General features: G+C 66.2%; 52 protein-coding genes (1 of these 52 cut by a window edge). 20 read left to right on the top strand and 32 right to left on the bottom strand.

The window, feature by feature from the left end:
• Together EH199_RS14225 and EH199_RS14220 are read right to left on the bottom strand one after the other, a co-directional pair.
• Positions 1 to 111 carry the beginning of an amino acid ABC transporter ATP-binding/permease protein gene (locus tag EH199_RS14225; RefSeq protein WP_124809961.1) on the bottom strand. Its footprint begins 1470 nt before the window's first position, so the window shows 111 of its 1581 coding nt (coding positions 1-111); the start codon lies at positions 109 to 111; its stop codon lies off the left edge, out of view.
• Positions 96 to 1706, bottom strand: coding sequence for an ATP-binding cassette domain-containing protein (locus EH199_RS14220; protein ID WP_124809960.1), 1611 nt, complete (start codon positions 1704 to 1706; stop codon positions 96 to 98). The genes EH199_RS14225 and EH199_RS14220 overlap by 16 nt, the downstream gene beginning before the upstream one ends.
• Positions 1707 to 1835: 129 nt before the next feature.
• On the opposite strand from EH199_RS14220, the gene EH199_RS14215 reads away from it, so the two are divergent.
• From EH199_RS14215 to EH199_RS14200, 4 genes are all read left to right on the top strand, one after another.
• Positions 1836 to 3407, top strand: coding sequence for a cytochrome ubiquinol oxidase subunit I (locus EH199_RS14215; protein WP_124809959.1), 1572 nt, complete (start codon positions 1836 to 1838; stop codon positions 3405 to 3407).
• Between the two features lie 12 nt (positions 3408 to 3419).
• A complete protein-coding gene (cydB, locus tag EH199_RS14210) occupies positions 3420 to 4568 on the top strand; it encodes a cytochrome d ubiquinol oxidase subunit II (RefSeq protein ID WP_124809958.1) in 1149 nt (382 codons plus the stop codon).
• A 12-nt stretch (positions 4569 to 4580) separates the two neighbouring features.
• Positions 4581 to 4691, top strand: a complete 111-nt coding sequence (cydX, locus tag EH199_RS14205; RefSeq protein ID WP_124809957.1) for a cytochrome bd-I oxidase subunit CydX — start codon at positions 4581 to 4583, stop codon at positions 4689 to 4691.
• A 169-nt stretch (positions 4692 to 4860) separates the two neighbouring features.
• Positions 4861 to 5202 (top strand): helix-turn-helix transcriptional regulator, encoded by a 342-nt coding sequence (locus tag EH199_RS14200; protein WP_124809956.1) that lies wholly within the window; start codon positions 4861 to 4863, stop codon positions 5200 to 5202.
• Between the two features lie 4 nt (positions 5203 to 5206).
• On the opposite strand, the gene EH199_RS14195 is transcribed toward EH199_RS14200, so the two are convergent.
• The 3 genes from EH199_RS14195 to EH199_RS14185 form a co-directional block, all read right to left on the bottom strand.
• Positions 5207 to 5815, bottom strand: a complete 609-nt coding sequence (locus EH199_RS14195) for an HNH endonuclease (protein ID WP_124809955.1) — start codon at positions 5813 to 5815, stop codon at positions 5207 to 5209.
• A gap of 248 nt (positions 5816 to 6063) precedes the next feature.
• On the bottom strand, positions 6064 to 7509 hold the full coding sequence (locus tag EH199_RS14190; protein WP_124809954.1) for a M20/M25/M40 family metallo-hydrolase: 1446 nt from the start codon (positions 7507 to 7509) through the stop codon (positions 6064 to 6066).
• Positions 7510 to 7549: 40 nt separating this feature from the next.
• Positions 7550 to 8983, bottom strand: coding sequence for a M20/M25/M40 family metallo-hydrolase (locus EH199_RS14185; RefSeq protein ID WP_124809953.1), 1434 nt, complete (start codon positions 8981 to 8983; stop codon positions 7550 to 7552).
• Positions 8984 to 9186: 203 nt separating this feature from the next.
• Between EH199_RS14185 and gyrB the strand changes: the two genes are divergently transcribed.
• The 3 genes from gyrB (at position 9187) to recQ (ending at position 13930) form a co-directional block, all read left to right on the top strand.
• Entirely contained in the window at positions 9187 to 11694 is a 2508-nt protein-coding gene (gyrB, locus tag EH199_RS14180; RefSeq protein WP_124809952.1) for a DNA topoisomerase (ATP-hydrolyzing) subunit B, read from the top strand.
• A 4-nt stretch (positions 11695 to 11698) separates the two neighbouring features.
• Positions 11699 to 11944: a hypothetical protein gene (locus tag EH199_RS14175; protein ID WP_124809951.1), complete on the top strand. Its 246-nt coding sequence runs from the start codon at positions 11699 to 11701 to the stop codon at positions 11942 to 11944.
• Between the two features lie 234 nt (positions 11945 to 12178).
• Positions 12179 to 13930 (top strand): DNA helicase RecQ, encoded by a 1752-nt coding sequence (gene recQ, locus EH199_RS14170; RefSeq protein ID WP_124809987.1) that lies wholly within the window; start codon positions 12179 to 12181, stop codon positions 13928 to 13930.
• On the opposite strand, the gene EH199_RS14165 is transcribed toward recQ, so the two are convergent.
• Both EH199_RS14165 and EH199_RS14160 read right to left on the bottom strand, forming a co-directional pair.
• Positions 13914 to 14906, bottom strand: coding sequence for a TerC family protein (locus tag EH199_RS14165; protein WP_124809950.1), 993 nt, complete (start codon positions 14904 to 14906; stop codon positions 13914 to 13916). The two genes, recQ and EH199_RS14165, sit on opposite strands and share 17 nt — an antisense overlap.
• 14 nt (positions 14907 to 14920) lie before the next feature.
• On the bottom strand, positions 14921 to 15100 hold the full coding sequence (locus EH199_RS14160; protein WP_124809949.1) for a DUF465 domain-containing protein: 180 nt from the start codon (positions 15098 to 15100) through the stop codon (positions 14921 to 14923).
• Positions 15101 to 15400: 300 nt separating this feature from the next.
• On the opposite strand from EH199_RS14160, the gene EH199_RS14155 reads away from it, so the two are divergent.
• Together EH199_RS14155 and EH199_RS14150 are read left to right on the top strand one after the other, a co-directional pair.
• Complete coding sequence (locus tag EH199_RS14155) at positions 15401 to 15748, top strand: hypothetical protein (RefSeq protein WP_124809948.1); 348 nt, start codon at positions 15401 to 15403, stop codon at positions 15746 to 15748.
• A gap of 56 nt (positions 15749 to 15804) precedes the next feature.
• Entirely contained in the window at positions 15805 to 16104 is a 300-nt protein-coding gene (locus tag EH199_RS14150; RefSeq protein ID WP_124809947.1) for a hypothetical protein, read from the top strand.
• A 33-nt stretch (positions 16105 to 16137) separates the two neighbouring features.
• Here EH199_RS14150 and ribA read toward each other — a convergent pair whose 3' ends face one another.
• The 8 genes from ribA to EH199_RS14110 form a co-directional block, all read right to left on the bottom strand.
• The gene (gene ribA / locus EH199_RS14145; protein ID WP_223806681.1) at positions 16138 to 17202 is read right to left on the bottom strand and encodes a GTP cyclohydrolase II; all 1065 of its coding nucleotides are present in this window, start codon (positions 17200 to 17202) and stop codon (positions 16138 to 16140) included.
• Positions 17199 to 17990, bottom strand: a complete 792-nt coding sequence (locus EH199_RS14140; protein ID WP_124809945.1) for an exodeoxyribonuclease III — start codon at positions 17988 to 17990, stop codon at positions 17199 to 17201. The genes ribA and EH199_RS14140 overlap by 4 nt, the downstream gene beginning before the upstream one ends.
• Before the next feature lie 371 nt (positions 17991 to 18361).
• A complete protein-coding gene (locus EH199_RS14135) occupies positions 18362 to 19048 on the bottom strand; it encodes an outer membrane lipoprotein carrier protein LolA (protein WP_223806680.1) in 687 nt (228 codons plus the stop codon).
• 80 nt (positions 19049 to 19128) lie between these two features.
• On the bottom strand, positions 19129 to 19296 hold the full coding sequence (gene rpmG / locus EH199_RS14130) for a 50S ribosomal protein L33 (RefSeq protein WP_124809944.1): 168 nt from the start codon (positions 19294 to 19296) through the stop codon (positions 19129 to 19131).
• 111 nt (positions 19297 to 19407) lie between these two features.
• Entirely contained in the window at positions 19408 to 20187 is a 780-nt protein-coding gene (gene ppk2, locus EH199_RS14125; protein ID WP_124809943.1) for a polyphosphate kinase 2, read from the bottom strand.
• Between the two features lie 102 nt (positions 20188 to 20289).
• The gene (locus EH199_RS14120; protein WP_124809942.1) at positions 20290 to 20556 is read right to left on the bottom strand and encodes a GlsB/YeaQ/YmgE family stress response membrane protein; all 267 of its coding nucleotides are present in this window, start codon (positions 20554 to 20556) and stop codon (positions 20290 to 20292) included.
• 134 nt (positions 20557 to 20690) lie between these two features.
• Positions 20691 to 21506, bottom strand: a complete 816-nt coding sequence (locus tag EH199_RS14115; RefSeq protein WP_124809941.1) for an undecaprenyl-diphosphate phosphatase — start codon at positions 21504 to 21506, stop codon at positions 20691 to 20693.
• 85 nt (positions 21507 to 21591) lie between these two features.
• Positions 21592 to 23382: an ABC transporter transmembrane domain-containing protein gene (locus tag EH199_RS14110; RefSeq protein ID WP_124809940.1), complete on the bottom strand. Its 1791-nt coding sequence runs from the start codon at positions 23380 to 23382 to the stop codon at positions 21592 to 21594.
• Positions 23383 to 23611: 229 nt separating this feature from the next.
• Here EH199_RS14110 and EH199_RS14105 point away from each other — a divergent pair, with 229 nt between their 5' ends.
• Positions 23612 to 24868 carry a polyhydroxyalkanoate depolymerase gene (locus EH199_RS14105; RefSeq protein WP_124809939.1) on the top strand — a complete coding sequence of 419 codons (1257 nt, stop codon included), beginning with the start codon at positions 23612 to 23614 and terminating at the stop codon, positions 24866 to 24868.
• Positions 24869 to 24920: 52 nt separating this feature from the next.
• Here the strand turns inward: EH199_RS14105 and EH199_RS14100 are convergent, their stop codons facing one another.
• From EH199_RS14100 to EH199_RS14090, 3 genes are all read right to left on the bottom strand, one after another.
• Positions 24921 to 25382, bottom strand: a complete 462-nt coding sequence (locus EH199_RS14100; RefSeq protein ID WP_124809938.1) for a MaoC family dehydratase — start codon at positions 25380 to 25382, stop codon at positions 24921 to 24923.
• 90 nt (positions 25383 to 25472) lie between these two features.
• Positions 25473 to 26588 (bottom strand): acyltransferase, encoded by a 1116-nt coding sequence (locus EH199_RS14095; RefSeq protein ID WP_124809937.1) that lies wholly within the window; start codon positions 26586 to 26588, stop codon positions 25473 to 25475.
• Entirely contained in the window at positions 26585 to 28006 is a 1422-nt protein-coding gene (locus EH199_RS14090) for a putative O-glycosylation ligase, exosortase A system-associated (protein ID WP_124809936.1), read from the bottom strand. The genes EH199_RS14095 and EH199_RS14090 overlap by 4 nt, the downstream gene beginning before the upstream one ends.
• Positions 28007 to 28170: 164 nt before the next feature.
• On the opposite strand from EH199_RS14090, the gene EH199_RS14085 reads away from it, so the two are divergent.
• From EH199_RS14085 to EH199_RS14070, 4 genes are all read left to right on the top strand, one after another.
• Positions 28171 to 29418, top strand: a complete 1248-nt coding sequence (locus EH199_RS14085; RefSeq protein ID WP_124809935.1) for a TIGR04063 family PEP-CTERM/XrtA system glycosyltransferase — start codon at positions 28171 to 28173, stop codon at positions 29416 to 29418.
• A 42-nt stretch (positions 29419 to 29460) separates the two neighbouring features.
• A complete protein-coding gene (locus EH199_RS14080) occupies positions 29461 to 30882 on the top strand; it encodes a hypothetical protein (RefSeq protein ID WP_124809934.1) in 1422 nt (473 codons plus the stop codon).
• 224 nt (positions 30883 to 31106) lie between these two features.
• Positions 31107 to 35747, top strand: coding sequence for a glutamate synthase large subunit (gltB, locus tag EH199_RS14075; RefSeq protein ID WP_124809933.1), 4641 nt, complete (start codon positions 31107 to 31109; stop codon positions 35745 to 35747).
• A gap of 22 nt (positions 35748 to 35769) precedes the next feature.
• Positions 35770 to 37203 carry a glutamate synthase subunit beta gene (locus EH199_RS14070; protein WP_124809932.1) on the top strand — a complete coding sequence of 478 codons (1434 nt, stop codon included), beginning with the start codon at positions 35770 to 35772 and terminating at the stop codon, positions 37201 to 37203.
• Positions 37204 to 37404: 201 nt separating this feature from the next.
• Here the strand turns inward: EH199_RS14070 and EH199_RS14065 are convergent, their stop codons facing one another.
• A complete protein-coding gene (locus EH199_RS14065) occupies positions 37405 to 38214 on the bottom strand; it encodes a cystatin domain-containing protein (protein ID WP_124809931.1) in 810 nt (269 codons plus the stop codon).
• 111 nt (positions 38215 to 38325) lie between these two features.
• A complete protein-coding gene (gene ung / locus EH199_RS14060) occupies positions 38326 to 39006 on the bottom strand; it encodes a uracil-DNA glycosylase (protein ID WP_124809930.1) in 681 nt (226 codons plus the stop codon).
• Between the two features lie 124 nt (positions 39007 to 39130).
• Here ung and EH199_RS14055 point away from each other — a divergent pair, with 124 nt between their 5' ends.
• The 3 genes from EH199_RS14055 to EH199_RS14045 are packed head-to-tail and all read left to right on the top strand — an operon-like array spanning position 39131 to position 40999.
• The gene (locus EH199_RS14055) at positions 39131 to 39748 is read left to right on the top strand and encodes a ribonuclease D (RefSeq protein ID WP_124809929.1); all 618 of its coding nucleotides are present in this window, start codon (positions 39131 to 39133) and stop codon (positions 39746 to 39748) included.
• Between the two features lie 10 nt (positions 39749 to 39758).
• A complete protein-coding gene (locus tag EH199_RS14050; RefSeq protein WP_124809928.1) occupies positions 39759 to 40403 on the top strand; it encodes an LPS export ABC transporter periplasmic protein LptC in 645 nt (214 codons plus the stop codon).
• A 14-nt stretch (positions 40404 to 40417) separates the two neighbouring features.
• Positions 40418 to 40999 (top strand): LptA/OstA family protein, encoded by a 582-nt coding sequence (locus EH199_RS14045; protein ID WP_124809927.1) that lies wholly within the window; start codon positions 40418 to 40420, stop codon positions 40997 to 40999.
• 16 nt (positions 41000 to 41015) lie between these two features.
• Here EH199_RS14045 and EH199_RS14040 read toward each other — a convergent pair whose 3' ends face one another.
• Positions 41016 to 42257: a capsule biosynthesis protein gene (locus EH199_RS14040; RefSeq protein ID WP_124809926.1), complete on the bottom strand. Its 1242-nt coding sequence runs from the start codon at positions 42255 to 42257 to the stop codon at positions 41016 to 41018.
• A 192-nt stretch (positions 42258 to 42449) separates the two neighbouring features.
• Here EH199_RS14040 and EH199_RS14035 point away from each other — a divergent pair, with 192 nt between their 5' ends.
• Positions 42450 to 43934, top strand: a complete 1485-nt coding sequence (locus EH199_RS14035; protein WP_370449690.1) for an LTA synthase family protein — start codon at positions 42450 to 42452, stop codon at positions 43932 to 43934.
• On the opposite strand, the gene EH199_RS14030 is transcribed toward EH199_RS14035, so the two are convergent.
• A complete protein-coding gene (locus EH199_RS14030; RefSeq protein WP_124809924.1) occupies positions 43915 to 44727 on the bottom strand; it encodes an SDR family oxidoreductase in 813 nt (270 codons plus the stop codon). The genes EH199_RS14035 and EH199_RS14030 overlap by 20 nt on opposite strands.
• Positions 44728 to 44995: 268 nt before the next feature.
• Here EH199_RS14030 and EH199_RS14025 point away from each other — a divergent pair, with 268 nt between their 5' ends.
• The gene (locus EH199_RS14025; RefSeq protein WP_223806679.1) at positions 44996 to 45544 is read left to right on the top strand and encodes a sterol desaturase family protein; all 549 of its coding nucleotides are present in this window, start codon (positions 44996 to 44998) and stop codon (positions 45542 to 45544) included.
• A 3-nt stretch (positions 45545 to 45547) separates the two neighbouring features.
• Here EH199_RS14025 and EH199_RS14020 read toward each other — a convergent pair whose 3' ends face one another.
• From EH199_RS14020 to EH199_RS14000, 5 genes are read right to left on the bottom strand one after another with little or no spacing between them, the layout of a single operon-like run.
• Positions 45548 to 46756, bottom strand: a complete 1209-nt coding sequence (locus EH199_RS14020) for a glycosyltransferase (protein ID WP_124809922.1) — start codon at positions 46754 to 46756, stop codon at positions 45548 to 45550.
• Complete coding sequence (locus EH199_RS14015) at positions 46753 to 48381, bottom strand: beta-3-deoxy-D-manno-oct-2-ulosonic acid transferase (RefSeq protein ID WP_124809921.1); 1629 nt, start codon at positions 48379 to 48381, stop codon at positions 46753 to 46755. Before EH199_RS14015 ends, EH199_RS14020 begins: the two co-directional genes overlap by 4 nt.
• Entirely contained in the window at positions 48378 to 48992 is a 615-nt protein-coding gene (locus tag EH199_RS14010; protein ID WP_124809920.1) for a histidine phosphatase family protein, read from the bottom strand. The genes EH199_RS14015 and EH199_RS14010 overlap by 4 nt, the downstream gene beginning before the upstream one ends.
• Positions 48993 to 48999: 7 nt before the next feature.
• Positions 49000 to 49842: a 3-deoxy-manno-octulosonate cytidylyltransferase gene (gene kdsB / locus EH199_RS14005; protein WP_223806678.1), complete on the bottom strand. Its 843-nt coding sequence runs from the start codon at positions 49840 to 49842 to the stop codon at positions 49000 to 49002.
• Complete coding sequence (locus EH199_RS14000; protein WP_124809919.1) at positions 49835 to 50821, bottom strand: SIS domain-containing protein; 987 nt, start codon at positions 50819 to 50821, stop codon at positions 49835 to 49837. The genes kdsB and EH199_RS14000 overlap by 8 nt, the downstream gene beginning before the upstream one ends.
• Before the next feature lie 208 nt (positions 50822 to 51029).
• Here EH199_RS14000 and kdsA point away from each other — a divergent pair, with 208 nt between their 5' ends.
• The gene (kdsA, locus tag EH199_RS13995) at positions 51030 to 51863 is read left to right on the top strand and encodes a 3-deoxy-8-phosphooctulonate synthase (protein ID WP_124809918.1); all 834 of its coding nucleotides are present in this window, start codon (positions 51030 to 51032) and stop codon (positions 51861 to 51863) included.
• Positions 51864 to 52159: 296 nt separating this feature from the next.
• On the opposite strand, the gene EH199_RS13990 is transcribed toward kdsA, so the two are convergent.
• The 5 genes from EH199_RS13990 to istA form a co-directional block, all read right to left on the bottom strand.
• The gene (locus EH199_RS13990) at positions 52160 to 52807 is read right to left on the bottom strand and encodes an ABC transporter ATP-binding protein (RefSeq protein WP_124809917.1); all 648 of its coding nucleotides are present in this window, start codon (positions 52805 to 52807) and stop codon (positions 52160 to 52162) included.
• The gene (locus EH199_RS13985; RefSeq protein WP_124809984.1) at positions 52804 to 53601 is read right to left on the bottom strand and encodes an ABC transporter permease; all 798 of its coding nucleotides are present in this window, start codon (positions 53599 to 53601) and stop codon (positions 52804 to 52806) included. The genes EH199_RS13990 and EH199_RS13985 overlap by 4 nt, the downstream gene beginning before the upstream one ends.
• A 2-nt stretch (positions 53602 to 53603) precedes the next feature.
• A complete protein-coding gene (locus EH199_RS13980) occupies positions 53604 to 54761 on the bottom strand; it encodes a capsule biosynthesis protein (RefSeq protein ID WP_124809916.1) in 1158 nt (385 codons plus the stop codon).
• Positions 54762 to 55045: 284 nt separating this feature from the next.
• Positions 55046 to 55891 carry an IS21-like element helper ATPase IstB gene (istB, locus tag EH199_RS13975; RefSeq protein WP_124809915.1) on the bottom strand — a complete coding sequence of 282 codons (846 nt, stop codon included), beginning with the start codon at positions 55889 to 55891 and terminating at the stop codon, positions 55046 to 55048.
• The coding region (istA, locus tag EH199_RS13970; RefSeq protein WP_124809914.1) for an IS21 family transposase at positions 55888 to 56803 on the bottom strand (916 nt) is incomplete at its 5' end. The genes istB and istA, both read right to left, overlap by 4 nt.

Raw genomic sequence — 56803 nt, 5'->3', positions numbered from 1 at the left:
CGTCACGCCCGCCACGGCGGCAAGCCCGGCGCAGAGTATGGCGAGGCGCAGCGTGGCGCGCTGGGGCCGGGCGGCTTCGGCCAGCAAGGTGTCGATCAGGAGAGGCGGCATGTGGACCCCGCTATGGCGATGAGGTCGGCGTCGTGCGTGGCGGCGATGACAAGGCGGCGCGCGGCCTGATCGGCCAGGATCGCGCGGATCGCGCGCGCGGTGTCGGCATCGAGATCGGCGGTCGGTTCGTCCAGCAGCAGGATGGGGCGGCCGCTGAGGATGGCGCGGGCGAGCCCCATGCGGCGGCGTTCCCCGCCCGAAAGCCCGCTGCCGCGATGGTCGAGCGGCGCGTCAAGCCCGCCGCGCGATCCAATCATCGTGCCCAGCCCCAGCCGCCCCAGCAGGATCAGCGTGGCGGCTTCGTCGAGCGGCGTGTCGGTCATCACCAGATTGTCGCGCAGGGTGCCGGGCACGAGCGCGACGCTTTGCCCCGCCCAGCCGATGGCCGGATTGAGCGCGCCGGGCACGAAGGGCGTTCCATCGCGCGTGAGGGTGCCTTGTTCGACCGGTACATGGCCGATCAGCGCCAGCAGCAGGGAGGACTTGCCGGCGCCGGTGGGGCCGGTGATCGCGTGGAAGCCGGGGCCGCGCCAGTCCGCGTCGGGCACCGCGATGGCCGCGCCTTCGGGATGGCGCAGCACGACCCCGCGCGTGGCCAGCACGGTCGCGGCGGAGGGGATGGCCTGCGTTGCCACCGGGGCCGGCATCCGCGCGCGCTCTGCGGCGATCGCGGCCAGCGCGGCTTCGCCGGTCTGCTTGTCGTGATAGGCGGCGGCAAGGCGGCGCATCCCCAGGTAGAACTCGGGTGCGAGCGCGAGGACGAAGAAGGCGCGCGTCAGGGTCAGGTTTTCCGGCGCGGGAAAGGGCAGCAGGCCCAGCAGCGAAAAGCCGCAATAGACCGCCACCAGCGCGACCGAGAGCGCCGCGAAGAATTCCAGCACCGCGCTCGACAGGAAAGCGATGCGCAGCACGGCCAGCGTGCGCCGCGCGACATCGGCGGACGCCGTGCCCAGGTGCGCGGCCACGCGCGCCTCCGCCCCGAACGCCAGAATCGCCGGCAGCGTGCGGACGCGGTCGACGAACAGGCCCGAAAGCCGGGACAGCGCCTGGTGCTGGGCATCGGCGGCGCGGCGCGCGGCCGATCCGGCGAGCGCCATGGCCAGGCCGAACGGCGCCAGTGTTATCAGCATGATGCCGGCGGCGATCATGCTTGCAGGCGCGGCCGCAAGCGCGATAAGAAAGGGCGAAATGGCTGCCGCCAGACGCAAGGGGGAGAAGCGCGCGGTGAGACCTTCTGTCACATCGACCGCGTCCACGGCGAGGTGTAGGTCCTCGCCGACAAGGCGTGCGCGTTGCAGCCTTGTCGGAAGGAGCGCGCGGTGCAGATCCTGACGCACCATTCGTTTTTCCGCATTGGCGGCGATTTGCCCGCTGATGCGGGCGCGGGCGACCGCGAAGGCGCGCAACACTCCACCCGCCAGCAGGAGCAAGACCCATACCAAAGCATGATGTCCTTCCGCCCGCCGGCCCACGATGATGGCCAGCGCAAGGGCAACGGCCACTGCGCCCGCGCTGTCCAGAAGCCACCAGGCGCCGGCGCGGCCCGCGCCGCGGCGTTTTCTTTCAGGCGTTTGGGAAATTGCGCTGCTTGACATATTCGTAAAGTCTTATATTAGTAAATATTGTAATTGATCAAGGGTTTGAGTCAAACCTCCGGCGCCGGCCCAGTGGCACCAACCATGCCGCCCCGCAATCTGCCGGCCAATTAACGGGGAACATGCCAGATGGATATGGCAGTCGTAGAGCTTTCCCGCCTTCAGTTCGCGCTGACGGCCATGTACCACTTCCTTTTCGTGCCGCTTACGCTTGGCCTTTCGTTCATGCTCGTCATCATGGAGAGCATCTACGTGATGACCGGGCGGGAGATCTGGCGCGTCGTCACGCGCTTCTGGGGCAAGCTGTTCGGAATCAATTTCGTGCTGGGTGTGGCCACGGGCCTTACCATGGAATTCGAGTTCGGCACGAACTGGTCGTACTATTCCCACTACGTTGGAGACATCTTCGGCGCGCCACTGGCGATCGAGGGGCTGATGGCCTTCTTCCTCGAAGCGACGTTCGTGGGCCTGATGTTCTTCGGCTGGGACCGGCTGTCGAAGATCGGGCACCTGCTGGTGACCTTCCTGACCGCGCTGGGCACCAACCTTTCCGCGCTGTGGATCCTGATCGCCAACGGCTGGATGCAGAACCCGGTGGGCGCGACGTTCAATCCCGACACGATGCGCATGGAAGTGACCGACTTCTATACGGTGCTGTTCAATCCGGTGGCGCAGGCCAAGTACGTCCACACCGTCAGCGCGGGCTATGTCTGCGCCTCGGTCTTCGTGATGGGCGTTTCGGCGTGGTACCTGCTCAAGGGCAAGTGGACCAACGTCGCCCGCCGGTCGATGATGGTGGCGGCCGCGTTCGGCCTTGCCTCGTCGCTGTCGGTCGTGGTGCTGGGCGACGAATCGGGTTACGCCCTTACCGACAACCAGAAGATGAAGCTCGCCGCGATCGAATCGATGTGGCACACCGAACCGGCGCCGGCCGGGCTCTCGCTGTTCGGCATCCCCGACATGCAGGCGCAGGAAACGCGGTTCGACATCAAGGTCCCGTATGTCCTCGGCCTGATCTCCACGCGCAGCCTCACGGGCGAGGTGACCGGCATCAACGAACTGGTGCTGCGCGCCGACCAGCGCATCCACAGCGGGTTGATCGCCTATGACGCGGTGGAGAAGCTGAAGGCCGACCGGAACGACATCGCCGCGCGCGCAACGTTCGAGAATCACAAGGCTGATCTCGGCTATGCCCTGCTGCTCAAGCGGCATCTGGCCGATCCGCGCCAGGCGAGTGACGCGCAGATCCTCAAGGCCGCGTGGGACACCGTGCCCAACGTGCCGGTGATGTTCTGGCTGTTCCGCTTCATGGCGGGGCTGGGCTTCTTCTTCATCGCCTTCTTCGCGGCGGCCTTCTGGTGCGCATCGGTCTGCCAGTTCAACCGCACATGGTTCCTGCGCGTGGCGGTGGCGATCATTCCGCTGCCGTGGCTGGCGATCGAGTTCGGCTGGGTGCTGGCGGAAATCGGCCGTCAGCCGTGGGCGGTGGACGGCGTGCTGCCGACCTTCCTTGGCGCATCCTCGCTGACGGTCGCGCAGGTCTGGGCGACGATCGCCGGCTTCACGCTGCTCTACGGCACGCTGGCGGTGATCGAGGTGCGGCTGATGCTGGCGTCGATCCGCAAGGGACCGGTCGAACATCACGCGCCGGCTGCGCAGCACGGCATGAACGGCGGCTTCGCGCCGCTGCCGGCGGAATAAGGAGACAGGCGCATGGGTATCCCGCTCGACTATGAAACGCTGCGCCTGATCTGGTGGGTGCTGCTGGGCACGCTGCTGATCGGCTTCGCGCTGACCGACGGTTACGACCTTGGCGTGGCGGCGCTGCTGCCGTTCGTCGGCAAGGACGACGAGGAGCGCCGGCTGGTCATCAACGCGGTGGCGCCGCACTGGGAAGGCCATCAGGTATGGCTGATCCTGGGCGGTGGCGCGATCTTCGCCGCCTGGCCGTTCGTCTACGCCGTGAGCTTCTCCGGCTTCTACCTCGCCATGTTCCTGGTGCTGGCGTCGCTGATCCTGCGACCGGTGGCGTTCAAGTACCGCTCCAAGAAGCCCGATGCGGGCTGGCGCGCGCGGTGGGACTGGGCGCTGTTCATCGGCGGCTTCGTGCCCGCGCTGGTATTCGGCGTGGCCGTGGGCAACGTCCTGGCCGGTGCGCCGTTTCGGCTGGATAGCGACTTGCGCGTAACCTACGAAGGCACGCTGCTGGGCCTGTTCACGCCCTTCACGCTGCTCACCGGCCTGCTGTCGGTGACGATGATCGTGCTCCACGGCGCGGGTTGGCTGGCGGTGAAGATCGAGGACGGCCCGGTGATGGAACGCGCGCGGCGGATCGGCACCTGGGCGGCAATCGGCTCGATCGTGTTGTTCGCGGCGGGTGGGTTGATCGTGGCCAAGGGCGGACTGGGTTTCCGCCTGGACGGGTTGATCGACGCTGCCGGGCCTTCCAATCCGCGCTTTTCCAGCGCGGCGGCGGCGCCCGGCGCATGGCTGGCCAATTACGGTGCGCATCCCTGGATGCTGGTCGCGCCGCTGCTGGGCCTTGGCGGTCCGGCGATCGCGCTGGCGGGCATCCGCGGGCACAGTTCCGTGCTGAACCTGATCGGGTCCGCGCTGGCGACGGTGGGCATCATCGCCACCGTCGGCCTGTCGATGTTCCCGTTCATCCTGCCCAGTTCGATCGATCCGCGATCGAGCCTGACGGTGTGGAACGCCTCGTCGAGCCACCTCACGCTGTTCGTCATGCTGCTGGTGACGGTGATTCTCCTGCCGATCGTGCTGGCCTATACAAGCTGGGTCATGAGCGTGCTGTTCGGCCGCGTGACGATCGAGGATGTCCGCACCAACCCCGATTTCTACTGAGGATACGGACCGATGTGGTATTTTTCGTGGATTCTCGGCCTGGGCCTGGCGCTGGCCTTTGGCATCATCAACGGCATGTGGCACGAATTCAACTCGCCGATCGACGACGATCCCGCGATCTGACGCGATCAACCGATCCGGACCCTGCCGGGACCGTCATGGTCCCGCGCGCTGGGGGCGGGGGCCTGTGCGGCTTCCCGCCCCTTCTTTTGACCGATCAGGCGGATTTTGGTGTGTTTGTGCCGATGGCGGGGCTTGTGTGGCGTCGCGAAACACTTACGTCACGGAAGTCATGAAGCCAGCAGACCTCTCCGACCTGAAGGCCAACGCCAACCGCATGGCCCAGCGGCTCAAGATCATGAGCCATCCCGAACGGCTGCTCATGCTGTGCCGGATGGACGAGGGCGAGGTATCGGTGAACGAGCTGGTCGCGCTGACCGGCCTGTCGCAATCGGCCGTGTCGCAGCATCTCGCCATGCTGCGCGAGGAAGGCGTGGTGGCAATCCGTGGCGAGGCGCAGACCCGGTTCTACAGCCTGAAGGACCCGGTGGTCCGCGCGATCATCCATGCCTTGTGCATCATCTGCGATCAGCAGGGCGACAGCGGGCGGGATGCGGGGCAGGCGGCGGCCTGAACCTTCAGCTTTCCAGTTCAACGTCCCAGTACAGCCAGTCGCGCCAGCTTGCGTGCAGGTAGTTGGGCGGGAACGCCCGGCCCTTTTCCTGCAATTGCCAGGTGGTGGGCCGGATCGGTTCCTCCATCAGCCGCATGTGGGCCTGCTTCGGCGTCCGCCCGCCCTTGCGCAGGTTGCACGGCGCACAGGCGGTCGACACGTTTTCCCAGGTGGTGCGGCCGCCCAGGCGGCGGGGTACCACGTGATCGAACGTCAGCTGGTCCGGGCTGCCGCAATACTGGCACACGAACCGGTCGCGCAGGAACAGGTTGAAGCGGGTGAAGGCCGGAAACTCGCTGGGCCGCACGTACTGGCGCAGCGCGATCACGGAAGGGATCTTCATGTCCAGCGAAGGGCTGTGCACCTCGCGGTCATACGTGGCGATGATGTCCACCCGCTCCAGGAACACGGCCTTGATCGCGGTCTGCCACGGCCACAGGCTGAGCGGATAGTAGCTCAAGGGGGTGTAATCGGCATTGAGGACAAGCGCGGGGCAACCCGACAGGTTCCGCGCGGCATCGCCGCTATGGGGCCTGGCCGCAGCCGCCCGCTCTATCAACGCGGTATGAAGCATGCTCCGGCGCGTCTCCCGCAAACCTGCCTTGCCGGCTCCGGTTCAGCGAACCAGGGCCTGCCAGAGCGGGCAGCGGCAGCAGGAGGAATGCCCGCCTGCGTGGGTATGTGGAAAATCTGCGTGACCGCTTCGTGACGCATGCCAGCCAAGGAACACGGCAGGGCAGGATGCGTCAAGAGCCTTGTCCCCGCGCTATCCACAGCTTGTCCCGCAGGGAGGGCGCCGGGCAGCGTCGGGTCGCACTGCCTTCAGCCGGCATAGGCCTTGATCAGATCGAACAGGAAATCGCGGCCGACGAACAGCGAGCGCACCTCGATCCTTTCGTTCAAGCCATGGGCGCCGTTGCCGTCGGGATCACCCCACATGCCGGGAACGCCATAGGTCGGAATGCCCACGGCGCCCAGGAACGTGGAATCGGTGTAGCCGTTGGCCATCACCGGCACGAGCGGGACGCCGGGGAAATACTTCGCCACCAGCTTGCGCGCCGGATCGATCACCTTGGGCGATAGGGGCGGCGGGGGTGGCGAGGGGCGCAGCGGCGCCAGCGCGGTGACGGTCACGCCCGGATCGCCGATGATCGCGGCCAGTTCGCTCCGGATCGCTTCGACCGAATGGCCGGGAAAGATGCGGCAGTTGATGTTGGCGCCGGCACGCTGGGGCAGCGCGTTGCGGGCATGACCGCCATCCAGCATCGTGGCGACGCAGGTCGTGCGCAGGTTCGAATGCAGGAACGGGTCGGTATTGACCACCGCTTCCGCCGCCTTGTCCGCCGGGTTGGCCGCGAGCGCGACCATCGCCTTGCCGATGGCATCGTTGCGCGCCGCGCCCGCCGCGCGGAAATAGGCGCGGGTGGTATCGGTGAATTCCACCGGAAATTCATGTGCTTCCACCCGGTCGAGCGCGTGGGCGAGCTGGTAGATCGCGTTGTCCGGCCGGGGCACCGAACTGTGGCCGCCGGGATTGCGCGTTTCCAGCCGGTAGTTGCCGAAGGTCTTTTCGCCGACCTGGATGGTCTGCTCCACCACCTTGCCCCCGGCGGCCACGGCGCGTCCGTCGGTGGTGCCGCCGCCGCCCTCGTTCAGCGCGAATTCGGCATCGATCAGGTCGCGCCGGTTGGCGGCGAGCCATTCCGCGCCGTTGAACGCGCCGTTGGTCTCCTCGCCGCAGGTGAGCGCGATCTTGACCGTGCGGGCGGGCTTGTAGCCGCTTTCCCGGAAGCGGATCAGCGTATCGACCAGCATCGCCGCCATCGATTTCACGTCGCCCGTGCCGCGCCCGTAGAAGTAGCCGTCTTCCTCGACCAGCTTGAAGGGATCGCGCTCCCAGTCCTCGCGCTTGGCCTCCACCACGTCGATATGGGCGATCGCGAGCAGCGGCTTCAGCGTCTTCGACGTGCCGGGATAGACCGCGACGAGACCGCCGTCCTTGGGGTGTTCGGGCGTGCTGAACAGCGTGATCTGGCTTTCGGGCAGCCCGGCCGCGCGCAAGTGGGCGGCCATGCGCTCGGCCGCGAGCGTGCAACTGCCCGCCGAAAGCGTGGTATTGGTTTCGATCAGTTCGCGGAACAGGTCGCGGAACCGGACCTGGTCCGGCCGCAGCGGCGCTTCCGCCGCCTGCGCTCCGGTCGATGCCATCAGCAGCCCCGCCAGGGCCAGCCCGGCCACCCTGGAGCGCCATCCGGATCGCTTCGTCATCGTTCCTCCCCCTGCTTGCCCGCTCATGTCCGCGTTGCCCTCAGCCTGCGTAGGCCTTGACCAGATCGGTCAGGAAATCGCGGCCGGTATAGACGGCCTTGGCGCGCATCCGCTCGTTGAGGCCGTGCGCGCCGTTGCCGTCGGGATCGCCATAGAGGCCCGGCGGGCCATAGGACGGAATCCCCACCGCTTCGAGGTAGATGCCGTCGGTGGCGCCGGTGGACATCACCGGGACCAGCGGTACGCCCGGATAGTACTTCGCCACCAGCTTCTCGGCCGGACCCAGGATTTGCGGAGTCAGCGGCGGCGCCTTGGGCAGCGGGCCGCGATCGTCGATCTTGGTTACCGTCATCCGCGGATCGGCGATCACGTCGGTCAGCGTCTTCTGCACGGCTTCGAACGAGACGCCGGGGAAGATGCGGCAGTTGACCGTGGCCGCCGCGCGCTGCGGCAGCGCGTTGTTGGCATGGCCGCCTTCGAGCAGCGTGGCGACGCAGGTCGTGCGCAGCATCGAATGGAACGAGCGGTCGGTGTTGAGCGTGGCTTCGGCCTGCTTGTCGGCCGGATTGGCCACGATCGCCAGCATCGCCTTGCCGATCGCGTCGTCGCGCGTGGCGCCCAGCTTCGCGAAATAGCCGCGCGTGGTATCGTTCAGCATCAGCGGGAATTCGTAGTCGCGCAGCTTCACCAGCGCGTCCGACAGTTCGTAGATCGCGTTGTCGCGGATCGGGATCGAACTGTGGCCGCCGGGATTGGTCGCCTCGATCTTGAAGTTGGCGACGACCTTTTCGCCGACGTGCAGGTTCTGCTGGATCACCTTGCCTTCCGGCGATCCGTCGGTGCGGCCGCCGCCGCCTTCGTTCAGCGCGAATTCGGCGTCGATCAGGTCGCGCCGGTTCTCCGCCAGCCAGCGCACCCCGTTGAACGCCCAGCTCGTCTCCTCGCCGCAGGTCAGCGCCAGCTTGAGCGTGCGTTTGGGGCGATAGCCTTCGCTCTTGAAGCGCGTCAGCATGTCGACCCAGATGGCGTCCATCGCCTTCATGTCGGCCACGCCGCGACCATAGAAATAGCCGTTTTCCTCGATGAACTGGTAGGGATCGCGGGTCCAGTCCTCGCGCTTGGCGACGACGACGTCGAGATGGCCAAGCAGGAGGATGGGCTTGAGCGTCTTCGAACTGCCCGGGAGCACCACGACCAGCCCGCCTTCCTTGGGATGATCGGGCACGGCGAAGCGGGTGATCTGCGTGTCGGCGAAGCCGGCGGCCTTGAGATGGCCTTCGATCTTGTCGGCCAGCGCGGTGCAGCTGCCGGTGGTGATCGACGTGTCGGTCTCCACGAATTCCTTGTAGAGTTCGCGGAACTTCGCCTGATCGGCGCGCAGCGGTGCGGGCGCGTCGGCCGCGTGGGCGGCTGGTGTCATGAGTGTGGCGGCAAGCAGGCTGGCGGCCAGGGCGCCAAAGCGGAACGAACGCATTCCTATCCCCTGAAAAAGCGTTTCCATGGCGCCCGTTTCAGCATCATTCCCGGCCCTTGGGAAGCGGCCCGGCAATGCCTTTTTCGCGCGCGCGCGGCCGATCGCGGCAAACCGTACGGATTTGTGACCATTCCTTGTGGAAAATCCCCTGCATAAGGGCTCTTTCGCTTGGGCTTGGGCGCGGCTCTGCCTATATGCTCGGTATGGCCAGCTCTTCAGAAAACACCCCGAACACCAATTCCTACGGCGCGGATTCGATCAAGGTCCTCAAGGGTCTCGACGCGGTCCGCAAGCGGCCGGGGATGTACATCGGCGATACCGACGACGGGTCGGGCCTGCACCACATGGTGTTCGAGGTTTCCGACAACGCGATCGACGAGGCGCTGGCGGGGCATTGCGACCTGGTGCTGATCGAGCTGAACCCGGACGGATCGGTCTCGGTCGAGGACAACGGGCGCGGCATCCCCACCGGCATCCACGCCGAAGAAGGTGTCTCGGCGGCCGAGGTCATCATGACCCAGCTGCACGCCGGCGGAAAGTTCGAGAACACCAGCGACGATAACGCCTACAAGGTTTCGGGCGGCCTCCATGGCGTCGGCGTGTCGGTGGTCAACGCGCTGTCGGAATGGCTGGAACTCACCATCTGGCGCGACGGCGAGGAACACTGGATGAAGTTCGCCCATGGCGATGCGGTCGCGCCGCTGGCGGTGCGCGGGCCGGCGCCAGAAGGCAAGAAGGGCACGCGCGTGACCTTCCTCGCCTCGGACGAGACGTTCAAGAACGTCACCGTCTATGATTTCGAAAAGCTCGAACACCGCTACCGCGAACTGGCGTTCCTCAATTCGGGCGTGCGCATCCTGCTGCGCGACAAGCGCGGCGAGGAGGTCAAGGAGCACGACCTTTTCTACGAGGGCGGCATCGCGGCCTTCGTGCGCTATCTCGATCGCAACAAGGTGGCCCTGCTTCCCGATCCGATCGCGATCTCCGCGCAGCGCGACGGCATCGGCATCGATGTCGCGCTCGAATGGAACGACAGCTACTACGAAAACGTGCTGTGCTTCACCAACAACATCCCGCAGCGCGATGGCGGCACGCACCTGGCGGCGTTCCGCGCGGCGCTGACGCGCACGCTCAACGGCTATGCCGAAAAATCGGGCATGCTGAAGAAGGAAAAGGTCAGCCTGACCGGCGACGACATGCGCGAAGGGCTGACGGCGATCGTCTCAGTCAAGCTGCCCGACCCGAAGTTTTCCTCGCAGACCAAGGACAAGCTGGTCAGCTCGGAAGTGCGCCAGCCGCTCGAAAGCCTGATGGGCGACAAGATGAGCGAGTGGCTGGAGGAAAACCCGGCCCACGCCAAGGCGGTGATCCAGAAGATCATCGACGCCGCCGCCGCGCGCGAGGCGGCCAAGCGCGCCCGCGAACTGACGCGGCGCAAGGGCGCGATGGACATCGCCAGCCTGCCCGGCAAGCTGGCCGACTGCCAGGAGCGCGATCCCAGCAAGTGCGAACTGTTCCTGGTCGAGGGTGACTCGGCAGGCGGAAGCGCCAAGCAGGGCCGCGACCGCCATTACCAGGCGATCCTGCCGCTGAAGGGCAAGATCCTGAACGTGGAGCGCGCGCGGTTCGACCGGATCATCTCGTCCAAGGAAGTCGGCACCCTGATCCAGGCGATGGGCACCGGCATCCGCGACGAGTTCAATCTCGAAAAGCTGCGCTACCACAAGATCGTCATCATGACCGACGCCGACGTCGACGGTGCCCATATCCGCACGCTATTGCTGACGTTCTTCCACCGGCAGATGCCCGACATCATCCGCGCCGGGCACCTCTTCATCGCCCAGCCGCCGCTCTACAAGGTCGCCAAGGGCCGGTCGGAAGTCTATCTCAAGGACAATGCCGCGCTCGATCGCTACCTGATCGAGGCGGGCCTTGCCGGGCGCGTGCTGGAAACGGCCGGCGGCGCGCGGGGCGGCGTGGAACTCGATGCACTGGTCGAACACGCGTTGCGGATGCGCAACCTGATGGCCTTCGTGCCGCGCCGCTACGATCCGGCGATCATCGAGGCGCTGGCGCTGGCCGGAGCGCTCGATCCCGATTTGTCTGCCGATGCTCGCGTCGAAGCGCTGGCGCGCACGGCCCGCTGGCTGGACCGGGGCGATACCGAAGCACGCTGGAGCGCGGGGCTTTCCGAAGAGGGCGGTTATCACATCCAGCGCCAGTGGCGCGGGGTGACCGACCACCACATCATCGAGCCGGGCTTCCTGACCAGCGCCGAAGCGCGCAAGCTGGCGCGGCTGACGGCCGAAACCGCCGAGGTCTATTCCGCCACCGCGCGGCTGGTGCGCGCCTCCGCCGCCGCGGTTGAACCGGATCCGGCCGTCACCGCCGACGAGAGCGAGCAGGAAGTGGCCAAGCCGCGCGCCGAGCCGAAGGACGCGATCACGCGCCCGTCCGAACTGCTCGATGCGGTGCTGGCCGGCGGCCGCAAGGGTCTGTCGATCCAGCGCTACAAGGGGCTGGGCGAAATGAATGCCGAACAGCTCTGGGAAACCACGCTCGATCCGGACAACCGCTCGCTGCTGCAGGTCAAGGTGGAAGACGCCGACGTGACCGACGAGATCTTCACCCGCCTGATGGGCGACATCGTCGAGCCGCGCCGCGATTTCATCCAGGAAAACGCGCTCAACGTCGCCAATCTGGACGTCTGATCCGATGCTGACAGCCAGCATTCCGTGGGATCAGGCGGCCACGATGATCGACCTGGAAGGGCGCGCGCCGATCATCGGCACGATCCGCGACTGCGCGATGCACTACACGCTCTACAAGCCCCATGCCCGCACCCAGGCGCGCGTGCTGCTGACCGTGCCGGTGCACCGCGAAGGCCGCGCCACGCGGACGTGGGTGCTCGATCCGGACGAGATCGCGCAGCTGGCGGACTGGCTGGCGGCGGAGCAGTAATCCTGCGGCGGTCGCGCCGTCTTTTTCCCATGGCGGGCGGCCGCGCGCAGGTTCCCTGCGGCCCCTTCCTCTGCCATAGCGGCGGGCGTGACCTTGCCTGACGAACCCCATACCTATTCCTACTACGCCGAAGAGGACGAGCGGGACTTCACCGACCCCGGCCTGTTCTTTCCCGAAGCCTCGTCTGCTGCGTCAGCCCCGCCTGCCCCCGCCTGGACCGATCCAGCCGAGGCGCTGCACGCGGTGTTCGGGTTTTCGGCGTTCCGGGGCGTGCAGGAACAGGTGGTGGCGCGCGTGCTGGCGGGGCAATCGACGCTGGCGGTGATGCCCACCGGCGCGGGCAAGTCGCTGACCTACCAGTTGCCTGCGGTGATGATGGCGGGCACGTGCGTCGTCGTGTCGCCGCTGATCGCGCTGATGCACGATCAGTTGCGCTCGGCCACGGCCAACGGCATCCGCGCGGCGGCGTTGACCAGCGTCGATACCGACCGGGGGCAGACCATCGACCGCTTCCTCTCGGGCGATCTCGATCTCCTCTACGTGGCGCCCGAACGCGCCAGCCAGCCGCATTTCCGCGAATTGCTGACGCAGGGCCGCGTGGCGCTGTTCGCCATCGACGAGGCGCATTGCGTGTCCGAATGGGGGCACGATTTCCGCCCCGATTATCGCCTGCTGCGGCCGATGATGGACATGTTCCCGGCAGTGCCGCGCCTGGCGCTGACCGCCACGGCCGACCGGCACACGCGCGCCGACATCCTCGAACAGCTCGGCATCGCCGAAGACGGGCTGATCGTGGCGGGGTTCGACCGGCCGAACATCCGCTATGCCATCACCCCGCGCGACAATCCGCTGCGCCAGCTTACCCGGCTGATGGCGGAGCAGCCGGGGCCGGGCATCGTCTATGCCCCCACCCGCGCCGGGGTGGAGCGGCTGGCGGAGCAGCTTTCGGGGCAGGGGCGGCCGGTGCTGCCCTATCACGCCGGCCTGCCGCCCGAAGTGCGCGCCGCCAACCAGGCCGCCTTCGTCGCCAGCGAGGACATGGTGATGGTGGCGACGGTCGCCTTCGGCATGGGCATCGACAAGCCGGACGTGCGCTTCGTCGCCCATGCCGCGCTGCCCAAGTCGATCGAGGGCTATTACCAGGAAACCGGGCGCGCCGGGCGCGATGGCGATCCGTCGGTGGCGCTGCTGCTGTGGGGCGCCGAGGATTTCCTGCGCGCGCGCCAGCGGATCGGCGAGGTCGAGGAACACCGCCGCGCCAGCGAGCGCCAGCGGCTGGATGCCATGGCCGGGCTGGTCGAGGCCGGCGGGTGCCGCCGCGCGGTGCTGCTGCGCCACTTCGGCGAGGACCCGCCGCCGACCTGCGGCAATTGCGACAACTGCCTGTCTCCGCCCGCGCAGACCGATGCCACCGAACTGGCGCGCAAGTTCCTGTCCGCCGTCTATCGCACGGGGCAGAGCTTCGGCTTCGGGCATATCGAGAAAGTGCTGACCGGCCGCGCCGATGAACGGGTGACCGCGCGCGGGCACGATCAGCTGTCGGTCTTCGGCATCGTGCCGGCGGAGGACGCGCCGCTGCTGCGCGCGCTGTCGCGCGCCTTGCAGGCGCGCGGCAGCCTTGTCGCCACCGAGCATGGCGGGCTGGCGCTGGGCGGCGATGCGCGCGAAATCCTGAAGGGCGATGTGCGCGTCGACTTGATCCTGCCGCCGCGTCAGGAAGGCGGCGGCCGGCGGCGCAAGGGGGCGGCCGGTGCCGCGCTCAACCCGGTGGGCGATCCGCTGTTCGACGCGCTGCGCGCGCTGCGCCGCGATCTGGCGCAGGAACAGGGCGTGCCGCCCTATGTGATTTTCCACGATTCGGTGCTGCGCGAGATGGCGGCAACCCGCCCCGCCAACCGCGCCGAACTGGGCGGGATCGGCGGGGTGGGCGCGCGCAAGCTCGATGCCTATGGCGAGCAGTTCCTCAAGGTCATTCGGCAGCATTGAGCGCAGGTTGCGCGCCGCGCGTCTTCCACAGCGAATAGAGTACGCCCGCCGCGATCAGGCCGAAGGTCACGCCCAGGCTGGCCAGCGGCGGAAACTTCGCGCCGCCCAGCAGGAAGTCGGACACGAAGATCTTGGCGCCGATGAACACCAGCACCGCCGCCAGCGAGACCTTGAGGTACTGGAAGCGGTCGACCATCGCCGAAAGCGCGAAGTAGAGCGCGCGCAGGCCCAGCACCGCCATGATGTTCGAGGTGTACACGATGAAGGGGTCGGTGGTGATCGCGAAGATCGCCGGCACGCTGTCCACCGCGAACACCAGATCGGCGACGTTGATGACCACCAGCGCCAGGAACAGCGGCGTCGCGGCCAGCACCAGCCGGCCGGTGCGGCGATCGGGCACGCGCACGAAGAAGCGCTGGCCATGGAGCGCGGGCGTCACGCGCATATGGCGGCTGATCCAGCGCACGACGGGGTTGTTGGCCACGTCGGGTTCGTGATCGCCGCCCAGCAGCATCTTCACGCCGGTGACGATCAGGAAGGCGGCGAAAAGATAGAGCACCCAATAGGCTTCGGAGACCAGCGCCGCCCCCGCCGCGATCATCGCGCCGCGCAGCACGATCACGCCGATGATGCCCCACAGCAGCGCGCGGTACTGGTACTTCGCCGGAATCGCGAAGGTGCCGAAGATCAGGCCGATGACGAAGACGTTGTCGATCGACAGCGCCTTTTCGATGAAGAACCCGGTGTACCACGCCATGCCGGAATCGGCGCCCTTTTCGGCCCAGACCCAGCCGCCGAAGAGCAGGGCGATGGTGATGTAGAAGGCGGTCAGCCGCAGCGATTCGCCGATGCCCATGGCCCGGTCGTCCTTGTGCAGCACGCCAAGGTCGAAAGCGGTGAGCGCGACGACCAGGCTGGCGAAGACCAGCCACAACCAGGCTGGAGTGCCCAGCCAGTCCGCGAACAGAATTTCCATGGTCGCTCTCCGCCTTAGCCGTGCAGGGCGATGCGGCGACGCATCAGGCGGCCAAGACGCTGGCGCAGCGCCAGCTTGGCGCGCGTCAGGCGCAGGATTGCCAGCGGATCGGGCCAGCGGCGGCGGCGCTCGGCGCGCAGCGCCTCGTCGATCTGCTGGTGGCGCTCCATCAGGCGGAAGGTAATGTCGGACATCGTTCGCTCCTCGATCGAAACGGTTGGTTCGATCGGGCGCACCGAAGCCCTGCGGTCCATGGGCGGGAAATGGGAAGGAACCCGGACCGGCAGGCATCGGTGTCACCCGATGCGGTCCGACATCGCAAGGCGGCTGCCCGAATAGGCCAGCGCGCCAAGCCAGAGGGGCCCGGTCCCGCGATCCCTTTATGGACCGAATCGCTCCGGATTTCAAGTCCCCGGCCGGGCAAGGGTGAGGGCGGGGCGCCGAAACCGGCCCGCGCGCTTGCCGTTCGCGCGCCCAATCCCTACGTTGGCCGGGTGCTGAGCCGGCTTCCTTCACGGCTGGCGGCGCGGTTCTGGGCCGCGCTGCTGGTCCTGACCGTGGCGTTCCATGCGGTCACGCCTTTCGAGGCGCCGCTGGTCGTGCGCAGCGGATCGGCGTTCAGCGCGGCCACGGCGGAAGTCGCCATCGCGCCCGCGCGCAAGACCGCGGTCGAGCGCCACGTCGTGCAGATCGCGCCGGTGCTGCCGACGGTGTCGGCCGTCGTCTTGCCGGCGATGCCGCTGGTTGCGGCGATTCCCCATGCCTGGCCCGACCAGACCGGCCCGCCGCTTCCCGCGCCGCTGGCGCGCAAGATCGCGCCACGAGGTCCGCCCACCCCCTGATGTGCCACCGCGCCCCACGTTCGGGCGCAGACTTCACGCATATCAGGAATACCGACATGACCATTCAGGAAAGCAGCCCCGCTGCTCTCGCCCGTCGCGCGCATATCGAGGCGCTGCTGGCGGCCTACCCCGACGTATCCACCGAGGAGCACGGCGTGCTCGTCTCCTATTTCCGACGCGAGGCCAATGCGCTCGACATCGGCATGGTCGCCAGCAATCCCGCCATCGCCAGCGGCTATGCCCGGTTCCGCGGCGATCATATCGACCGGTTCACGCTGAAGGATGTGATGAAGGGCGTCGCCGGCGCGGCCGTGCTGGTGCTGTGCGTCGGCCTGATCATGTTCCGGGCGTTGTAGCGGAACGCGGGCAGGCGGCGCAGGCCGCCTGCCTTACCGCAGCAGGTGGCCGGTGCGGTCGCGCTTGGTGGCGAGGTAGCGTTCGTTGTGCGGGTTGGCGGGCAACTGGTGCGCCACGCGCTCCTCCACGTCCACGCCCAGTTCCTGCAGCGCGGCCACCTTGCCGGGATTGTTGGTCATCAGCCGGATCGTGGTGACGCCCAGCAGATCGAGCATCCGCGCCGCCACGGGAAAGTCGCGCGCCTCGCTGGGCAGGCCAAGCCGCTCGTTGGCGTCCACGGTGTCGAAGCCCTGGTCCTGCAGTTCATAGGCGCGCAGCTTGTTGATCAGGCCGATGCCGCGCCCTTCCTGGCGCAGATAGAGCAGCACGCCCCAGCCGCCGGCGTTGGCTTCCTCCGCCATGCGCGCCAGCGCGGCGTCAAGCTGTGGGCCGCAATCGCACTTCAGGCTGCCCAGCACGTCGCCCGTCAGGCATTCGCTGTGCAGGCGGACCAGCGGCACGCGCTCGCCGCTCTGCGTGCCGAGAATCAGCGCGACGTGTTCGCGCAGGTCGTCGCGCGCGCGGAACGCCACGATCTCGGCGTGTTCGCAGGCGTGAACCGGCAGGCGCGCGCGCGCCTGGATGGTCAGGTTGAGCGGGTCCTTGAACGCGGCGAGATCGGCGGCGGAGACCGTGACCGCCGGTTCCACCCCCGTCGCCACCAGGAAGGCGGGGAGGATGCCGGCCAGCCGCGCCAGTTCCATCGCGGTGACGGCGGCTGCGTGTGCCGCGATCGGCAGGGCGCGGAACGGTCCGCGCAGCGGGCGGTCCAGATCGAGCGAGGGATCGGCCAGCTCGCGCGCACTGAGCTGGGTGAACGGGTCGGCGCCGTGGATCAGCACCGGGGCCTCGGGCACGGCGGCCTCGCGCTGATTGGCGAGCTTCAGCGTGGCCGCGCGGGCGGCGGATATCAGCAGGTTCGCGGCGTAGACGCCGGGCTGGGCAAAGCCGGTTTCCGCCGGGAGCAGGTCCAGCGCGCCATCATCGGCGGTGACGCGCACGGCCCAGCCATGGCGCAGCGCGTCGAGCGCGCGCGCAACCGTGCGCGTATCGCTCACAGGTCGAACCCGGTCACCAGCGGAATGTGGTCCGAAGGCTGGTCCCACTTGCGCGTTTCCTCGACGAAGCGGTGGCTCGTCGATTGCGCGGCAAGATCGGGCGAGGCCCACATGTGGTCGAGCCGCCGGCCCTGGTCCTTGTTGCGCCAGTACGAACGATAGCTCCACCAGCTGTAGTTCCGCTCTGGCGCGGGGATATGCTTGCGGCCCAGGTCGATCCAGCCGTGCGCGTCGCGGAAGCGGCCCAGCGTTTCGACCTCGACCGGGGTGTGGCTGACCACCTTGATCAGCGCCTTGTGGCTGTAGACGTCCGATTCGAGCGGGGCGATGTTGAAATCGCCGACGATCAGCGTGGGCCGGTCCACTTTGTCCGCCCAGCGCGTCATCCGTTCGAGGAAATCGAGCTTCTGCCCGAACTTGGGGTTGAGTTCACGGTCGGGAATGTCGCCGCCCGCCGGGATATAGACGTTTTCCAGCAACATCCCCTGGCCGGGGCCGAGCAGTTCCACGCCCACATGGCGCGCCTCGCCATTGTCCTGCCAGTCGTGCCGGCCGATCTCGCGGAAGGGAACGCGGCTGACCGTGGCGACGCCGTGGTAGCCCTTCTGCCCATGCACCGAGCGGTGGGTATAGCCCAGCCGTTCGAACATTTCGTGCGGGAACAGTTCCTCGGCGGTCTTGATTTCCTGGAGGCACAGGACGTCGGGCGCCTGTTCGGCCAGGAAGCGCTCGACCTGATCGATGCGCAGGCGGACGGAATTGATGTTCCAGGTAGCGATAGAGACCATGGCCAAGGCTTTAGGTGCAGGCCGGTAGCCGGTGCAAGCCCGAAGCGCTGTCTCGTGATCGCTGCCTGAAGGGGCAAGGAAAAACCCTCGCCCCGGGGGCATTGGGGGCGAGGGTTCCATCTGCGTTCGTCACGCTTAGACGCGGCGGCTTTTCGAAGGCCGGGCAACAGGGGGGAAACCCGCCTCGACCGCCTCGTCTGAACCCGTTCTAGGACCGCCGCGCTTGCTGGCGGATGAACGGAAACGACAAGTTTGTCGCAGCTTGTCGCGTGCCGCGCACAGGTTGTTGCCGAAGCGTCGCGTGCCGGCGACGAACGGCCGGAACGCCCGTCCGGTAAAGAACGGGTCGCCGGGATCGCGGGCAGACCGCGTCAGTGCTTGGGCGAGTTGGGACGCGGATCGTTCCAGCGGAACGTGTTTTCCGGCACATCGATGCCGTATTGCTGGCCCGACAGGCGCACGGTGGTTCGCTTGTTCTGCGAATCGAGCGCAACCCAGCTGTCGAGTTCGAGTCCGCCCGGCGCGGAAGCCTTGCGAATGAAGATCAGCGTGATCGTGCCGTATTCGGGGTGGCGCGTGTCGCGCACCTCGATGCTGACCACGCTGGAATGGTTGGTCGGTATCAGCCGCGCAAAGCGGGCGACATCCTTGCTGGGATCGAGCAACGCGCCCAGCGGGCTGTTGCGGATCGGCCAGCGCTGGACCTGCCGCACCTCGTAGTCGATCAGCGTCAGCGCGCGCCCGTCCGAGACGATCAGCAACGGTACGCCACGTTCATACTGGAAGCGGATCTTGCCCGGGCGCTTCATCGTCATCACGCCGGACAGCGATTGGCCGGACCGGTCGGTCTGGACGAAGTTGGCGCGCATCGTGGTGATCGCGCGCAGCGCATCCACCGCGCGGTCGACGTCTTTGGCGGGAGCCGGCGCGGGCGCGTTCTGCGCCGCGAGCGGGGCCGGGGACATCACGGCGCCAAGGCCAGCGGACGCCATCGCGGAAACCGCGACGGCGTGCATCAGGCGGGATCGGCCGGGAAGGCGGAAGAGATCAAGTATCATGTTCATCGCCGTTTGTTGCAGGACCGGCGTTGAACTCGCCGTGAACCGGGAAGGTTCCGGCGAACGGTAGGCGGAACGCCTTACTTGATCTTGGCTTCCTTGAATTCGACGTGCTTGCGCGCCACCGGATCGTACTTGCGGAAGCTGAACTTCTCGGTGCTGTTGCGGGGATTCTTCTTGGTGACATAGAAGAAGCCGGTGTCGGCGGTCGAGACCAGACGAATCTTGACGGTGGTGGGCTTTGCCATGGCTCTAACAATCCTGAACTAGCTTGCGCGCGCGTGCTGAAAACTATTGCGGCGGCGCGTTGCCACGCCGCCTTCGCAGGGCGCGGGCGTTGGGGGAGAATCACGCGAAAGTCAAGCCTTGGGATAAGGGTGCAGCGGTTCCACCAGACCGAAGCGTTCCTTGAGCGGCTTGTCCTTCAGCGGCGGCAGATCGAGCGGCGGCACATCCACGCGGGTATCGGGCATACGGTCCAGCAGGTTGCGGATCACGGTCAGCCGGCCCCGGCGCTGGTCGTTGAAGTCCACCAGCGTCCACGGCGATTCGGGCGTGTGGGTGGCGGCCAGCATCGCCTCGCGCGCTTCGGTATAGGCTTCGTACTTGCCGCGCGCCTCCAGATCGACCGGGGAGAGCTTCCAGCGTTTCATCGGATCGTCGCGACGTTCGGCAAAGCGCCGTTCCTGTTCCTCCTGGTCGCAGGTCAGCCAGTATTTGAACAGCAGCAACCCGTCCGTCACCAGCAGCTTCTCGAAGGCGGGCGCCTGCGCCAGGAACGCGCGCACCTGATCCTCGCTGGCATAGCCCATCACGCGCTCCACACCGGCACGGTTGTACCAGCTGCGGTCGAACAGCACGATCTCCCCGGCGGCGGGGAGGTTGGCGATATAGCGCTGGAAGTACCACTGGCCCTGTTCGCGCTCGGTTGGCTTGGGCAGCGCCACGGCGCGGCATTGGCGGGGGTTGAGCCGCTGGAGTATGGCGTGGATCACGCCGGTCTTACCCGCAGTGTCGCGCCCTTCGAAGATCACCAGCACGCGCGCGCCGGTCTTTGCTACCCAGCGCGCCATGCAGGTCAGTTCCTCCTGCATGGGTTCCAGCAGGTCTTCGTAGTCCTTCTTCTTCAGTTCACCCATGGAGCCCGTGCCTGTGCGATTCGAACGGAGGGTGAGCGTGCACGAAAAAGGGGCAGCCCGCGAGTGGCCGCCCCTTTCTCTCGGGATTCCAATTCGTAGCGTTCAGCGAACCGAACCGCGCCGCACCAGATTGACGATCGCCAGCAGGATCACCGCGCCGAGGAACGACACGATAAGGCTGCCCGCCGAAATGCCCTGGGTGATGCTGCCGCCGCCGATGAAGGGCGTGAGCAGAAACCCGCCGAGCATGGCGCCGACGATGCCGACCACGATATTGAGGAAGATACCCTGCTGTGCGTCGGTGCGCATCACGATGCTGGCCAGCCAGCCCAGAATGCCACCCACGATGAGAAGGACGATGATACCCATTTTCCGGACATCCCCATTGTTGCCTTGATGCCTTTCACAATCCGGCGGCGGGGATTTGGTTCCGGAAACCCCGCCGTTATGGCGCGATTGATCGGCGGCTGGGAGAATCGGTGGGGCGGGGACCGGTGGGGCGGTCAGGTGCGCAGTAGCCAGAACATCGCCGCCGCGCCCGCCACGATGCGGTACCATGCGAACGGCGTGAAGCCGTGCCGGCTGACATAGGCGACGAAGAAGCGGATCACCGCCAGCGCCACCACGAACGAGACGAAGAAACCCACCGCGATCTCCGCCCAGCCCACGCCCAGCGTGCCGGCGGCCAGTTCGTGCCGCTTGTCGAGCAGTTCCAGCGTGGTCGCCCCCAGCATCGTCGGGATGGCCAGGAAGAAGCTGAATTCGGCGGCGGTGCGGCGCTCGATGCCCATGGCCAGCGCGCCCATGATGGTCGCGCCCGAACGGCTGACGCCGGGGATCATGGCCAGGCACTGCACGAAGCCCACGCCCACGGCCTGTCGCAGCGGCAACTGGCCGATCCCGGTCGGTTCACCGCCCTTGGCGAAGCGTTCGACCACGAGAATGCCGATGCCGCCCACGATCAGCGCCCAGCACACCACCAGCGGGCTGCCGAGCAGACCCTCGATCTGGTGCTTGAGCAGCAGGCCGATGACCGCGGCGGGCATGAACGCGGCCAGCAGGTTGCGCAGGAAGCGCAGCGACAGCGGCTCCAGCCGGAGCAGGCCCATGCCGACGGCCCAGAACGTGCGCCAGTACTGCACGACCACCGCCAGGATCGCGCCCAGCTGGATCACCACGTTGAACATGGCCCATTGCGCGGCGTCATAGCCGAACAGTTCGGTGGCAAGGATGAGGTGCCCTGTCGAGGAGACCGGAAGGAACTCGGTGAGCCCCTCGACGATGCCGAGCAGTACGGCGGTAACGATCGTGCTGTCCATGCACGCGGCGTTGCCGCAGCGCAGCACGGTGTCAAGGGCGCGCCGCGTTCCGCAACCTTAAAAATCGGTCATCCGGCTGTGCCGTTCAGGCGGCCGCATCCTGGAACTGCAACCGGGCGAGCCGCGCGTAGAGCCCGTTGGCGGCGGTCAGGCTGGCGTGGTTGCCCTGTTCGACGATCTTGCCGCCGTCCATCACGATGATCCGGTCGGCCGCGCGGATCGTCGCCAGCCGGTGCGCGATGACCAGCGTGGTGCGGTCCTTCATCAGCCGGTCCAGCGCCGCCTGCACCAGCTGTTCGCTTTCGGCGTCCAGCGCGCTGGTCGCTTCGTCGAGCAGCAGGATCGGGGCGTTGCGCAGCACCGCGCGGGCGATGGCGATGCGCTGGCGCTGGCCGCCGGAAAGGCGCGCGCCGTCCTCGCCCAGGAAGGTATCGAGCCCTTCGGGCAGCGCGCGCAGGAAGCTTTCGGCGTTGGCGGCGCGCGCCGCTTCCCAGATATCCTCGTCGCTGGCGGCCCAGTTGCCATAGCGCAGGTTGTCGCGCGCGCTGGCGGCGAACAGCGTGCCGTCCTGCGGCACCAGCGCCATCCGCGCGCGAATCTCGGCCGGATCGGCCGACGGCAGCGGCACGCCATCGATGCGCACGGTGCCCGCCTGCGGATCGTAGAACCGCTGCGCCAGCAGGAACAGCGTGGACTTGCCCGCGCCGGAAGGCCCGACGATCGCCACCGTTTCGCCCGGTTCGACGGTCAGCGAGAAATCCTCCAGCGCCGCCACTTCCGGGCGGCTGGGATAGCGGAAGCCGACGTTCTGGAACGCCAGCTGGCCGCGCGGCGGCACGGGCAGCGCGGTCGGCCGCGCGGGCGGGGCGATGTCGGGCTGTTCCAGCAGCAGTTCGTTGAGGCGGCTGGCCGCGCCGGCGCCGCGCAGCAGGTCGCCATAGACCTCGGTCAGCGCGCCCAGCGCGCCGGCGACGAGGCCCGCCGTCACCACGATCGCGAAGATCGTGCCACCGCTGATAGTGCCTTCGGCCACACCCACCGCGCCTTCCCACACGAGCAGGACGATGCCGCCAAACACCAGCAGAATGACGATCGCCGTCATCACCGCGCGCAGGATGATGCGGCGGCGGGCCACGTCAAACGTGCGTTCGACGCGCTCGCCGAACCGCTCCAGCTCGCGCTTTTCCTGCCCGAAGGCCTGGACGATCTTCATCGCGCCCAGCGTTTCCGACACGATCACGCCGATCGCGGCGACGCGGTCCTGGCTCGACCGCGAAACGGAGCGCACGCGCCGGCCGAACCACACGATCGGCAGGACCACGAGCGGGATGCCGATGATCACCGCGCCGGTCAGCTTCGGCGCCAGCACGAACAGGTAGATCATGCCGCCCAGCGCCATGATCGCGTTGCGCAGCGCCACCGAAACCGTGGTACCGACCACCTGTTCGATGATCGCCGTGTCGGAGGTCATGCGCGACGAGATTTCCCGGGGGCTGTTGGTTTCGAAGAAGCTGGGCGGCAGGCGCAGCAGGTTGGCCTGCACTTTCAGGCGGATGTCGGCGACCACGCGCTCGCCCAGCCACGACACGAAATAGAACCGGCAGGCGGTGCCGACGGCCAGCACCAGCACGACCAGCAGCAGATAGCGGAACCAGCGGCCGATCTCGGTGATGTCCGCCCCTTGCGAGAAGCCCTTGTCGACGATCAGCTTGAGGCCGGAGGGGATCGCCAGCGTGGCGCTGGCGGTGACGAGCAGCGCGGCAGCGGCGGCGGCGACCCGTCCCGGATAGTCGAGCGCCTGGCGCCATACCATGCGCAAGGGGGTCAGGGTGCGCGCGGGGCGCGGGGCTTCGACAGGCTGGGTTCCCTCGTCCATTCCGCTCGCCTAGCCGAAGCGCGCCCGCGCAGGAAGGGGGCGCATGCCGGTAAGGCGTGGCAATGCTTTTTCCGCAGTCCGTCCCGCGCGATCGGGGCGAGGATTAGGGTCCGGTTTGGTCCGGTCGTAGCGCGATCTTCAATGTTGCGTTGCACAAGGCAACGAATCGCGGCAATCTGGGGGCAAGCGAGTCCCGGTGTTGCCGGGCAACAGAACAAGGACAACGGCCGTGCTCTACAAGGCCTATGAAATCCAGCGCTCCCTGCTCAGCGCCAGCAGCGCGATGGCGTCGATGACGGCGGACCTGCTGGGCGATCCCCGGCTTCCGTTCAGCGGCTTCGGCCCCAGCCAGATGATGGCATCGGCGCTGGAAGTGTTCGCCCACGCGGCGGCCCCGCGCGGCAAGCCGGCGTTCGGCATCCGCACGATCCATGTCGATGGCACGACCCACGCGGTCCGGGAATCGACGGAAATCCATCGCCCGTTCGGCGATCTCAAGAAGTTCACGCACGAAGGGCTTCCGCCCGACGCGCCGCGCCTGCTGATCGTGGCGCCGATGAGCGGCCATTACGCCACGCTGCTGCGCGGCACGGTGGAACGGATGCTGGAACGCTGCGTGGTCTACATAACGGACTGGGCCGACGCGAAATACGTGCCGCTGGCCGAAGGGCGCTTCGACCTGGACGATTACATCGACTATCTGGTCGGCTTCCTCGAATATATCGGCCCCGGCGCGCACATGATGGCGGTATGCCAGCCTTCGGTGCCGGCCTTTGCCGCCACCGCGATCATGGCGGCCAAAGACCATCCGTGCCGACCGGTGACGCTGACGATGATGGGCGGGCCGATCGATACCCGCGAATCGCCCACGGCGGTGAACGATCACGCGATCACCAAGCCCTATGTGTGGTTCAAGCACAACGTCATCACCACGGTGCCGGTGAACTATCCGGGCGAGGGGCGGCAGGTCTATCCGGGCTTCGTCCAGCTTGCGAGCTTCATGTCGATGAACCTCGGCAGCCACATGATGAGCCACTATTCGCTGTTCAAGCACCTGGTGCAGGGCGATGGCGAAGGCGCCGAGGCGACCAAGACATTCTATGACGAATACCGCGCCGTCTGCGATCTGCCGGCGGAGTTCTATTTGCAGACCGTGGACGTCGTGTTCCAGCGCCACGCGCTGCCCAAGGGCGAATTCGTCCATCGCGGGCACGCGGTCGACCTGGGCGCGATCCACGACACCGCGATCCTGTGCATCGAGGGCGAGCGGGACGACATCTCGGGCATCGGCCAGACCAAGGCCGCGCTCAAGGTGACGCCGAACGTGCCGGAGGAAATGAAGCAGTACCTCCTCGCCGCCGAGGCGGGGCACTACGGCATCTTCAACGGATCGCGCTGGCGGACCAAGATCGCGCCGGTGGTCGATGCGTGGATCGTGCGCCACGAAGGCCGGGGCAAGGGCCGCAAGCTGACGGCCGTCGCCTGAAGACAGACGGTGCGGAAAGAAGCCTTCCCGCACCGTCCCGAAACGCCGCTTCTCAGACGAAGAACTGGGTCAGCCACTCGCAGATCAGGGCGGGCTTCGACTCGCCTTCGATCTCCACCGTGATTTCCATGGACTGCTGCCACTGGCCGGGGCGCTTTTCCTCGATCTCCAGCAGCTTGAACACGCCGCGCACGCGCTTGCCCGAACGGACAGGGGTGAGGAAGCGGGTGCGGTTGCCGCCATAGTTCACGCCCATCTTGATGCCTTCGGGGCGCGGACAATCGCTGAGCTGTGTCAGCAGCGGGATCAGCGACAGCGTGAGGAAGCCGTGCGCGATCGTGCCGCCGAACGGCGTCAGCTTGGCCTTATCCTCGTCGACGTGGATGAACTGGAAGTCACCGGTCGCTTCGGCGAACTGGTTGATTCGTTCCTGGCTGACCTCGACCCATTCCGATGTGCCCACGATCGTGCCTGCCAACGCCTTGATTTCTGTCGCGGGAATGATCCTCGCCATACCGTTGCTCTCCTGCATTCTCTTGTTCCGCCATCATGGACGGACCCTTGCAAAGGTGCAACCGGGCGCAATCCGGTCAGGACGGATGGGCTATTCGGCGGGCGACGCGGGCAAGGGACGGGTCCAGCCCGGCGTTCGCGCATTGAGCCAGCGCTGGGCCGGCTTTTCGATCAGGCGATAAAGCGCCCACGACGCGATCAGCAGCAGCAGGAGATAGGCCGCCAGTTCCGCCCAGCCGATTTGCAGCGAGGCATCAACGAACAGCAGCTTGAACACCAGGAACAGAAAGGCGTGCGCGAGGTAGGTGGAATAGCTCACCTCTCCCAGCCACACCGCCGCGTGGCTGGCGAGAAAGCGTGCCAGCGGCCCCTTATCATAAATCAGCGCCAGCATCGCGGTGACGATCGCGGGCGGGACGATCGCGGTTTCGGGCCAGCCGGCCACGCTCCCCAGCGCGATCCAGCCCGTCGCGAACAGCGCCCAGGGCCAGGCGCGCGGTGATCGTGCCGCTTGCCAGATCACGCAGGCCAGCGTGCCCAGCATGAAGCCGATCAGGCAGCGCCACAGCCCCATGGTGGGGATGTCCGCGCCCAGCGTGCGCAGACCCCGGTGCGTGAACAGCGCATATTCTCCCGCCAGCAGCAGCGCCGCGATCGCGATCGCCAGGCGACGGCGGCCCATGATCGGCTGGCCCGCCGCGACAATCGCGGGAAACATCAGATAGGCGGCGAATTCGGTGCTGATCGACCAGGCCGGGTGGTTCCAGGCCAGTTCGTGCGTAAAGCCCCAGTTCTGGATCAGCAGCACCTGCAGCGGCAATTCGTCCAGTGGTAGCCCCTCTACGGGGCGCCCGGAAACGTTCAGTGCCGCTCGGAACAACACGAAGCCGCCGAGTATCAACAGGTGCAACGGCCAGATTCGCGCCATCCTTCGCCACAGGAAACGGGCGGCGGCGCGTGGCCCACCCGACGCCAGTGGAACGGCATAATTGTACCACATGACGAAGCCGGACAGGACGAAGAACAGATCCACCGCCAGATAGCCGCGCGCCAGGACCGCGATGACGCCTGGGGGGAGTATGGACACCAGCGACAAGCGGATATGATAGAGGACCACCAGCCAAGCCGCTATCCCGCGCAGGCCGGTCAGCGAGTCGAGATGGCGTGGTCTGCGTTCGCTCGGTTCGTGGAGATGGGGCTCGCTCATCTGGGGGCGCTCAGCGGGGGCTGCCCCGAACTGCCCTGTGTCGCCGCGCGCGCCGGCGCGTTAACCCGCCGAAGCGGACGGAACGTCTCCCGGCTCGGGTCGATCCGCATGGCATAGGCGCGCAGGCCGATCTGCAGCCCGATCAGCATGTACATAAAGGGCTGGAAGGCGATGCCGACGAAGCTGCCGCCGACCATATAGACCAACTGCCCCTGTTGCAGCGCATTGGCCAGAGGCCCGATCCATCGCGCATCGGGCAGGCTCTCCTGCGGGCCACCCCGCTTGGTCCAGCGTGCGCGCACCCGCTCCATCTGCCACAGCCCCAGAAGGTGCAGCGTCAGCCAAAGGCCCAGGCCGGGATAGCCCTGCTCACCCAGCATCTCGAAGTAGGCCGAATGATAGGCGCGGCCCTTTTCCACGATATCGTTGGTTTCGAGCGCGGCGTTGTTCTTGCCGGCATAGTCGGTGTTGACGGTCTTGTAGCTCACCTCGTTCTGGCGATAGGCTTCGAACCCTCCGCCGAAGGGGTTGTGCTTGGCGAATTCCCACGTCCATTTCCACACCGCCACGCGGGTGGAGGCGGACTGATCCGATTGGTGATTTTCGATCGTGCTCATGCGATCGGTATAGCTCTTGGGCAGGAATGGCATCGCCACCACGGCCAGTACCCCCGCTGCCGCGAGATAGGTGAAGCGCCGCTTGGTGGTGCGCAGCACGAGCACGCCCAGCAACAGCACGCACAGCAGACCGGTGCGCGTCTGCGTGCCCACCGGGATCAGCAGGCAGGCAAAGCCGAGCCCCAGGGCATACAGCGTGACCAGCTTTCCCGGTTTGAAGATAGTGCCGTACCGCGCCAGCCAGTAGATCAGCGGCATGATCGCAACCGCCACCATCGACAGCGTGCTGCCTTCGTAAAGGCCGGTGTTATCGTTCACCAGCAGCTTCAGTTCGCCATAGCCGCCGCCGGAGGACAGCGTCTTGATCCCGCCGCCGATCACGATCACGCTGATGGACAGCACCATCACCAATGCCAGCGCCTCGATGCGCAGGCGCGTGCGCAGGGTGAGCGGCAGGAACATCGCGAAGACCAGTGCCTTCCACACCCAGCCCCACTTTTCCGCCGCTTCCACCGGAAAGTCGGCGGTGCGGGTGGTCAGCCCGCAATAGACCAGCAGCAGCAGGAGCAGGAACTGGCGGAACGAGAAGCGGATGCCCTGCTTGTTTTCGGCCACCATCCAGGCGCCGAACGCGCAGACGAACGCTATCAGCGAGATCGGGATATGGGCGAGGAAACCCCAGGTTACCTTCTGCGGCGCGACGATGTCGATATAGGTATAGGCCAGCACCAGCAGGAACGGCCGACGCATCCCGGCGCCCAGGAAAGCCAGCACGAAGGCGGTAAGGAACAGGTTAAGCACGGCGGCCCCGCTGGCGGCGCAACGTCCCGGGCAGGCGCGGCAAACGGCAGTGCGACAGGGGGGAGGGCGTCAGGGTCATGTCCGCGCGATGATCGTTGCCGGGACCGCGGGCTTAGCGGAACGGGGTTGACGGCGCGTTAAGGCTTGCGTGGCAGGAAAGGGGCATGACCCGCGTTCTGCATGTTCTCGACCACAGCCTGCCGCTGCACAGCGGCTACACCTTTCGCACGCGCGCGATCCTCAAGGCCCAGCAGGCGCAAGGGATCGAGGTGCGCGCGATCACCGGGCAGCGTCACCGCTTGCCGGATGGGCCGCTGGTGGCGGAAAACGGCGCGCCCGAACAGATCGACGGGCTGGAATTCCATCGCACGCCGGGGGAAGCCGAAGGCATCGTGGGGGTGCGCGAGTGGCGCGAGGTGGTCGCTCTGGCCAGCCGGATCGAAGCGGTGGCCCGCGCGTGGCGGCCGGACGTGCTGCACGCCCATTCGCCGGCGCTGTGCGGCCTTGCCGCCGTGCGCGCCGGGCGGCGGCTCGGCATTCCGGTGGTCTATGAAATCCGCGCGTTCTGGGAAGACGCCGCCGTGGGCAATGGCACCGGCCGCGAGAGTTCGCCCCGCTACTGGCTGACCCGTCAGCTCGAGAACCGCGTGGTTGCCGGCGCCGATGCGGTGGTGACGATCTGCCGCGGCCTGCTGGAGGATCTGGCGGCGCGGGGCGTTGCGGGCGATCGCCTGTCCATCATGCCCAACGGCGTGGATCTGACCATGTTCGGGCAGGCACAGCCGCGCGATCCGGCGCTGGCCGAAGCGCTGGGGCTGGGCGACGGGCCGGTGATCGGCTTTCTCGGCAGCTTCTATCCCTATGAAGGGCTGGACGATCTGATTGCGGCCATGCCGGCGATCGTGGCGGGGGTGCCGGGCGCCAGGCTGCTGCTGGTCGGCGGCGGCCCGGCGGGCGATGCCCTGCGCGCGCAGGCCGAAGCCTCGCCGGCGGTGGACGCGGTCCGCTTCGTCGGCCGCGTGCCGCACGCCGAGGTCGACCGCTATTACGCGCTGGCCGATGTGGTGTGCTATCCGCGCAAGGCGATGCGGCTGACGGACCTTGTCACGCCGCTCAAGCCGCTGGAAGCGATGGCGCAAGGCAAACTGGTTGCCGCGAGCGACGTGGGCGGGCACAGGGAACTGATCGAGGACGGGGTGACCGGCACGCTGTTTCCCGCCGACGATCCCGCCGGACTGGCGAAGGCAATGATCGCGCTGTTGGGCGACCGGAGCGCATGGCCGGAACGGCGCGCGGTGGCGCGGCGGTTCGTCGAGCGCGAGCACGACTGGGCCGGCAATGTTCGTCGTTATCAAGCTGTTTACCAAAAGGTGATAGCCGGGAAAGGTACAATTGCGGGTGTCGCCGCCTGACGGCGTGGGGCACTTGCCAGGTTTGAACGGATCGATACGCACGTGACCATTCCGCAGGGCAAGCAGGCGAAACGCAAGCAGGCCGCCTCGATTTCGGCGCACCGCCTGTTCCCGGTGGTGATGATGGTGTGGTTCGCCGCCTTGCTGGGGCTGACGAGCTTCGTCGTGCCGCCCCGGATGCTGGCGAGCCTGGTCGTGGCGAGCGGACTGCCCAAGGTCCTGCCGGCCGCAGCGCCGCCGCTGGGTTTCACCGCCCGCGTGCTGGTGGCTTTCGCGCTGGCCGTGGTCGGCGGGCTGATCGGCCTTGTCATCGCCGCGCGGTTGCGCAGGGGCAAGGCGGTCAAGCTCGACATGCCGGCGACGCCCGATCGCGACGAGGCGATGGAATCCGGAGCGCCCGCCGTGGCGGTATCCCAACGTGCCGTGAAAATCCGCTCGCGCGACGCGCACCCCGATGCCCCGCCGCGCCGGCCGCTGGTGCTGAGCGAGGAATTGGCGACGGTGCCGGCGCTCGAGGACCCGGAGCCGGGTGGCGAGCTTGAACAGCCCGTGATCGCGGAAGATTGGGGCGCGGAGGTGCCCGTCGATGGTGCGGACTTGTCCCGAACGGCGCTTGAAGCGGCGGATCCGGACGAAACGGCCGGGCAAGACGACGTGCTTGCGGACGAAGTTGGCGCTCCCGCGCGCCTTGCCGCGCCGATGATCGACGACGGACCGTTTGCGCCGCCGCTGCTTGCGCTGCCTGCCGCGCTGGCGGACGAGCCATCGGCCGATGCGGACCTTGATCTGGCAGGGCTAGAGGCTCCGCCCGGCGAAGATGATGCGCGGCTACCGCTGGCCTCCGACACGCAACGTCCCTTTGTGCAGCCCTATCCGACGTTGCCCGCGCCCGGCATTTTCAACGATGCGGCGGAAGCACGCGCGGATGCGCCCGCGATGGATGCCGCGCCGCTGGAATCGCTGGGTCTCGTGCAGCTCATCGAGCGGCTGGCGATGGCGATCGCGGTCCGGCGCGACGAACTGGCGCGACACGCGGAACAGGATCCCCGGGCCGAGGCGGAAGTCGACGCCACGCCGCCGCCTGGTACAGCCACGCACGCCGCGGACGCGGCCGAACAGGGCGTGGAGGACGCGGAAGCAGGTGGGGAGGCGGATGCGTCGCCTTTCCTGGCGATCGTGCCCGGCGAGGCACCGTTGCCCGAACACCGCTATCCCTCGCTGGTCGATATGCCGTCCCCCGCGCCGCGCCGCCATGACGACGCGCCGGTGGATCCGCCGTTTGCCCGCCCCGATACGCCGTTGGCCAGCCGTGGACGGGCCATGCCATCGTCTGTGACGGAACCCGCGCCGCCGGCCTTCGCGCCGCCCGCCGGGGCCGTTCCCGCGTTCAGCGATCCCGAAGAGGCCGACCGCGCCTTGCGCGCGGCCCTCGCCACGCTCCAGAGAATGACCGCCAAGGGCTAACCACGTCCGCAATCGGTCCTGAATGTAGCCATTTTCGACGGAATCCTGCCCGTTTTGAAGGGTGCAACCGTATTTCCCGCGCGGATCGGCGCGGGAAATGACGCTCGCGGTTGCAAAATAACTTTCCTGCAGTCATGGGGGATATTCGCGCAACTTTCGTCGCCAAGGGGGGCGGCGCGATTCGTGCGATATTTCCAATTCTGGATGTAGGGACGACCTTCGATATGGGATTTCCGCCGGTTCAGGGCCTGTACGATCCGCGTAATGAGCATGACGCCTGTGGTGTGGGCTTTGTTGCCCATATCAAAGGGGCGAAAAGCCACGCGATTATCGAGCAGGCGCTGGAAATTCTGCGAAATCTCGACCATCGCGGCGCGGTGGGCGCCGACCCGTTGCTGGGCGATGGCGCCGGCATCCTGATCCAGTTGCCCGATCAGCTTTTCCGCAAGTGGGCGGCTGCGCAGGGCAAGGAACTGCCCGCGCAGGGCGATTACGCCGTGGCGATGTGCTTCCTGCCGCAGGACGAACCTTCGCGGAACTTCGTGACCGAGTTCTTCGAGAAGTTCATCGCCAAGGAAGGCCAGGAACTGATCGGCTGGCGCGACGTGCCCGTCACGCTCGACGGCCTCGGCAAGACCGTGATCGAATCGATGCCGGTGGTGCGCCAGTGCTTCATCAAGCGCGGCGAGGGCACGCCCGACCAGGACGCGTTCGAGCGCAAGCTGCTGGCGATCCGCAAGCAGACGCAGAACCCGCTTGCCGCCATGGCCGAAAAGCACGGGCTTCCGGGCGTGACGCAACTCTACATGCCGAGCTTTTCGACGCGCACGATCGTCTACAAGGGGCTGCTGCTGGCGAACCAGGTTGGCTCGTTCTATGACGACCTGCGCGATCCGGACTGCGTCTCCGCGCTGGGCCTTGTCCACCAGCGCTTCTCGACCAACACCTTCCCGAGCTGGAAGCTGGCGCATCCCTTCCGCTTCATCGCCCACAATGGCGAGATCAACACGGTTCGCGGCAACGTGAACTGGATGAATGCGCGCCGCCGCACGATGGAATCCGAGCTGCTGGGGCCGGATCTAGACAAGATGTGGCCGCTGATCCCGCACGGGCAGTCCGATACCGCGAGCCTCGACAACGCGCTCGAACTGCTGCTGGCGGGCGGATACAGCCTGGCGCACGCGGTGATGATGCTGGTGCCCGAGGCCTGGGCGGGCAATCCGCTGATGGATTCCAAGCGCCGCGCCTTCTACGAATACCACGCCGCGCTGATGGAGCCGTGGGACGGCCCGGCCGCCGTTGCCTTTACCGACGGTCGCCAGATCGGCGCGACGCTCGACCGCAACGGGCTGCGCCCCGCGCGGTTCTCGATCACCCGCGACGACCTGATCTGCATGGCTTCGGAAAGCGGCGTGCTGCCGTTCCGCGAGGAAGACATCGTGCGCAAGTGGCGGCTCCAGCCCGGCCGCATGTTGTTGATCGACCTGGAAAAGGGCGCGATCATCGAGGACGAGCAGATCAAGGCCGAACTCGCCGGGGCGGAGCCTTACGAGGACTGGCTGGAATCGGCGCAGTACAAGCTCAAGGAGCTTGAAGTGGTCGAACCCGAACTGGCGGCGCTGCCGGTCGAGACGACCAGCCTGCTCGATCGCCAGCAGGCGTTCGGCTACACGCAGGAGGACGTGACCAAGTTCCTCGAACCGATGGCCGTCTATGGCGACGACCCGATCGGTTCGATGGGCACGGACACGCCGATCGCCGTGCTGTCCAGCCGCTCACGGCTGCTCTACGACTATTTCAAGCAGAACTTCGCGCAGGTCACCAACCCGCCGATCGATCCGATCCGCGAGGAACTGGTGATGAGCCTGGTTTCGATGATCGGCCCGCGCCCGAACCTGCTGGGCCGCGACGCTGGCAGCCACAAGCGGCTCGAAGTCGACCAGCCGATCCTGACCAACGACGATATCGCCAAGATCCGCTCGGTCGAGGCCGCGCTCGACGGCGCGTTCCGCACCGCCACGATCGACACCACCTGGGATGCCGCTGCCGGTGCGCAGGGGCTGGAACTGGCGATCAAGGAAATGTGCTGGGCGGCGACCGAAGCCGTGCTGGCGGACAAGAACATCCTGATCCTGTCCGATCGCGCCCAGTGCGACAGCCGCATCCCGATGCCGGCGCTGCTCGCCACGGCGGCGGTGCACCACCACCTCGTCCGGCAGGGCCTGCGTATGCAGACCGGGCTTGTCGTCGAAACCGGCGAAGCGCGCGAAGTCCACCACTTCTGCGTGCTGGCGGGTTATGGCGCGGAAGCGATCAACCCGTACCTGGCGTTCGAGACGCTGGAAGCGATCCGGGTGGACAAGGAGCTGCCGCTCACCACCAAGGACGTGCAGAAGAACTACATCAAGGCGATCGGCAAGGGCATCCTCAAGGTCATGTCCAAGATGGGCATCTCGACCTATCAGTCCTATTGCGGCGCGCAGATCTTCGACGCGGTGGGCCTCAGCTCCGCCTTCGTGGACAAGTACTTCACCGGCACCGCCACGACGATCGAGGGCGTGGGCATCGAGCAGATCGCCGAGGAAACCGTGCGGCGCCACGCGGCGGCCTATGGCGACAACCCGATCTACCGCAAGATGCTGGACGTCGGCGGCATGTACCAGCTGCGCCTGCGCGGCGAGGAACACGCCTGGACGGCCTCGAACATCGCCAATCTGCAGCACGCGGTGCGCGGCAACATTCCGGACAAGTACAAGGAATTCGCCCAGTCGATCAACGACCAGTCCGAACGGATGCTGACGATCCGCGGGCTGATGGATCTGAAGAAGGCCGACGAGTCCATCGACATTGCCGAGGTCGAGCCGGCGAGCGAGATCGTCAAGCGCTTCGCCACCGGCGCGATGAGCTATGGCTCGATCAGCTGGGAAGCGCACACCACGCTGGCCGTGGCGATGAACCGCATCGGCGGCAAGTCGAACACCGGCGAAGGCGGCGAGGATCCGGCGCGCTTCAAGCCGCTGGCCAACGGCGATTCGATGCGTTCGGCGATCAAGCAGGTCGCGTCGGGCCGCTTCGGCGTGACGGCGGAATACCTCGTCAATGCCGACGACATCCAGATCAAGATGGCGCAGGGCGCGAAGCCCGGCGAAGGCGGCCAGCTGCCCGGCGACAAGGTGGACAAGACCATCGGCAAGACGCGGCACTCCACGCCGGGCGTCGGCCTGATCTCGCCGCCGCCGCACCACGACATCTATTCGATCGAGGATCTCGCCCAGCTGATCCACGATCTCAAGAACGCCAACCAGCGCGCGCGCATTTCGGTCAAGCTCGTGTCCGAAGTGGGCGTGGGCACCGTGGCGGCGGGCGTTTCCAAGGCACGCGCGGATCACGTGACGATCTCGGGCTACGAAGGCGGCACCGGCGCATCGCCGCTGACCTCGCTGACCCACGCCGGGTCGCCGTGGGAAATCGGGCTGGCTGAAACGCAACAGACGCTGCTGCTCAACAACCTGCGTTCGCGCATCTGCGTGCAGGCGGACGGCGGCATCCGTACCGGACGCGACGTGGCCATCGCCGCGCTGCTGGGGGCCGACGAGTTCGGCTTCGCCACCGCGCCGCTGATCGCGGCCGGCTGCATCATGATGCGCAAGTGCCACCTCAACACCTGCCCGGTCGGCGTGGCCACGCAGGACCCGGTGCTGCGCGCGCGCTTCACCGGCCAGCCGGAACACGTGATCAACTACTTCTTCTTCGTCGCGGAAGAACTGCGCGCGATCATGGCCGAGATGGGCTTCCGCACCGTCGCGGAAATGGTCGGCCGGGTCGACCGGCTTGATACGAAGAAGGCGGTGGCGCACTGGAAGGCGCAGGGCGTCGACCTGTCGAAACTGCTGCACCAGGTCGATCCGGTGCCCGGCACCACGCTCAACTGGAGCGGCACGCAGGACCACGGTCTCGAGGCCGCGCTCGACAACGATCTGATCGCCGCCAGCGCGCCCGCGCTGGACACGGGCGAGCCGGTCCGGCTCGAACGCAAGGTGATCAACGTCAACCGCACGGTGGGCGCGATGCTGTCGGGCGAAGTGGCGCGGAAGTATGGCCACAAGGGGCTGCCGGACAACACGATCCAGGTCAGCTTCACGGGCGTTGCCGGCCAGTCCTTCGGCGCGTTCCTGGCCCACGGCGTCACGCTCGATCTGGTGGGCGATGCCAACGACTACGTGGGCAAGGGCCTTTCGGGCGGCCGCGTGATCGTGCGTCAGCCCGCGCATGTCGATCGCGAGCCGACCGAGAACATCATCGTCGGCAACACCGTGCTTTATGGCGCGATCGCGGGCGAGGCCTACTTCAACGGCGTCGCCGGCGAACGCTTCGCCGTGCGCAATTCGGGCGCGATCGCGGTTGTCGAGGGCACCGGGGACCATGGCTGCGAATACATGACCGGTGGCGTGGTGGCCGTGCTTGGCCGGACCGGCCGGAATTTCGCGGCGGGCATGTCGGGCGGCATCGCCTATGTCTATGATCCGGATGGCCAGTTCGAAAAGCTGTGCAACCCGGCGATGGTGGACCTGATCCCCGTTTCAGCCGACCGCGACGAGGATGACGGAGCCGGTCGTCCGCAGCAGCGCGGGCATGACGTCTATGACTACGGCATGGGCGACATGCTCCGCCACGATGCGGAACGCCTGAAGGTGCTGGTCGAACGCCACCACCTCTACACGGGCAGCAAGCGGGCGCGCGCGATTCTCGACAACTGGGCCGACGAGGTGAAGCGCTTCGTCAAGGTGATGCCGCGCGACTATGCGCGCGCGCTCCGCCAGATGGAGGCCGAGCGCCTCGCCGCCGCCAACGTCGCGGCCGAATAAGAACAGGGATCAGGGAAACATCATGGGCAAGGCAACCGGCTTTCTCGAGGTCGACCGCAAGGACCGTACCTACGATTCCCCCGCGGAACGGCTGAAGCACTATCGCGAATTCGTGATCCCGCACGATGCGGCGGGGCTGCAGGGGCAGGCTTCGCGCTGCATGAACTGCGGCATTCCGTATTGTCACAACGGCTGTCCGGTGAACAACCAGATCCCGGACTGGAACCACCTGGTCTACGAGAACGACTGGCGCGAGGCGCTCGATAACCTCCATTCCACCAACAACTTCCCGGAATTCACCGGCCGCATCTGCCCCGCCCCGTGCGAGGCGGCCTGCACGCTGAACATCGTGGACCAGCCGGTGACGATCAAATCGATCGAATGCGCGATCGTCGACAAGGGCTGGAAGGAAGGCTGGATCGAGCCGCAGGTGCCCGCGAAGAAGACGGGCAAGTCGGTCGCCGTCGTCGGCTCCGGCCCGGCTGGCCTCGCCTGCGCGCAGCAGCTGGCCCGCGCCGGCCATTCGGTGACGGTGTTCGAGAAATCGGACCGCGTCGGCGGCTTGCTCCGCTACGGCATTCCGGACTTCAAGCTGGAAAAGCACGTCATCAACCGCCGCATGGTGCAGATGGAGGCCGAAGGCGTCCAGTTCCGCACTTCCGTCGAAGTGGGCGTGACCGTTTCGGTCGCCTCGCTGAAGGAAAACTTCGACGCGATCGTGATGGCGGGCGGCGCGGAAGACCCGCGCCCGCTCGACATTCCGGGCTTCGAACTGCCCGGCGTGCGCTTCGCCATGGAATTCCTGACGCAGCAGAACAAGCGCAACGCGGGCGATGATGAAATCCGCGCCGCGCCGCGCGGTTCGTTGCTGGCCACCGGCAAGCACGTGGTGGTGATCGGCGGCGGCGATACCGGTTCGGACTGCGTCGGCACGTCGAACCGCCAGGGCGCACTGTCGGTCACGCAGCTGGAAATCATGCCCCGGCCGCCCGAAAGGGAAGAGAAGGCGCTGAGCTGGCCCAACTGGCCGCTCAAGTTGCGCACCTCGTCCAGCCACGAGGAAGGCTGCGAGCGCGAATTCGCGGTGCTGACCAAGCGGGCGGTGGGCGAAAACGACGTGACCGGGCTGGAATGCGTCCGCGTCGAATGGGTGAACGGCAAGATGCAGGAAGTGCCGGGCAGCGAATTCACGCTGAAGGCGGACCTGATCCTGCTGGCGATGGGCTTCCTCGGCCCGCGCAAGCAGGGCTTGCTGGAACAGGCCGGCGTCGAACTGGACGCGCGCGGCAACGTCAAGGGCAACGTGGTCGACTACAAGACCAGCGTCGAGAACGTGTTCGCCTGCGGCGACATGCGGCGCGGGCAGAGCCTCGTCGTCTGGGCGATCCGCGAAGGCCGCCAGTGCGCGCGTTCGGTGGACGAAGCGCTGATGGGGGTTTCCGAACTGCCGCGCTGATCGGGCCGGTTCTCCGAAACAGGACAGGAAGGGCGCTCCGTGCGGGGCGCCCTTTTCCGTTTCGGCCTCGTCATTGCGAGGGGCGAAGCCCCGCGGCAATCCAGGGGAAGGCCAGAGCAGCATGTGGGGCTCTGGATTGCTTCGCGTACCGCTCGCAATGACGATTCAAGATAACGCTGGCATGTCCCCGGGCGCGCCGCGTCAGCGGAAGGCGCAGGACAGGCCGGCCCACAGGTCGGTCACGCGCGCGCGGGCGCTGGTGCCGCTTACGATGCCGCTGATCGCGCCCACGGTGAACTCGTGGCCCAGTGTGGTGCGTTCCAGCCGGAAGCCGCGCTTTTTGCGCAGCTCGGCGAGGGTGGTGCCGATGCGGATGCCGTCGGTCGTGCCGATGGTTGTGTTCCGGCCGCTCAGCACCCAGCCGCCGAACCGGTCATGCTGGAACAGCAGGCTCACGCCATCCTGCCACTGCGCGAAATCAACAGGCCCGACGCCGCATTCGCCGTACGTGCTGGTCCGTGGGGCCGGGCGGAAGCGCAGCGCTTCCAGCACCCGCGCGCGGGGTATGCCGAAGGAGAGGACGATCGGCGCGGCCCCGGCGCGGCGCACCTGCAGCCCGTTCCGGGCAAGGCGCAGGCTGGCCGCCACCTGTGGCGCGGCGGCTGCCAGCCGCGTCGATTCGCTCAGGCGCATCTGGCCCGACAGCATCCTGTAGACGGTCACCGCCCAGCGGCTGCCATCGGCGAGCGTCAGCTCGATGCGGTAGTTCATGCCGGCAACGACTTGCTGGCTGGCCGAATCGACGCTTCTGACCGTGCCCCCGCCCGGCAATTGCGATGCCGCGAAATCGGCGGCCTGGCGTACCTGCGGATCGTTGACGCCGGCGGGCGCCCAGCCGCCCGGGATCCCTGCTCCCGGCGGGGGCACCTGTGCGGCGGCAGGCGCCAGCGCGGCCGCGCAGAGCGCCCCGTACAGCGCTCCGTACAGCGCCAACGACAGTGTCTTGGTCATGATTCAGGCTCCCTCCCGCATCGCGCGGACGGGAAGAGTGACCGGCCGCCGGGGATGCGGCAACCGGATTTGCGTCTGCTTCGGAGGCGATTGCGCGCCCACGTCGGCGGCTCAGGGCTGCCAGTCGATCGCACCCCGGCCGTGTTGTTCGAGAAAGGCGTTGGCCTGGCTGAAATGGCGGCATCCGAAGAAGCCGGCATGGGCGGACAGCGGGCTGGGGTGGGGCGCTTTGAGGACGAGGTGCGGTCCATTGGCCAGGCCCGGCACGCGCGCGGCCTTCTTCTGCGCATGGCTGCCCCACAGCAGAAACACGGTGGGCACGTCACGCTGCGCGACGGCGGCCACCGCCGCGTCGGTGAAATCCTCCCAGCCTTTGCCGGCGTGCGATCCGGCCTGCCCGGCCTCTACCGTCAGCGCGTTGTTCAGCAGCAGCACGCCCTGCCGCGCCCAGTTTTCGAGATTGCCGTGGGAAGGTCGTGGCAGGCCGAGATCGGCTTCCAGTTCCTTGTAGATGTTCACCAGCGATGGCGGCGGCTTGACGCCCTGCGGCACCGAGAACGACAGGCCGTGCGCCTGGCCGGGGCCGTGGTAGGGGTCCTGCCCCAGAATCACGACCTTCACCGCGTCCAGCGGGGTCAGTTCCAGCGCCCGCAGCCGGGATCCGCGTGGCGGAAAGATCGTCTTTCCGGCCGCCTCTTCGGCGTTGAGGAAGCCGCCCAGCGCCCGCAGCGGGCGGGTGGCGAGAACAGGGGCCAGCGCCGGCTGCCAGCTTTCGGGAAGGGGAGTTGCCATAGGAAAGGCGTTCCTACCGCAACTCGAAACGGGCGCACAAGCCTGCCGGGCGCCAAAGCCAAGGTTGCCGTTTCCCGGCATTCCCAAGGTTGCCGTTTCCCGGCATTCATCGTAGGCGGGGTCCATGGCCGTCTACCTGCATGAAGAAGATTTGCCCGAAGGCGCGCTGGCGCCGGGCATCGTCGCCGTCGATACCGAAACGATGGGGCTGATCACCCCGCGCGATCGGCTGTGCGTGGTCCAGATTTCCGACGGACGGGGCGATGAGCACCTTGTCCGCTTCCAGGTGGACAGTGCCTACGCCGCGCCGAACCTGAAGGCGGTGCTGGCCGATCCCGCGCGGCTGAAGCTGTTTCACTTCGCGCGGTTCGATCTGGCCGCGATCGAACACTATCTGGGCATTACCGCCGCGCCGGTGTTCTGCACCAAGATCGCGTCCAAGCTGGTTCGGACCTATACCGACCGTCACGGCCTGAAGGATCTGGTGCGCGAACTGCTGGGCAAGGAGATTTCCAAGCAGCAGCAGTCGAGCGACTGGGGCGGGGCGGTCCTGTCCGACGCGCAGCAGGAATATGCCGCGTCCGACGTGCGCCACCTCCACGCCATGCACACCATTCTGGTTGAACGGCTGGCGCGGGAGAAGCGGACCGAGATGGCGCAGGCCTGTTTCGACTTCCTGCCCGTGCGGGCGCGCCTCGATCTGGCCGGCTGGGCCGAGCGGGACATCTTCAGTCACGAATGAGGCTGCGGGGATGACCGTCCAAGCCGAGAAGATCCGCTCGCGCCGCCAGCATTTCGCGGCGCCGGGCGGCTTTCATGACCGTCTGGTGCGGTTCCTGGCGGTGGCGCTGCCGGCCGCGATCGGCGTGCTGGCGGCGGTGATGGTGCTGACCCCGCTTTCCCCGCGCGGCGAGATCAGCTTCCTGCTCGATCGCAACAAGGTTTCCATCCTGGAAGATCGTCTGCGTGCCGCCAGCGCGATGTATCGCGGCCTGGACGACGACGGGCGCACGTTCTCGATCACCGCCGGGTCCGCTGTCCAGCATTCGGCGCGGGTTCCCGTGGTGATGATGAACGACCTGACCGCGCGGATGCTGATGGACGACGGGCCGGCGATCCTTTCGGCCAACGCCGGCAATTACGACTTCAGCCGCGAACAGGTGGATGTGGCCGGGCCGGTCAATTTCCAGACGTCGGACGGCTATCGCATGACCGCGAACAACGTGGTGTTCGATGTGCGGGGCAAGAACCTGCACAGCAAGGGGCCGGCGGAAGGCCGCATTCCGGCTGGCACTTTCTCGGCCGACAGGATATTCGCCGACCTCTCCGCGCATACCGTCACGCTGGACGGCCATGCACGTCTTCACATGGAACCGGGCAAGATGCGCAAGCCATGACTGCACCTCGGCAAATGACGTCCCTTCGCGAAACGATTCGTTCCGCCCGGCCTTTCCGGGCGTTCCTGCTGGGCTTTGCCGGGGCCGGCGCCGTCGTCGCGGCCCTTTCCGCGCACGCGGCTTCGCGGGTCAACAGCGATGCGCCGGTCAACTTCGCGGCGGACCGCATCGAACTGCAGGACAAGCAGAACCGCGTGATCCTGACAGGGAACGTCGACATCACGCAAGACGACATGCGGATGCGCTCGGCCCGCACGGTCATGGCCTATACGAATACCGGCGGCGACACCGAGATCCAGCGGATCGACGCGACCGGCGGCGTGGTGGTCACGCAGCGCGACGAAACCGCGCGCGGCGACGTGGCGGTCTATGACGTGAACCGCCGCCTGATCACGATGGTCGGCAATGTGGCGCTGCGGCGCGGCACCGACACGCTGAACGGCGGCCGGCTGGTGATCGACCTCGATAGCGGCCTGTCCAGCGTGGATGGCCGTTCGGGCGGTTCCTCCGTTCCCGGCGTCAACGGTGCCGGGAACGGCGGCGGGCGTATTTCGGGCACGTTCAAGGTGCCCAAGCGCAACGACAGCAAGCCGTAGGGCGTCTCCCCGCCGGTTATTCGGGCGGAAGCGGCATTCCCTCGAACCGCGCGATGGCGTGCCGGACGACCTTGTCGAGCGCTTCCTTCGAGAAGAAGCCGCCGGGAATCAGGCAGCGTTCGATAAGCACGCGCCGGAACGCGGCGAAGGTTTCCGGATCGGGCGGTATCGGGTTCTGCCAGAAGGCATCCAGCCCGCCCTGCGCGGTGAGGTCCGAGATGTCATAGACCGCGTGGCCCAGCGCGACGACGGGGACGCCCATCGCCAGCGCGAACGTGCCGCTGGTGCTGTTGATGGTGACCATGCCGCGCGCGTCGCGTGCAACGGCCACGATGTCTCCGGCGGCCAGGTAGTCGATCCGCGCGGCCACGCCATAGCGTTCGCCCAGATCGCGCGCCGCCTGCTCCCAATCGCGCACGCCGTTGTCGAGCGGATGCTCCTTGATGACCAGACGCGTGTCGGCCGGGGCGTGCCGGGCGAACGAGGCGATGATCAGGTTCAGCGCTTCCGCAATGCCCGCGAAAGGCGAATGCAGCCGGATTTGCGCGTCCGAATCGAGCTGGAGCGGGAACAGGAAATAGGGCTCTGGCGACGCTTCCATGCGCGCGAACAGCTGGGCGGCCTGCGCCTCGCGCAGCTTGCGCGCGCGCAGCTTGCGCAGCCAGCCCATGCCTTCCACCAGCGGCGGCCAGGGGCGATGGTTGTTCCAGTTGGAATAGTGCCAGCGCGTGAACACGTCTGCGACGTTGTACAGCAAGCCTTCCAGCGCGCGGCGGCGGAACGAGGAGGGCACCTGGCTGTGCTGCGGCACCGGCGGCAGCGCGGCGGCAGTATCGCGATACCACTGCGGATCGCGCGGGAGCGACGAATGGCCATTGACCCCGCCCAGTTCCAGCGTGACCCAGTCGGGCCGGATATAGCCTTCCTCGAAAACGTGGACCGGCACGTCCAGCGCCCGGCAGACCTGCGTTGCGGCCATGTGATGATCGCGGCAATCGCCGAACAGCACCACGTCGGTGATTTGCCGGTCGCGCAGCATCTGCTCCAGCGCGGCGGGCCAGTCCTGCAGGGTGCCGCGATAGTCGATGCCGCCGGGCAGGCGCCAGAACGCCCGGTCGCCGCCGTTGAAATTGACCTTGTAAACCGTGTGCCCGGCGCGGATCAGCCCTTGTCCCAGATGGCGGAACAGCGGCCCCATCAGCCCTTGCAGCAACAGCACCCGGCGCCGTTCCCCGGTACGCACTATTTCATCGGGCATCGGCAAGTGTTCCGGAACCTCATCCAGACGTCCCTAGGGCGAAGCGCACGAAGCGTCGATGAGCCATGTTCAGGTTTCCACCAATCAATTTCATCCACTTGCGCACGAGCCGCCCATGACATTGCCTTCGGGGATGGCTAAGGCATTCACGCAGCGGCCACCCTGCCCGCGCGGATGTTCTATCGAGGGGCTGTGACAGGCACGTTTCTGCTGTTTTCGGGGCTTGTCGCCGCGTCGTTGGTGCTGGACGGGCTGGTTCGCCCCCGGCGGGGCGGCGATGCGCGTTGGCCTTTGCGCAGCGCGGCCGGCATGGTGCTGCACATGCTGCTGGTCGCCAGCGACTTCGGGTTGTTCCTTGGCATCTGCGGCAATCCGCTGGCCTCGGCGATCCTGACGCTGGCGCTGGTGGCGCTGTTCACGGTTGTTTCCAACGCCAAGCACACCATGCTGGGCGAACCACTGGTGTTTACCGACCTCGTGCTTGTCGGCGCGGTGTTGCGCCATCCGCAGTTCTATCTGTCGGCGTTGAGCCCGGTGCAAAAGGGTGCGCTGATCGCCAGCGGACCGGTGCTGCTGGCGCTGTTCGCGTGGCTATTCGTCGGCGACATCGGTGCCCATCTGGCCGGCGCGGTGCTACTGGCGGGCAGTCTGGTGCTGTTGCGGTGGGTCATGGCGATTCCGCCATGGCGCGATCTTGCATCGGCGCCCGATCTGGACGGGGACGTGTGCCGCCATGGCTTGCTGGCGACTCTGCTGCTTTATTGGCTGCGCTGGCGCGCGACGGCCAATCCCGCGCCGCGTGCGCACCCCGAGGTGGCGATTGGAAGGACGGCAGCCGAACCTCCGCTGGCGGTGATCGTGCAATGCGAATCCTTCGCCGATCCCGTGGAGCTGTTCGGCGATCCGGCGCTGGAATTGCCGGGTCTGGCCCGCGCTCGTTCGGTCGCCTGGCAATGGGGCGATCTCAACGTCAGCGGGTTCGGCGCCTATACCATGCGCACCGAATATGGCCTGATCTTTGGGCGGGACGAGGAGGAACTGGGCTTTCGCCGGTTCGATCCGTTCCTGACCGCGGTGGGCGAAGCCTCGCACGCCTTGCCGGCCCGCCTGGCCGGGCGCGGCTGGCGGAGTCTGTTTCTGCACCCGCACGATCTGCGCTTCTACAACCGGCAACGCATCATGCCCGCCGCCGGGTTCGCGGAGATGGTGGGTGAGGAACATTTCGCGCCGCCCTCGGCAGGAGAGGGGCGCTACGTAACCGACGCGGCCATGGCTGGAACGATTGGCGATCTGGCACGAAAGGCCACGGAAGCAACGGTGCTTTACGCCGTGACGATCGAGAATCATGGCCCCTGGGCACCCGAGGATGGATCGGGGCCGCGCGATCTCGTTTCCTCCTATCTGCGCCTTGTGCGTAACAGCGATGCGATGCTGGCGACATTGCTCGAAGCGCTGGCTGACCTTGGCCGGCCTTCGGTCCTCGTCTTCTTCGGCGATCACCGCCCGAGCATCCCCGGTGTCACCACGCCGGGGCCGGTGCGCCACACGCCGTATGTTGTCGTCCGCCTCGATGCCTTCGGCGCGGTGGTGAAGGGGGAGCGGCGGCGCGTGGATCTGACCCCGGCGCAGCTCCATCACGCGGTCCACGATCTTCTGGCTACACTCCCGGCGGCGTAAGCGCGCGCAGCAACCGATCGCGCAGGAAGCGCGGCAGGATCGCCGAGATGAGCCGGAGCAGCCCAAACGGCCAGGGCAGCACGGCATGGGGCTTTCGGCGCGCTGCCGCTCTCGCGATCAGCGCGGCGACTCTGTCAGGCTTCAAAATCAGCGGCTTGGGGCCAGGAACCCGCCGGGCTGCTGCCGTATCGATGAAGCCGGGGGATACGAGCGTCACGGATACGCCGTAAGGCCGCACACCGATGCGCAGCGCGTCGGTGAAGCGGGCCAGACCCGCCTTCGATCCGGCATAGGCGGCGGCGAAAGGCAGTGCGTGATCGGCGGCGGCCGAACCGATCACGACGATCGCGCCGTGCCCGCGCGCGGCCATCGCTTGGGCGCAACGGGCGGCCATGGCCGCTTGCGCCACGAAATTGACCTGCCCCAGACGCGCGACCTGCGCGGCGTCCTCCACCAACGCGCCCGCCGCCCGGATATCGCCGCATCCCGCGGCGAACAAGGCAAGGCCGAACGGCTCGTCGGCCTCTTCGCGCGACAGGGCTTCCAGCGCGCCATCGGTATCGGATAGGTCCAGGGATCGGGTATCCACCGCGCCCGCGCCAAGCTCCAGGCAAGCTGCGGCGACGGCGTCGAGCCGGCCACTGTCGCGCCCCCACAGCGAGAGCCGGGCGCCCGCGCGGGCATAATGCCGCGCGAGGGCGCCACCCAGTTCGCCCGATGCGCCTACGACAAGAACCCGGCCTGTCTGGGGGGCAGGAACAAAACTGCCATCAAACCGTATAGGGCTGGCCATATAGGGGTGTAATCCTGAGTCCTAACCAAGGGCGAACCCGTGGATTTATGCAATTTCTACTGCACTGCACACGCGCCAATACCGCATTTTCAGTGGGATGGCGGTTTGGGCATCCTGTCGTCCGGAGGGGTGCATTCGCCTATTTTGGGGACTTTAGACTCTTGACACTTGGAGGCCTGTCCTGTCCAGAGTCAAGGTTATGACAGCCCGGAGTTCGCATCTGCAACCGATCAGATTGTTTCGGAACGCGTGGCTTGAAAAGCTGACCGTGGTTTCCCCCGTCGCTTTCGGCGTGATCTGGGGGATGTTTCTCCCCTTCCTGGTTTGGATGGGCTGGGGCACTGTCAGCGTGGCTGCCGCGTTCAGCCTGGTCGTGGGCGGGCTGTGGCTGTGGACGCTGTTCGAATATGCCATGCATCGCTTCCTGTTCCACCTGCAGCTGAAGTGGAAGCCGCTGCAGGCTTTCACCTTCATCATGCACGGCAATCATCACGCGAGCCCCAATGACCGGTTGCGCAACATGATGCCACCGATCGTGAGCGTGCCGATCGCCGCGGCGGTGTGGTATGCCTGCGTCTCGATGGTCGGACCGGGTGGGGACTGGCTGTTCCTGGGCTTCATCTCGGGCTACGTGGTTTACGATTTCACCCATTTCGCGTGCCATCAGTGGCCGATGCGTGGGCGCATGGCACGGGCGATCAAGCAGCACCACATGCGCCACCACCACATCAGCGAACATGGCAACTACGCGATCACCACGCCGCTGTGGGACCGCCTGTTCGGAACCGCGATCACCTCGACCAAGACGGGGAATTGACGCTCAGGTGGGCGGCCGAGAAAGGCCGCTGATCGCCTGTTCGACAATATCCATATGCTCGCTCCACAGCGGCTTGTGCCATTGCCCAAGCCGTGCCTTCTGCGCGGCGTGGGCCGGGCCGGCGCGAGCGTGGTCAAGGATCATTGCCTTCCAGCCGGGGCCGTCGAGCGGATCGAGGTAGTCGGGCGTGTTTCCGCCCACTTCGCGTAAGGCGGGAAGATCGCTGCAGATCGCCGGCACGCCCAGCGACAGCGCTTCGGCAACGGGCATCCCGAATCCTTCGGCGAACGAGGGCATGAGCAGCGCGCGGGCGCTTGCCAGCAGCGCGGCCATCCGCTGGTCGGAGCAGCCGTTGATTTCCTCGACATGGCCCTTCAGCGCTGGGCAGCGCTCCAGCAGGTCCACCACCTGTTCGTTTTCCCAGCCGCGGCGGCCGATGATCACCAGGCGCGGCACGTCCGGCGCCGGCATCGTTTCCGCCAGGTGGCGCCACAGGTGCAGCAGCAGCAGGTGATTCTTGCGCGGCTCGATCGTGCCGAGGCACACAAACGCGGGCCGCTCCGCCGAGGTCGCTGGAGCGGCTGGGGCGGTAAGGTCTTCGGTGCCCAGCAAGGCGACATGCGTGGCGATCGCCCGGCCGCTCCGTTCGATCCAGGGGCGCAGCGACCGGCCGGTGGCAGCCGAATTGACGATTACCGCATCGGCGCAGGCGGCCACCGTTTCCATGCGCTGCCGATGCAGCGCCGCGCCAGAAGGACGCGCATATTCGGGAAATTCGATCGGGATCAGATCGTGCACCATGCACAGGAAACGCGCCCGTTCCCGCCGTAGAATGCGGCGCACCTGCGTCTGGCGGGTGAGGTGATGGGGCGAGACCTGGATATAGACAGGCGGCACCGGGCCGGACGGGGCCGGCGGGCGATGCGGCCACAGCGCCGCCATCAGCCGCAGGACAGAGGGCAGGGAGCGCTGGTGCGGATCGTCGGCTTCCTGCGTCCAGCGACGTTCCAGTTCGTCGAGATAGGCGATGGCCTGTGCCTGCCGCAGCCGGCCATAGAGGCCGGAGGGATGGACGGCGGCGAAGGCCAGCCTATCACTATAGCGCTGCAACAGGCCGCGCGCGTAGGCCATCTCCACCCGGTCCACGCCCGACGGCGTATTGTGGCGCACGCGCGAGATCAGGCGCGAGATGTCGAGAATGACGGCGGTCATCGCCACATCGCCATGAACCGCCCCTGCCAGCGGCGCAAGGGCGCCACCCAGCCCAGCCGGTTGGGCGCGTGGTTTTCCGCCATGCGCCGCACCAGCACTTCGGGCGGACAGGGGAGGCTAGTGACGGGATCGAGATAGCGGGGGTAGAGGATCAGCACCCCGGCGACGAGTTCGTCGAGCGTCAGCGCGCGCCCGCGCCGGTCCGGCACCGTGCCCAGATCGCGGGTCAGCCCCCAACCGGCGTAGAACGGCGTGCCATGGCATGTCACCGCGCGCCCGCGCATCAGCGCCTCGAACCCAGTCAGCGAGGTCAGCACATGCACGGCATCGACCACGTCGAGCAGCGGGGCCATGCCGCCTTCGCGCACGATACGGTCGGCCAGTTGCAGCACCTCCCCATCGGGCACCGCGCCCTTGCGGTGGCCGGCATCGACATCGGGATGCGGCCGGAACCAGATTTCCGCATCCGGCTCCAGCGCGCGGACGCGGCGCAGCAGCTCCAGATTGGAATGCAGCCCGCCGCCGCCGGCCAGCACCGACATGTCGTCCTCGACTTGCGCAGGCACCAGCACAAGCCGCCGCCCTGGCTGACGGGGAGGGGCGGATGAGGCCGCGCCGGTGGAATACTTGCTGATCCCGGCGGCCACGATCGTTTCGCGCAAGGCGCGCGCCCGTTCGATCAGGTCGGGCGCGAAGCGGGTGGAGGCGAGAACCGTTTCGAGGTCGCTGGGGCCGGATGGATCGAAATGGATGCCCTGCCGGTCCACCACGATCGAGGAGGGGGGCACCAGATTGCTGCCCAGGCCCACCGAGCGGACGAACCCGTCCTCCACGCGCACGAGCGGCACGCCCTTGTCTGCGGCTGCGGCCAGCAGCGCAGGCGATACACGCGATGGCCAGATGGCTACCTGACCGTCCTGCCGTTGCGCCAGACCCAGCGCGCGGGCGGGGCGCGAGACGATCCGCAACGGTTGGCCGGGGCACCAAAGGAAGCGACGGATTTCCTCCCGCTTCCACCACGCCATGCCGCAGGCCGCGACGATTCCCCGGTTGCCGTCGATGATCCGGCGCCATTCGGCCAAGGTCATGATCGTCGCGAAGAGGGTCGTGGCATCGCCGGTAAACGGATCGCGATAGCGCGGCGTGTCCAGCGCGCGCAGGGCAGCCGCTTCCAACTCGGCTTGCCCGTCGTCCGGTGCGCCGAAGCGGCCGGGCGACAGAACGCGCACGGGCACGCCGGCGATGCACGCCAGGGCGACCCATTCGTCATCGCCGTGCGCGACGAGCAAGCCCGCGCCGTCGAGCGCGGACCACGGATCGGTTGCATCCGCGCGAGCGGGTGTGATCCACAGCGCCTCTGCCGCTTCCTGCTGGTTAAGACCGCTGGCCAGCGTTGCGGCTTCACCGGGCGAGCGGGGGCGCAGGACGACCGTGGCAGGGCGCGAAAGCGCGGCGGGCCTTTCCCAGAACGCGCCACCGACTCGCGCCGCGCGGATACGGGCGAACAGCGCTTCCGGATCGCTGTTTTCCGGCGACGCGGAGGCAATGCCGGCGATCGCGACTCCTGCATCAAGGCCCGGAAACGGCGGCGCGCGCAGCAAGGGCTGGGGGGCGGTCGCGCTCAAGGGCGCTGGCCCCACACGGGAACTTCAAGCCGACCGTCCGAACTGCGGCGGATCATGCCATAGCCGCCCGTGGGCAGCTTCAGCGAAGGCAGCGCTGCGGCAACCTCGCGCAAGGCCGGATCGGCGAGCAGCGCAAAGCGGGCGGCGCCGTTGCTGGTCACCAGCAGCACTGGGGTATCAGGACCGGCGGGTGGGCGCGCAAACAGATCCGCCCAGGCCGCGATGCGCGCGGGCGCATTCACGATCCATCCGGATGGCGGTTCGGCGGCGTGGTCCCATGCGTGCAGTGCAGCGTGGCCGATTCGCGCCAGCACGGCGTCCTCGGTCTGGTTCTCGTCCGGTCCGTGGTCGATCTCGGCAAGGAAATCGGCGGGCTCGGGCGTGATGGCCGTGCCTTGCGCCGCCAGGATGGGCGCTGCAGTCTGTTGGGCGCGGAGCAGTGGAGAAACCAGCGCGCGGCCGAAACGCCAGCCCAGTTCGGCGAAGTGGTCGCCCAGCCGGCGGGCTTCCTGTTCGCCTTCGTCAGTCAGCGGAAGATCGGTGCGCGCGCCGATGCGGCGCGGCGCTTCCCCGGCGGCAAAGGTTTTGCCGTGGCGGACGATGACGAACACGGGGCGTTTACGCGGGATAGGGATCGCCGAACCGGGCGATGGCCTCTTCGGCCAGCGTCAGGTCTGCGGGCGTGTCGATTCCGGAAAGGACATGCGGAGGGACGTCCACGGCGATCGTGTCGATCGCCCATCCATGTTCGAGGAAGCGCAACTGTTCCAGACCTTCCAGTTTCTCGTACTGGCTGGCCCGCGCCGATGCGAACCATTCCAGGGCCGGGAAGCTATATCCGTAAAGGCCGAGATGTTGCCAGACCGGAGAAAGCGGTTGTGCCCGCAAACCGTCTTCGCCGCGCAGGGCGGGCAGGATGGTCTTGGAAAACCACAGCGCCCGCCCATGGGGGGCGCGCACGCAAGTCGTGCCGCTGAAAGGCGCCGTCTGCTTGTGCGCGCGCAGGCGGTCGAGCCGGGGCCAGTCGAGCTGGAACACCGGGGTGACGACAGAGGCCGTCCGCTGGCGCAGGACGTCTAGCAGCCCGGCCACGATCGCGGCGGGGGTGAACGGGGCATCTCCCTGGAGATTGACGACGAATGCGGGCGGGGCTGGGCGTGCACGTGCCGCCGCGAAGGCGCGGACGGAGCCGGAATCGAGATCGGTCGAGGTCATGGCGACATCGACGCCAAGGTCGCGGCCATGCGCGGCGATCCGTTCGTCATCGGTCGCCACCACGACCTCGCAATCGCCGGCCTGTGCCGCCGCCGTCCGCGCGATGGCCACGACCCGGTCCAGCAGCGTTCGGCCGGCGATGGGCAGCAAAGGCTTGCCGGGCAGGCGGGTGGACCCGAAACGGGCAGGGATGACGATGATGTCCGGACCGAAATCCTTTCCGGAAACGGCTCCTAAGTCAGGCAATGCCGGCCCTGACGATATCGTGCATGTGCACCACGCCCACCAGCCGTTCGCCTTCGATCACGAACAGCACGGACACCGCGTTTTCGTTGAGGATGCGCAGGGCGTCGGAGCAGAGCATGTCGGGCGATACCGTTACCGGATCGGGCGACATGTGCAGGCCGATCGCATCGTTCAGGTCATGCACCGCGATGCAGCGGCGCAGGTCGCCATCGGTGAAGACGCCGATCAGCCGCTCGGCATCGTCGACGACCGCCGTCGCGCCATAGCGCTTGCGGCTCATTTCCAGCGTGGCGCCCGACAGCGTCGCGTGCCGGGTGACCTTAGGGATCGCGCTGCCGGTGCCCATGACGTGCGCCACGGTGGAAAGCTGCGCACCCAGCCGGCCGCCCGGGTGGAACACCCGGAAGTCGGAAGGGGTGAAGCCGCGCGCTTCGATCAGCGCCACCGCCAGCACATCGCCCAGCACAAGCTGCAGCGTGGTGGACGATGTGGGTGCCAGATCGTTGGGGCAGGCTTCGCGCACCTGTGGCAGTTCCAGACAGATGTCTGCGGCCCGCGCCGCCGAACTGTCGGGATGCGCCGTCGCCACGATCAGCTTGGAGCCGAGGCGGTGGCAATAATCGAAGATGTCGCGCAGTTCGGCGGTTTCCCCCGACCAGGTGATGGCCAACACGACATCGCCTTGCGTGATGACGCCCAGATCGCCGTGGCTGGCCTCGCCCGGGTGGAGAAACACCGATGAGGTGCCGGTCGACCGCAGGGTCGCGGCGATCTTGCGGCCGATATGCCCGCTCTTGCCCATGCCGCTGACGATGACGCGGCCCTTGGTCTGCACCATGGCATCGATCGCCATGTCGAGCGAGTGCCCGAATCGCTGCGTCTGCAGCACGCCTTTCAGGGTCTTCAGCGCCTGAAGCTCGATCTCCAGCGTTTTCAATGCGGAAGCCGTGTAAACCGGCCGGAAATTCTCGATCTTCATTTCCACCTTGGTTCTCTACACTTTTCCCGGAGGCATTTGCCAAGTGCCGTGTGTAGCGGGCGTTTTGCATGTATTTCAGGTATTTGTAACAAGAGAAATTGCCAAAATGACCCCGCTTATCCATGAGGGCAAGAACGCTGAAATCAAGTTAATTTGTGTCTGAAACGGGCGGCTCTGTCCCGGCTTTCGAAAGGTGGCGGAATTCCTCATGCGGCTTTGTGAACGCGACATCGGTGCTGATTCGAAGCTTTTCGCAATCGCCGGCCCCTGTGTGATCGAAAACGAACATCTTACCCTGAGCGTGGCCGAACGCCTGGCCGCCGTTGCCGACAAGCTGGACCTTTTCCTGATTTTCAAGAGCTCCTTCGACAAGGCGAACCGCACTTCGGACCAGTCGTTTCGCGGGCTCGGCATGGATGAAGGGCTGCGTATCCTGGAAAAGGTCCGCGAACGGACCGGGCTGCCCGTCCTGACCGACGTGCACGAAGCTGGCCAGGTCGCGGCGGTGGCGCAGGCGGTGGACGTGCTTCAGACGCCGGCGTTCCTCGCGCGGCAGACCGATTTCATCGCCGCCGTCGCCGCGTCGGGCAAGCCGGTCAACATCAAGAAGGCCCAGTTCATGGCGCCCGACGACATGCGTCAGGTGGTGGCCAAGGCCCGCAACGCGGCGCGCGGGGCGGGGCAGGAGGCCGACGCGTTCCTGCTGTGCGACCGGGGCACCTCGTTCGGCTACAACACGCTGGTGTCCGACATGCGCGGGCTGGCCATCATGGCGGAAACCGGCTGCCCCGTGGTGTTCGACGCCACACATTCGGTCCAGCAGCCCGGTGGCCTTGGCGAACGATCGGGCGGGCAGCGCGAATTCGTCCCCCTGCTCGCCCGCGCGGCCGTGGCGGCGGGCATCGCCGGCCTGTTCATGGAAACCCATCCCGATCCGGACCAGGCCCTGTCGGACGGCCCCAACGCTCTGCCGCTGGACGCTTTCGAGCCGCTGATGCGGCGGTTGCTGGCGATTGATGGGGTGGTGAAGGGGAAAGGGTAGCAGCGCTACGGGCGGCCGGTTGGCTCGCCGTTGGAACGAGCGCGTGGCCATGAGGAGCGGATATTGCGTTATTGGCGCGGCGCTTTGATGAAGTTCTGGCTGTGATCAACGAGCCCTGAGCCTAGACGCGCCCTATTGCATGACCTACAGGATGTCCTGACCACCTAGCGGCAGAAGCAAGCGCGGCTCTAATCCCAGTTGGAGGAATGCTGGGGGTCACGTCAACTACTCTGAATTTCGCATTTTAAACGCAGTCGTGCGGCTTTGGCGTGACCATCAAGGATTGAGTGACATTCTCAAAGTCGGGTATAGGCGTCCACTGCAAGCCCGACATCCTCGTATTCCGTCGCTTTTTTGTTGTGGATGAGCAGGGCCCGGTTGCAAAACTGATTTATAAGTTCGGTGCTGTGCGAGGCTAGTATCATCGCGCGGTCGCTTCTCTTCTCGAACAGTTCGTAAGCGCACTTGCGGTGGAAGTTCTGGTCACCGACGAGAATGATCTCGTCGATGAGATAGCAGTCGAACTCAATAGCCAGCGACAGCGCGAAGGCCAGACGCGCGCGCATTCCAGAAGAATAGGTCTTCACTGGCATCTTTAGCTCTCGGCCAAGTTCAGTGAAATCCTCCACAAAGGCGCGAATTTGGCTATAATTGTGCCCATAAATGCGTGCGATGAATCGGGCGTTGTCGTATCCAGTCAAGCTTCCTTGAAAACCTCCGGCGAAGCCTAGCGGCCAAGACACCGACATCCGGCGCTCGATCCTTCCCGAAGTGGGCATTTCGACGCCACCGATCAGCTTTATGAGGGTCGTCTTGCCTGCTCCGTTACGGCCAAGCAAGGCAATACGGTCGCCGCTGCTTATTGTCAGATTGACGTCTTCGAAAACGCTTTTGCGCGCCCGACCGTGAGTATAACTCTTGGCGAGGTTTCGACAGATTATCATTCGACCACCAAGGTCCGTCGGACCCGACGGCATAAGGCGAGACCGATCAGAGCCGCAATAGCTGAGCAGATGATCGGATTCCATACGTTATAATAAGGAACTACTTTTTCGCCCCATATTCCGCCGCGCATGAGTTCCATGGCATTCACAAATGGCGACCACAGAAGATAGTCGCGTACCGAAGGAGTTAGCCAAGATGCAGAGTTGAAGGTTCCAGAAAATGGAATCATGATGTATGTCGTGACAGGAATAAATTTTTCAAGAACTTCCGACATTTCTGAGAGCGGTGCTATTATTAAACAAATAGATAGCGTAAAAAAACAATAAAGAATCCATCCCGCTAAGAACATTCCTATATCAGAAGGTATAGGAAAAAGGTTAATTGGTATGAGAAGGGAGGCAATGAACAGGTATGCCATCATACTTCCCAGCATTTCGATCAAAAATCGGACGAATATGAAATCGACAACCTTGATCTGGCGGTGGTACATCAGGCTGCCATTTGCAATGAAGACACTTACCGAACGTCCGACGCAGTGGCGAAACAGAGTCAACGGTATATAACCCGAAACAACAAACGGTACGATGCCGACCCCGTGCTCTTCCGGTCCCTTCAGTATGCGCCACATTATGGCGACCAGAGTAGCGAAAAGCAGAGGCTCGACCATGATCCACAGGAAGCCAATGTTTTCCCGGCCGAACCGCGTGTTCAATTCGCGGATCATTAGTGCATGGATGACTCGGATTTGGACGCGCCATCCTTCTTGCACCTTGCGTAGGTTTGAACGGGGCATGGTCATTCGTCCGGCGCGTGCTCGAGAATGCCGACGATCAACATCCATCCGATGAAATACAAGCACGTGGCAGCGGCTGCCACGATGAGGATGTTGAGGAAGCGGTTAGGCAGCAGTGGCATGTCTGGCAAATTCGGTTCGACAACGCGCTCGAGATAGTATTGCTGACGCTGCGCATCCGCACTCGCTTGGACCAGCGCCGCGTTCGCGACATTGAGGTTTTCGGTCGCAAACTCCTGTTCGACAAGGAGATTCTCGTAGCCGCTGAGTTTGGATGCTATACCGCCCTTTGATCCGACCACACGACTGTCCTGAGCGCCGATCTGAACGGAAAGCGCATTCACGCGGTTTTGCAGCGCCGGTATCGACGGGTTCCCGGGTGTTACACGCTGCATCTGATCCAGTTGCGCTTGGAGTGACGCTCGCTGGGCGATAAGGCCGTTCGAGATTCCCAGAACGCCGCCTGCCTGCACGGTGGGATCGATTAGCTCCTGGGAATTTCGATATTGAGCCAAGGCTATTCGGGCTGCCTTGGCTCGTTCCGTGGCCAGATTGACCTGCCGCTGCGCTTCGGAAATCGCACGTGTACGTATGCGATCGTTAAGCCGATTGACCAAGCCTTCACTTAATTCCAAGAGTCGCCGATTTACTGAATAGGCACTCTCAGCAGTAAATCCCCTGACTTTGATGATCGAAGTCCCGGTTTCAGTATCGAGCTGTGCATCGACCTGCTTCCTGTAAAACTTATACAACTCCTCAAAGCTGTTAGCGTGCAGAGGCTGTGGGAAGCGTGAGAGGAAATCCACCTTCTTAGCGGCATAGAGTGAGCGAAAGCCGGGATTTTTCTCCAACTCATTAAGTGCGTCACGCGAACGGACGAAATCGAGAACCTCGTTGGCTTGCTCCTGTCCACCCGATAACCCGGTTGTCTGGACCAAGCTGGCGAGAGAGGATATCTGTGAGCGCTTTTGGTCAGGGCTCTTGATGACGAAACGGGATTCCGAAACGTAGATGTCGGACGCTAAGAGCCCATAGTACAGCGTTGCCAGCACCGTGGGTACGATAACGAAGACAACGAACCAGCGCCGCTTCTTCACCCATTGGGAGAGTGAGGAAGGGCTGGCTGCGATGTCGGACGGGAACGAATGCTCAACGTTCATAAATATCTTTTGCAGGACCTCGGGGGCGGTTTGACCGGCAATGTATGCCAGTTGCGCTAAGCCAACATCGGGTAGGGTGCAAGGCCGGCATGCAGCTTGATCCGCAATCTGTGAGCGTTCCGTCTCAAAAATGCGGGGTGCTCTTGTCCGTCAGGTCTTCCTTCAGCCCGGCCATGCTGTCGCAACGCAGGCATGGCGTCAGGTCGCTGGTGCCCGTTGTCAACGCCGACCGAAGATTCCCCAGAAGTGCCGATGTAAAATTCCCCAGTCCAGGCTTTCGGTGATCAACCGTATCGGTGATCGAGGGGGCGCTCCTTTGGTGGCCTTCCGCGCCGGCGTGGCGGGGGTGGCGGTGTGATGGTGGCGATGGTCCTGGTGTGTTCGGGGATGAGATCGGTGTGGGCACGCAGCCGGTAACTGGCGCCCTCGATCTGGATGACGATGGCGTGGTGCAGCAGACGATCCAGCAGGGCGGTTGCGACGACAGGATCGCCGAAGACCTCACCCCATTCGGCAAAGCCGCGGTTGGAGGTGAGGATCATGGCACCTTTTTCGTAGCGTGAGTTGACGAGCTGGAAGAAGAGGTTGGCCCCGCCCGGGGTGACCGGCAGGTATCCGATCTCGTCAACGATCAGAAGGCTGTTGCGGTTGAAGAAGCGTAGCCGCTCGGGGAGTCTGCCATCACGTTCGGCGCGTACCAGCATGTCGATCACTTCGGCCAGGCTGGCCCTGTAGACCCGCTTGCCGGCACGGACAGCTTCGACGCCGAGCGCCGTTGCCAGATGGGATTTGCCGGTTCCGGGCGGACCCAGCAGGTGGACGACCTCACCGCGTTCAATGAAGTCGAGCTGGGCGAGCGCGATGATCCGGCTGCGATCAAGCGATGGCTGGAACGAGAAGTCGAAGCCCTCGATGGTTTTCATGGGTACGAGGCGGGAGGTCTTGACGCCCATGGTGAAGCGCCGGCTCTCGCGGTTACCATGCTCGTGGGAGAGCAGGATGTCGATGGCCTCAAGCGCGGTCATCTCGCCCCGCTCGAGGCAGCGCATGGTATGATCCAGGGCTTCGAGGGCGCGAGGCATCCTGAGGCCGACCAGGCTGGCGCGGATGCTGTCGATGATTTCGGTCACGGCCGCACCTCCACACCGGCCAGGCGCCTGCCGACGGCCTCGTAGATGCTGAGTGAGCGACGCCCGATCTCCCGGCCAGTGGCAGGAGGCGGCGCTTCCTGCCGGATCTGGGCGAGCTTGCGGTGAACGGGATCGACACGGCGTTGATTGCGCCCATCGAGCACGGGATGCACCGCGATCAGCCTGCGGTCCTCGAAGATCCTGATCTCGCGCGGATGGTTCTGGACTTCGACGACACGCTTTCTCGTCGCATCGGGCACCGAGTAAAGGTTGCCGCCGACCGATACCATGCCTTCATGGCTGACCCGCCGTTCGACGGTAAGGACGGCATTGTAGGCCGCGGCAGGCAAGGCCGTCAGCGCGATCCCTTCCTCGGCGAAGTGCTCGGCAACGATGCGTCCCGTCGTTGCGTGACGACGCACGTTGGCAACCGTGTCGAGCCAGTTGCGGAACTGGCCATTGAGATCCTCGGCATTTTGGAAGGTGCGACCCAGGAAGAAGTCTTGGCGGATATAGCGGAAGGGACGCTCGACCTTGCCCTTAGTCTTGGCGCGATAGGGCCGGCAGGCGCGCGGCAAGGCACCGTAGTGGTCGAGCAGCGACACCAGCGACCGGTTGTAGATCACGACGCCTTCGGCATCCTCGTCAATGACTGCGGTCTTCATCCGGTCGTAGAGGACCTCGCGCGGAGCGCCGCCCATCGCATCGAAGGCATCGATGTGACATCGCATGACCGTCTGCAGGTCTTGGGTCGGGCAGAACCTGCCCCATAGCCACCGGCTATGGCCAAGCACCATCGAGAACAGCCAGAACACCTTCACGGCTCCAGGCTCGTCGGTGAACGCGACGCGGAACTGGGCAAAATCAACCTGGGCCTGCCGGCCGGCAGTGGTCTCGAACCGGCGTTCGAAT

Origin of the sequence: Novosphingobium sp. LASN5T (genome assembly GCF_003856955.1) — a bacterium.
GTDB lineage: Bacteria > Pseudomonadota > Alphaproteobacteria > Sphingomonadales > Sphingomonadaceae > Novosphingobium.
Note: the sequence above shows the minus strand (reverse complement) of the source record. Positions and strands in the feature narration are given on the sequence as shown.

Bases quoted from the DNA above. Each gene is read 5' to 3' on its own strand.
- rpmG (WP_124809944.1), bottom strand. From the start codon at position 19,296: ATGGCAAAGCCCACCACCGTCAAGATTCGTCTGGTCTCGACCGCCGAC.
- EH199_RS14040 (WP_124809926.1), bottom strand. From the start codon at position 42,257: ATGCCCGATGAAATAGTGCGTACCGGGGAACGGCGCCGGGTGCTGTTG.
- EH199_RS14065 (WP_124809931.1), bottom strand. From the start codon at position 38,214: ATGACCAAGACACTGTCGTTGGCGCTGTACGGAGCGCTGTACGGGGCG.
- EH199_RS14135 (WP_223806680.1), bottom strand. From the start codon at position 19,048: ATGATACTTGATCTCTTCCGCCTTCCCGGCCGATCCCGCCTGATGCAC.
- gyrB (WP_124809952.1), top strand. From the start codon at position 9,187: ATGGCCAGCTCTTCAGAAAACACCCCGAACACCAATTCCTACGGCGCG.
- EH199_RS14150 (WP_124809947.1), top strand. From the start codon at position 15,805: ATGACCATTCAGGAAAGCAGCCCCGCTGCTCTCGCCCGTCGCGCGCAT.
- EH199_RS14070 (WP_124809932.1), top strand. From the start codon at position 35,770: ATGGGCAAGGCAACCGGCTTTCTCGAGGTCGACCGCAAGGACCGTACC.
- EH199_RS14100 (WP_124809938.1), bottom strand. From the start codon at position 25,382: ATGGCGAGGATCATTCCCGCGACAGAAATCAAGGCGTTGGCAGGCACG.
- EH199_RS14200 (WP_124809956.1), top strand. From the start codon at position 4,861: ATGAAGCCAGCAGACCTCTCCGACCTGAAGGCCAACGCCAACCGCATG.
- gltB (WP_124809933.1), top strand. From the start codon at position 31,107: ATGGGATTTCCGCCGGTTCAGGGCCTGTACGATCCGCGTAATGAGCAT.
- EH199_RS14140 (WP_124809945.1), bottom strand. From the start codon at position 17,990: ATGGTCTCTATCGCTACCTGGAACATCAATTCCGTCCGCCTGCGCATC.
- EH199_RS14030 (WP_124809924.1), bottom strand. From the start codon at position 44,727: ATGGCCAGCCCTATACGGTTTGATGGCAGTTTTGTTCCTGCCCCCCAG.
- EH199_RS14110 (WP_124809940.1), bottom strand. From the start codon at position 23,382: ATGGACGAGGGAACCCAGCCTGTCGAAGCCCCGCGCCCCGCGCGCACC.
- cydB (WP_124809958.1), top strand. From the start codon at position 3,420: ATGGGTATCCCGCTCGACTATGAAACGCTGCGCCTGATCTGGTGGGTG.
- EH199_RS14220 (WP_124809960.1), bottom strand. From the start codon at position 1,706: ATGTCAAGCAGCGCAATTTCCCAAACGCCTGAAAGAAAACGCCGCGGC.
- EH199_RS14115 (WP_124809941.1), bottom strand. From the start codon at position 21,506: ATGGACAGCACGATCGTTACCGCCGTACTGCTCGGCATCGTCGAGGGG.
- EH199_RS14120 (WP_124809942.1), bottom strand. From the start codon at position 20,556: ATGGGTATCATCGTCCTTCTCATCGTGGGTGGCATTCTGGGCTGGCTG.
- cydX (WP_124809957.1), top strand. From the start codon at position 4,581: ATGTGGTATTTTTCGTGGATTCTCGGCCTGGGCCTGGCGCTGGCCTTT.
- EH199_RS14175 (WP_124809951.1), top strand. From the start codon at position 11,699: ATGCTGACAGCCAGCATTCCGTGGGATCAGGCGGCCACGATGATCGAC.
- EH199_RS14045 (WP_124809927.1), top strand. From the start codon at position 40,418: ATGACGTCCCTTCGCGAAACGATTCGTTCCGCCCGGCCTTTCCGGGCG.
- EH199_RS14160 (WP_124809949.1), bottom strand. From the start codon at position 15,100: ATGTCCGACATTACCTTCCGCCTGATGGAGCGCCACCAGCAGATCGAC.
- EH199_RS14190 (WP_124809954.1), bottom strand. From the start codon at position 7,509: ATGACGAAGCGATCCGGATGGCGCTCCAGGGTGGCCGGGCTGGCCCTG.
- EH199_RS14055 (WP_124809929.1), top strand. From the start codon at position 39,131: ATGGCCGTCTACCTGCATGAAGAAGATTTGCCCGAAGGCGCGCTGGCG.
- EH199_RS14215 (WP_124809959.1), top strand. From the start codon at position 1,836: ATGGATATGGCAGTCGTAGAGCTTTCCCGCCTTCAGTTCGCGCTGACG.
- EH199_RS14085 (WP_124809935.1), top strand. From the start codon at position 28,171: ATGACCCGCGTTCTGCATGTTCTCGACCACAGCCTGCCGCTGCACAGC.
- EH199_RS14000 (WP_124809919.1), bottom strand. From the start codon at position 50,821: ATGAAGATCGAGAATTTCCGGCCGGTTTACACGGCTTCCGCATTGAAA.
- EH199_RS14195 (WP_124809955.1), bottom strand. From the start codon at position 5,815: ATGCTTCATACCGCGTTGATAGAGCGGGCGGCTGCGGCCAGGCCCCAT.
- EH199_RS14185 (WP_124809953.1), bottom strand. From the start codon at position 8,983: ATGCGTTCGTTCCGCTTTGGCGCCCTGGCCGCCAGCCTGCTTGCCGCC.
- EH199_RS13985 (WP_124809984.1), bottom strand. From the start codon at position 53,601: ATGCCCCGTTCAAACCTACGCAAGGTGCAAGAAGGATGGCGCGTCCAA.
- EH199_RS13990 (WP_124809917.1), bottom strand. From the start codon at position 52,807: ATGATAATCTGTCGAAACCTCGCCAAGAGTTATACTCACGGTCGGGCG.
- kdsA (WP_124809918.1), top strand. From the start codon at position 51,030: ATGCGGCTTTGTGAACGCGACATCGGTGCTGATTCGAAGCTTTTCGCA.
- EH199_RS14050 (WP_124809928.1), top strand. From the start codon at position 39,759: ATGACCGTCCAAGCCGAGAAGATCCGCTCGCGCCGCCAGCATTTCGCG.
- EH199_RS14165 (WP_124809950.1), bottom strand. From the start codon at position 14,906: ATGGAAATTCTGTTCGCGGACTGGCTGGGCACTCCAGCCTGGTTGTGG.
- ung (WP_124809930.1), bottom strand. From the start codon at position 39,006: ATGGCAACTCCCCTTCCCGAAAGCTGGCAGCCGGCGCTGGCCCCTGTT.
- ppk2 (WP_124809943.1), bottom strand. From the start codon at position 20,187: ATGGGTGAACTGAAGAAGAAGGACTACGAAGACCTGCTGGAACCCATG.
- EH199_RS14095 (WP_124809937.1), bottom strand. From the start codon at position 26,588: ATGAGCGAGCCCCATCTCCACGAACCGAGCGAACGCAGACCACGCCAT.
- EH199_RS13980 (WP_124809916.1), bottom strand. From the start codon at position 54,761: ATGAACGTTGAGCATTCGTTCCCGTCCGACATCGCAGCCAGCCCTTCC.
- EH199_RS14020 (WP_124809922.1), bottom strand. From the start codon at position 46,756: ATGACCGCCGTCATTCTCGACATCTCGCGCCTGATCTCGCGCGTGCGC.